Genomic DNA, 57029 nt, shown 5'->3' on the forward strand with positions numbered 1-57029 from the left:
GCCGAGCAGGCGGCCCCTGCTCGGTAACCCACGAGTGTTTGTGAGTGAGGCCCCGGCCCGCAACCGACTCAACCATCCTGAGCGGTCACTCCATACGGTCTAAGGTGCGCTAAGTGGCACCTGCGGGCGCACCGACGCGCGGCGTCGAGGACTGGCTCATGAAGCGAAGAGTTGGGTGCCCCAGTCCTGGTTATCGGCAAGCCCGGGCGGGCAGAGGAAGAGCGCCGAGCCGGTGTGCTCGATGTACTCGTTGAGCACATCCTTGGCGGCCAGCGCCCGCTGCATGGGCACGAACTGCTTGTGCGCGTCGCGCATGAAGGCGATGAAGAAGAGCCCCGCGTCCAGGTGGCCCTGGCCGTCGGAGCCGTCGGTGAAGTTGTAGCCTCGCCGCAAGATCCTGACGCCGTCAAGATTGGAGGAGTGGGCCAGCGCAATGTGCGAGACCGCCGGGATCGCCGGCTGCCCGTCCATCCGCTTGGCGGCGAAGTCGATCGTGTCGAATTCCTTCTTCTGCCCCAGTGGCTGACCCTCGAGCTTGCCGCGGCCGAAGATGTCCTCCTGCTCCTGCAGGTTGGTCCGGTCCCAGACCTCGATGTGCATCCGGATGCGCCGCGCCACCAGATAGGACCCGCCAGCCGCCCAACCCGCCGGCCCAGGGACGTCGGCCGCCCCGATCCACACGTGCTCGTCCAGAGCCGCACCGTCCTCGGCCATCAGATTGTTGGTGCCGTCCTTGAACCCGAAGAGATTGCGCGGGGTCTTCTGGGTGTGCGACGTCGACGACGTGCGCCCGAAGCCGAGCTGGCTCCACCGCACCGAGACCGTGCCGAGCCCCAGCCGGATGAGATTGCGAACCGCGTGGACGGCGACCTGCGGGTCGTTGGCGCAGGCCTGGATGCACAGATCCCCGCCCGACTTGGCCGGGTCCAGGTCGTCGCCCACAAAGCCCGGAAGCTCTTGCAACGCAGCAGGTTTGCGATCGGCCAGCCCGAAGCGCTTGTCGAACAGCGAGGGCCCGTAGCCGATGGTCACCGTCAGCCCGGACGGCGGCAGATCGAGCGCCTCACCGGTGTCGGTCGGCACCTTGTAGGGCCCGCCGCCCACCGACCCACCGGGCGCCGCCTCGGCGCCATAGGTCATCCGTTCGGCGGCCGCCGTCCACGCCGTGAGCAGGTCGCGCAGCACGTCGGCGTCGTCGGTGATGACGTCGAGGGCAACGAAATGCATCCGGTCCTGCGCCGGCGTGATGATGCCGGCCTGGTGCGCCCCGCGGAACGGCACCTGCCCACTGATGTCGGCGAGGCTCGGTGCGCCCGTCGCCGACGCGCCCGTATGCCCGTCCGCCCGCGTCGCGGCATACGTCCCGGCTGCGCCGGCCAGCAATCCCGCGGCGACGCCCGCCGACACCCCGACGAGGCCGCGCCGGCTGGGCGGCTCGGTGGTTACGTCGAGGGTGCCGTCGGTGGCGGCAGGATCAGCCTGCGGCAACGACACCCGCCACCTTGGCGACCTGTTCGGCGAAGCCGTCGAGGGCATCGGTCAGCTTCTTGATGTCGTCCTTGGACAACTCGGTGTAGAGCACGAAGCCGTCGCCCTTGCGGTGGGTTTCGAGCAGATCACCGAGCACCTTCCCGGTGCGGTCGATCTCGGTGACGAGCGCCGGATCCTTCTCCTGAAGGAAGGGCCGCAGGGCGGCGAGCGCGGTCTTCGAGCCTTCAAAGTTGGCTTCGAAATCCCAGAGGTCGGTGTGGCTGTAGCGCTCCTCCTCGCCGGTGATCTTGCCGGTGGCGATCTCGTCCAGGAGTGCCTTGGAGCCATTGGCCAGCTGGAGCGGGTTGAGCTCCACGCCCTTGACCTGGCTGACCAGCGTTGTGACATCGACCAGCAACTGGTCGGCGATCTTGACAGTGTCAGCCTGGAGGCCGTCGACCCACAGATCCTTCTCCAGCCGGTGATAGCCAGTGAACGCCATCCCCTCCTCGGCGACATCTTCGCGGCCGTCGATCTTGGGGTCGAGCTCGCCGAAGGACTCGGCCACCGGCTCGATCCGCTCCCAGTAGGAGCGTGCCGTGGGATAGAGCACCTTGGCCTCCTCCACCTTGCCGGCCTTGACCAGAGCGACGAATTTCGTTGTCTCGGCGAGGAAAGCGTCGGCCTGGCTGGTGGTGTAGCGGTGGTACTCGGCGACCGCCTGCTGCAGGAGTTGGTTGTCGGTCTTGGCTGCGGGCGCGTCACCGGTCACCGTGAACGCCGCCCGTATGCCGTCGCCCACCATCCCCGGCTTGCAGGCGGTTTCGTAGGTGCCCGGCTCGGTGATCTCGACGTGAAAATCGCGGCTCAGGCCAGGGGCGACATTCTCGACCTCCCCCATAATCCGGTCGCCCTCGGCATAGACATAGAACTCGTTGATCTTGTTGCCCTTGTTGGTCACCTTGAAGGTGATCGTCCCAGCCGGCGCGCTCGTTGCACTCACCTGGCACGCGGTGTCGGTCGCCGTGACGACGATCGCGCCGCCCGTCTCGCCTGCCGAGGCCGAGTCGGTGCCAGAGCAGCCGGCCAACGCTAGCGCCGCGGCACTGAGGGTGCCAACCGCGAGGGCAGGAGTACGGGTCCGCGTCGTCCGGGCAAGGCAAATCATCGCGTCAATCTCCGTTCAGTGTCGTTGTGTCGCAGCGGTTTTCAGCGGGTGCCCGCGTCGGCGGGCTGCGCAGGCATACGGGTTGGCTCGGCAACGGTCGGCTTCGCGGGGCGCAGGAAGAGCGGCAGGACGATGGCGACATACGCCACCCAGCAGATGGCCTGCAGCCAGGTTGTCGCCGGCGTGAAGTTCAGCGTGCCCTTGAGCAAGGTGCCGAGCCAGCCGTCGGGGGCGATGACGTGGCTGATATCGAAGGCGAGCGAGTTCAAGCCGGGCAGGAAGGCGGCTTCCTGCAGGTCGTGAATACCATAGGCGAGGATGCCGGCCGCCACCAACACCAGGAAGATCCCCGTCCATCGGAAGAACGTGGCGAGGTTGATCTTGATCGCCCCGCGATACATCAGCACGCCGAGGATGCAGGCGCTGCCGATGCCGATGATCCAGCCGAGCAGCGGCTGAACGGTGCCCGCCCCGGCCGCTTCGGCCGTGGCGTAGAAGAAGATCGCCGTCTCCAGGCCCTCGCGGCCGACGCCAAGGAAGCCGACGAGCGCGATCGGCAAGGGCCCGAGGGCGAGGGCCTTGTCCAGCGCACCCTTGAGCTCGCCAGAGATGGTCCGGGCGGCCGAGCGCATCCAGAAGACCATGCCCGTCACGAAGGCGACAGCGATGATCGAGGCAGTGCCGCCGATGAGTTCCTGGGTCTCGAAGGAGAGTTGCCGCGTCCCGAAGGTCAAGAAGGCGGCCAGTCCGGCAGACAGGACGACGGCCACGCCCACGCCCGCCCAGACCCACTTCAACGCCCAGCGCCGGTCGGTCTTGACCAGGAAGGCGACGAGAATGACGACGACGAGTGCGGCCTCGAGTCCTTCGCGCAGCCCGATGAGGGCGTTGCTAAACACCATGGTCGAGCCTCCCGAACGATCTCCAGACGGACAAATCTAAGGTAAGCCTAACCTAAGAACAGGCACCTGTCGTGGGCGTCTAGGTCGACAGCCACCGACGTGCCTCAACTCACGAGTTGTCGACCAACCCGCGCAGGGCGGCCAGCCAGTCGGCGGCGCTCTGGAAGTCGGCGTCGGAGTTGAACGGGGCCACCTGCGCGCGCCCGCGGTCGGCGCGCGGATAGCTGCCGAGGAAGACCACCTCGGCACAGATCCGTTTCAGACCGGTCAGGGCCTGCCCGACCCGCTCGTCCAGCACGTGGCCCTCGATATCGACGGAGAAGCAGTAGTCGCCCATCGAGTGCTTCGTCGGGCGCGACTCCAGGCGGGTCATATTGATCCCGCGGGCGGCGAACTGCTCCAGCAACGCCATCAAGCCGCCCGCGTGGTCGCGGCGCTGATAGAGCACGACCGTCGTCTTGTCGGCACCTGTCGGCGCGGGAATGGCCGTCGGCCGGGCCACCAACACGAACCGGGTCAGCGCCTTCTTGATGTCACCGATGTCGTCGGCCAGCACGTCCAGGCCGGCCAACTCCGCCGCGATCGGCGCGCAGACGGCCGCATCGTGCCGACCGTCCCCCCCGGGCGCCAGATCCAGCGCCGCACTCGCCGTCGAGAGCGTCGGGACATAGGTCGCCTTGGGCAGATTGGCCCCCATCCAGCCGCGCACCTGGGCCCACGCGTGCGAATGGGTACCGACCGTAGCGACGCGAGCGAGCGGCCTACCGGGCCGGGCCGCGAGCACGAATCGGATCTTGACCAGGCGCTCACCCACGACGATCAGCGGCGAGCCCGTCGAGAGCGCGTCGAGCGTGGCGGTCACGCCGCCCTCGACGGAGTTCTCGATAGGGACCATGGCCGCGTCGATCTCGCTCGCGCGCACCGCGGCCAAGGCCGCGTCCACCGAGGCGTATGCCGTGTGCTCGCCCCCCGCGGCCGGCTCCCAGTCGAGCAGGGCCATCTGGGTAAACGTGCCCGCCGGACCGAAATAGCCGTAACGGACGGGTCGGGCGGCGGTGGACGCAGGCACCAGCGAACAATAGGACGCAACTACGATTGTCTGCGATGACGTTCAGTATCGCCACCGCGGCCATCGTGTTCGCGCTGATCTTTCCGGTCGAGTTGCCGGACAAGACCTTTGTCGCCACCCTCGTGCTCGCCACCCGCTACCGCCCGTTGCTGGTCTGGGTCGGCGTCACTGCCGCCTTCCTCGTCCAGACCGTTGTCGCCGTCACCCTCGGCGGTCTGCTCGCGCGGCTCCCCCACGCGCCGGTGCAGATCGTCGCCGCGCTGATGTTTGCGCTCGGCGGCGTCATCCTGCTCCGCGGCGCGCGCAATGCCGACCGCGAGGAGCAGGAGGCCGAGGAGGAATTCGAGGCCAAGGCCGCCGCGCCGGCCACCGGGCTGCGCGCCGTGTCGACGTCCTTCCTCGTGCTCTTCCTCGCCGAATGGGGCGATCTGTCGCAGCTGTTGACCGCTTCGCTCGCGGCGCGCTATCACGACCCGGTCTCGGTGGGCGTCGGCGCCTTCGTCGCGCTCGCGACCATCTCGGCGCTCGGTGCGGCGCTCGGCCGGACGCTGCTGCGCTACCTCAGGCTGGCGACGATTCGCCGGATCGGCGGGTCCGTATGCCTGCTGCTCGCCGTGATCACGCTCGTCGAGCTCGCCCGCGGCTGAGCCCGGGTCAGAGCGTGCGGCCGCCCTTGCGCGGCAGCAACGCCAGCTGGCGCGACTGGGCGACCAGCCGGTCGTCGCTGTCCCACACCTCACAGTCCTCCTCGAACATGCCGTGCGCGACATTCCGGGTCACATGCCGCACCCGCAACGGCCCCGGGGCGGGCTTGGCGCGCACGTGCGCGGTCAGTTCGAGGGTGGGTGCCCACCCGGGCATACCGAGATCAAAGGTGGCGGGCGGCAGGGCATCGACGACGAGCAGCAACATCAGCGGGTCCGGCTCCCCGCGGCTCGACCATCGAGAACCATCCCTGAATCGCTCCCAGTCCGGCGGGCGCCCCGAGCGCCCAGCTCACGGTCAGCGGGTCGATCCGCAGGTCCACCCGCTGGAGGAAAGGCGCCTTGCCCAGCCCACCCGGCGCCATCGATGAGGACAGGCACCGCTCGAAGGGAGTGAAGCTGGGCGGCGTCGCCGAGGTCGACACCTCGGGCGGAAGCGCGTCCAGATCCCCGAAGACCGCCTGGACGGCCACGCGGACCGACGGCTGCTCACCGTCCTCCTGCTGGATCAGGTCGGCGCGCACCACCGAATAGGTCCCTCCGGTGCGCATCACGTCCACCGCGATCTGTGCCGGACCGGTATGCGGCACGCCGAGATAGGCGGCCGACATCGCGACCGGATCGGGGTGGCCGTGCTCCCCTAGTTCGGCCGAGACAGCATTCGCGACCAGTGCCAGGAGGAGCCCGCCGTTGACGCCCCGGGCGATCCGCCAGTCGTCGCTGATCTCGGTGTCGTAGACCCCGCCGCCCGCCGCCGTCACGGCGATCCCCCGGTCGAACTGCGTCATGTTCTGCTCCTTTGTCACAACTTCTCGCTCCGGCTGCGGGAACGTCGACCTCACCCGGCTTCGGAAGCCGCGCGGCGTTCGACCTTGCCCGGCGCAGCCGACCGCTCCCCGGCCCGGGCCACCGCATCTGCCTCGGCGTCCCTCGGTTCGCGCGCCGATGCCCAGGCCAAGAGCCACAGTGCCAGCAGCGCACCCGCCAGGTCGGCATTCTGCAAAATCCGGCCCACGAGGATGGGCGGCCAGTCGTGCGCGATCCAACTGATCCCCCACCACGGCAGCCGGCAGACGAACCACACCGTGATCACCAGCGCCGCCACCAGCCGCCGGCGATCCCGCAGTGGGTCGGCCCCGAGGATCGCCAAGATCGCCACGACGATCCAGTGGAAGTGGTGGATCCAGGCCACCGGCGAGAGCAGGCAGGCGAGCAGACCCACCGCGGCCACCTCGGTGACCGTGTCGCCCCGCAGCCACGCCCGCCGCGCCAGCCGGAATCCGAACCACCCGACCAGGGCGATCAGCACCAGCCACAGGGCCACACCGGCGCCACCCGACGGCCCGACCCGCATCAACACCCCGCGGATCGACTGGTTCGACGTGCCCATATTCGGTCCGAGCCGAGCGGGGTCTTGCAGGGCCCCGCCCCAGAAGGCCAGCGAGGCCGACGGGATCGCCACGAACGCGGCCAGCCAGGCAATCGCCGCCGTCGCGATCGCGGTCCCGGCCTCGCGCCAACGCCGGTTGATCACGTAGTGCACGACGAACACCCCGGGCGTCAGCTTGATCGCCATCGCCAGCCCGACGAGCACGCCGGGCGCGACGCCGCTCAAAACTCGCGGCCGGGGCCGGCGCAGGTCCATCAGGGCGGCGAGCACAATGAAGGCGTTGACCTGTCCGAACCGGATCCCGTCGCCGACGGGGTGCAACCAGAACATCGGCGCCGCCAGCAACCCCAGGACCAGCGGCTGCGCGCTGCCGCCCCGGTGGATCAAGCGGTAGCCGGCATACCAGACGATCGCCGTCGTCGCCGCGATCTGCAGTGCCGTCCACAGCCACCCGACCAGCCCGAAGGGCAGCAACGCCAGCGGTATCGCGAGCAGCGCCGCGAACGGCGGATAGGTGAACGGAAGCAGTTGCGGCGCCTCCGTCATCGCGTCGTAGATCGGCCGCCCGATCAGGATCGACACGCCCGCCTGCCGATAGACCTCGACGTCCACTTGCCACTGATCCATGGGCCAGAAGACGAGGAATCGCAACACCGGGATCACCGCACCAAGCAGCACCAGCGCCGCGCAGCCGGCCCATTGCCAGGCTGGTGCGCGGGTGGTGCGGACGGCGGTCACCCGCACATTCTGGCCCGTACCCTTATCCGGTGAGACCAGCGACCCGGCGCGCCGCAGCGCTGCTCGGGCTCCTGCTCGCCGTCCTGTGCCTCATCCCCGCCCGTATGGCGGCGGCCCCCCTCGCGGCGAATGTCCGGTCCGATGCCACCCCCGCCCGGATGGCGGCGCCTTCCCTCCCCAGCGCGCCGGCTCCGGCCGTCACGCCAGTGGTCGCGCGCACCATCCTGATCGGGACCGGCGGCTTCACCTGGTCCGATGTCAGCGCCGAGCGCACGCCCGCTCTGTGGGCGCTGCTGCGTGACGGCGCCTCCGGTGTCTCCAGCATCCGCTCGGTCAACCCCAACACCTGCCCGATCGACGGTTGGCTGGCCCTCTCGGCCGGCGAGCGCGCCGCGGCCGCAGGGGCGGACGGCAAGGCCACGCGCGCCTCGACCGCGACCTGCCCGCCCATCCCCGATCCGGACGTGGTGGACCTCCACGACGGTCCCGCCGTGGCGCTCGTGCCGGGGTGGGCGGCATACGTCACGACAGCGGACAGCCTGCGATTCGGGGCGCAACCGAGCCTGCTGGGCACCCTGCTGGCCGGTCGGGTCACGACCTTGGCCATCGGCCCGGGCGCGGCGATCGCGCTGGCCACCGCCGACGGGACGGCCACCGCCTATACCCCGGTCGACTGGTCTTCGGTCACGTCCGACGCTCTCGCCACCCAGATCGGCGACACCCGCCTGACCGTGATCGACGCGGGGACGGCCACCGAGGTCGGCGCGGACCCCGAGGAGGCTCGGGCCCCGGCCGACCAGGTCGCCGCCATCGATGACCGCATCGCCCGGGTCGTCGGCGCGCTTCGGCCGACCGACACCGTCATCGTCGCCGGCCTCGCCGACGGCGGTTCGGTCCCGCACGTGCGCCCCGTTGTCGTGCGTGGCCCGGAGTTCGGCGCGGGTGGCCTCTACTCGCCCTCGACCCGCATCCCCGATCTGATCCAGAGCGCCGACCTGACGGTCACCTTGCTGGCGCAGATGCATGTGGCGGTGCCCGCTGATCTCGGGGGCGCGATCCTGCGGCAAGAGCGCAGCGGGCCCGCCGACAACGCAGGCGCCGCAGCGCGGCGCACGCATCTGGTCGACATCGACCAGGCCTCCCACGAGGTCCGTCTGCTCGTGCCGCCCTTCTTCGCGGGCCTGGTGCTGAGCCAACTCGTCTTCTATCTGCTGGTCTGGCGGGTCTGGAAGCACAAGGGCGCGAGACTGGCCACGCGGGCCCGCCTCATCCGGGCGGTGCAGATCATCGCTGTCGCGGCAGCCGCCGTCCCGGCCGCGACCTTCCTGGCCAATCTGTTGCCCTGGTGGCGGGCGAGCGCGACCCTTCCGGCGATCGTGGGTGCGGTCGGTCTCTTCGTCGCCCTGATCGCCGCGGCGGCCCTGATCCCGCCCTGGGGGCGACGCCTGATGGGTCCGGTGGGGGTGGTTGCCCTGGCCACGGTGGCCGTGCTCGCCGCCGACGTGATCACCGGCTCGCGGCTGCAGATTTCCTCGCTGATGGGGCTGCAGCCCACTGTCGGTGGGCGCTTCTACGGTATGGGCAATGTCACCTTCTCGATCTTCGTCACCGCCTCGCTCATGCTGGCGATCGCGGTCTCCGCCTGGCTGCTGCGCATTCGCGGGCGGCTCGCGGCGGTTGCCGCGGTGATCGCGATCGCTCTGGTCACCGTGATCGTGGACGGCAACCCGGCCTGGGGCGCCGACGGGGGCGGCCCGCCGGCCTATCTGCCCGGTGTCGCCTACTTCGCCTTGGCCCTGCTGGGCATCGCGATGACCTGGAAACGGGCCGTGCTCATCGGGGGGATCACCGCGGGACTCTTTGTTCTCGTCGGCTTCCTCGACTCCCGGCGCGCACCGGAGAGCCAAAGCCATCTCGGACGCTTCTTCGACGAGATCGGCAGCGGCCAAGCCCTCAATATCGTCATCCGCAAGGCGGAGCAGAACTTCGGGATCCTCATCAGCTCGGAGTTGTCGATCCTCGTGCCCTTCGCCCTGGTTTTCGTGATCTATGTGCTCCTGCGGCCGACGTCCTGGGGCTCCAGGGCCCTACACCGCTCCTTCGAGCGGGTGCCGACGCTGCGCCCGGGTTTGATCGGGTGGCTGATCGTGATGGTTATCGGCTTCTTCATCAACGACTCCGGCGTGGCGATCCCCGCGGTCGGTGCGGCCGTCGCGATCCCGCTGGTCATCGCCATCGCCACTCGGACCCTTCTGGAGGAGATCGACGATGGCCGGCATGCTTGACGGCGGACGGCTCCCGAGCATCATGCGCGCGTCGGACTCCTGGTCGCAGGTCGCGCACAGTGACGACGTCGTTGACTTCCTGCCCATGGCCCTCGCCCTCTCGGTCGGCATCCTCATCGCGGCGATTGCCATCGCGATCCCGGTCGCCCTGCATGCTCGGGTCGCCGGACGCGACGACCAGGCCGCCGACACGCCGCCCAACCTCCTGCCACTCCTGGACGGACCCACCAACCGAGTCGATGACCGGCTGCGCAATGCCGTCGTCCAGTTCGACCTGCCGGCCGACCTGACTCCGGAGCAGATGGCGGTTTTGCGGTTCGACGGCCAGCCGGAGCGAGCGATCGCTGCCGCCCTGCTCGACCTCGAGGCACGCGGCGTCATCGCGATCGAACGCCCGAAGGTCCGGGTCACCGTCAAAGCGGGTGCCGACCGCAGCGGCATCAGCGAGTTCCAGCGGCGCCTGATCACCGTGCTCGGGCACGGCGAGCTGACCAAGCCGCTGGAAAACCGTGACTGGGCACTCTCGACGCTCTATGCCGACGCGATGGGCCGCGGGTGGTTTCGGCACCGCCCCGACTATGCGAGCTACGGCCCGCGCCTGTGGTCGGCGGCGTGCCTGGGCTTCGGCTTCATCCTCGGCGTCTATACGGCGAATATGTTCCTCGAGGGCTACTGGACCTTCGCGATGCCATTGGCAGCCGGCATGGGGTTCCTGTTGTTCTTGGCGTGGGTGTTCACCTATGCCGAGCGCCGCCGCCCGATCCGCACACCCAAGGCGCGCGCCCTCGCCACCCAACTCGCCGGCTTCGGCCGGGTGCTCGGTGCCACCGAGCAGGGCTGGCTGCGTGTTCACCCCGACGAGCCCTACCCGCCGACGTGGGCGGCCGTCGCGATGTCCCTCGGCGTCAGCAGTGAGGCGCCCGGCCCGTATGCGCGCGCCATTCGCCGCTGACCGCTCGGCTGCTGGCCTAAAGTCGTCGCCGTGCGTCCCGTCATCGGAATCACCACCTATGTCGAGCCCGTCGATCGCGGCGACTGGCCCGGCCTGCGCTCCGCGGTTCTCCCGCAGGCGTATGTCGATCAGGTCCAGTCCGCGGGCGGGATCGCCCTGCTCATCCCGCCGCGAGCCGACGCCGACCTGCCGCTCGCGGAGGCGGTGCTCGCCCGCGTCGACGGCCTGATCATCGCCGGCGGCGCCGACGTCGAGCCGAGCCGGTATGCCGCGAGGCCCCACCCGCTCGTCCAGGACGCCCGCCCCGACCGCGATGCGATTGAACTCGCTCTCGCAACAGCCACCTCGGCCTCGGGGTTGCCGGTCTTGGGCATTTGCCGCGGAATGCAGGTCATGGCCGTCGCCGCGGGTGGCTCACTCATCCAGCACCTGCCGGACGTGGTCGGGCATACCGGCCATTCGATTGCCCCGGGGACCTATGCCGATCACCGCGTCGCCACGGTCGACGGCACCCGTCTGCGCGCCCTGCTCGGCCCCGAGGTCAACGTGCCGAGCTATCACCACCAGGCGGTCGCCGATCATCCCGGGTATGCCGCCGCCGCCTGGGCGGCCGACGGCACCTTGGAGGCGATGGAGGATCCCGACGCTCCCTTCCGGGTGGCCGTGCAGTGGCATCCGGAGATGGATAGCGACCGGCGGCTCTTCGAGGCGTTGGTCGCCGCTGCGAGCACCGGCCGCAACTGAGCGCGGGGCTAGAGCGTCTCGAGGAGGCCGTTCGCGAGCAGCGAGTGCACCGCTTCCGCGACGAGCTCGGGCGCGTCAGGGTGCTCGCCGTGCTCGGTGACGACCGTGGCGGTCGCCTCCGCCACGGTCAGTTCAGCGGTGCACGTGCGCCAGATCGTGCTGCCGAGACCGAGCAGCCGGATCGGGTTCGGGCCGTTGAGCACCAACACTTCGACACCGTCGTCGATGGCATCCAGATACGGGGCACGGGTGATACGGGTGTGCTCGGTCACTATCGCGTCGTCCGCCGCGGGTGTGCTCGTCCACGGCTCGGTGCGGCGGCCCTCAGCGGGATCGACAATCTGCCAGTGGGCCCCGTTGTTGCTGCCGCGGGGAATGCCCGCCAGCAGCGCATGGATCAGTGGCGCGGCGTCGGCGATCTCGGCATACGTCAGGCGGTGGACGCCGGCGCCCGCGGTCAGGACGCGGGCGAGGCTCGCCAGCGGGCGGTCCTGGGTGGGGAGCGCCGATGACTGCGGGATGGTCTCGGCCATGGCTTCGAGCAGCGGCACCGATTCGAGCGTCGGGACACCGTGACCCGGTTTGCGGCACAAGAGGATTGTCGCAGCGAGCCAGGGGTCGGGCGGTGCGGGAAGTAACCCGAGTTCGCCCGGTGACTTCTCGATCTTCGGCTGGCCCGGAGCGGGGATCAGGGAGAGCGGTTTGGGGTGTCCGATCAACGTCAGGTCGTCGCGGATAACAGCGGTCTCGTCACTGAGGTAGCCCAACTCGCGGCCCAGCGTGCGCGCCGCCGTGGACTTCCCGGTACCCGACTCGGCCACGAGGATCACGCCCGCACCGGTCGCCGGCTCGGCCAGCGCCGCACTGTGCAGGAGCGTCAATCGACCCGACTGGGCCCGGATCGACGCCAGCGTGATCGCGGTCGAGAAGGTGTAGGGCGCGGTGACCACATTCTCGTCGAGGATCGGCCCGCCCTCGGCGCCCACGGGATCGCCGAGGTGGCTGGCGATCAGTTCTCGAGGGAAGTCCTCGGGCTCGGATCGGTCGGCCGTCTCGACATTGGCATGGGCCCATAAGTGCCTGAGCCGGTCGGCGACCTCCGGACGCACCCGGCTCAGGTCGACATCCCAGCGACAGCCCATGGTCGAGATGCGCAACGCGGTCAACCATCACTTTCGGCGGCCGGGACGAACAACTGGACGGACGCGATTATCCCGAACCCGGCACGCAGGGCCGCACGCAGGGAGCGCGCATTGCCCGGAGCGACCGATGCGAGCACCAGATCCGGGGGGAGCAGGTCGAGCACGTCGGCGAAGATGCGCGAGCCGCGCCCGGGCTCGTCGACCTCGACGCCGATCATCGGTAGGTCGCCCGGCCCCTGCCCGACGGTGGCGACATCGCGGCGGTGGGGATCGGCATACCCGAAGGTGGTGACCTCGCCGCGGGTGAGCCGCGCGTGCACGGCGCGCGGATGGTCCGCCAGATCCGGCCGCGCGCGGAGCGCCGGGGCCTGCAGGCCGCGGCCGTGAGCGATCAGGAGAACGTCGAGGCAGTCGATCCAACCGTGGGGGCCGGCCAACTCCATAGCCACCGCGGGCAGTGTCGCGCCACCGAATCCGTTGCAGCCCAATGTCTCCAATCGTTCCCGAGCAGGCTGCCGGTCGCTGCACACGTAGGCGTGCCCGGTGAATGCGACCACCGCGCCGACGCCAGGACGCCAGTCGGGCAAGGCCGTCCAGCCGCCGTCGGCGGCCGGCCAACGTCCCACGGCGGCAGCGCGCAGGACGCTCGCGAGAGGATGCCGCACGGGCCCAGCCTGCCACGACCGGACATTAGGCTTCACCCATGGCTTCGCCGCACGCCGCCGCCCTCATCGAGGATCGGTGGAATCGCCTCAAGATGGCCGCCCTCAGCGACCGCGGCTACGGCACCCAGATCATCACCTACACCGGGTATGGGTCGACCGGCAGCGTGCGCATCCTCGCCCGCACGCTGATGTCGCGGCGCCGCGACCCGGAGTCGGCCGACGCGACCGCGAGCGATCTCGAACTGCACCACGCGATGTATGCCCGCCGGGGCTGGCGTTCCTTCTTCACCGCCCCGGCGATCGGGGTCCCGGTCCGTATCACGATCGGTGACCGGACCGTGCATACGCGCACCGACCGCGCGGGCATTCTCGATGTCACGATCGCCGACCACGGCCTGGCGCCCGGGTGGCGCGAAGCGACGATCGGCGCGGCCGGGGCCCGGGACGCCAGCGCGCCGGTCCTGGTGATCGACCCCGATGAGACCTTCGGCATCGTCAGCGATATCGACGACACGGTGATCAAGACGATGCTGCCGCGGCCCCTGATCGCCGCCTGGAACACCTTCGTGCGCCACGAGGGCACGCGGTCGGCGGTGCCCGGCATGGCGACGATGTATCGCGACCTGCTCGCCGAGAATCCCGGCGCGCCGATCATCTATGTCTCCACCGGGGCGTGGAACACGGTGCCGACGCTGACGCGCTTTTTGCGCTCGCGCGGCTATCCGCTCGGGCCGCTGCTGATGACCGACTGGGGGCCGACCAACACCGGCTGGTTCCGCAGCGGCCAGGACCACAAGAGGGCGGCGCTGCATCGGCTGGCCCGCGAGTTGCCCAAGATCGTCTGGGTGCTTGTCGGGGACGACGGTCAGCACGACCCGGCGATCTATGGGGAGTTCGCCGAGCAACGGCCCGAGCGCGTGCGCGCGATCGCGATCCGGCGCCTGTCCGCGACCGAGCAACTGCTCTCGCACTTCACGCCGCTGGCCAATGACGAGTTGGGGCCGAACCGGCGGCGGCTGGCGCAGGTGCCGATCTGCCGCGCGAGCGACGGCTACGGCTTGTTGCGGCTGCTGCAGGTGGCACTCGGGAAGTTGCCGGTGCCCAGCGATGTGGTCGTCGAAGAGTGAGGTCGCGCGATGCCTGAGTTGCCCGAGGTCGAAGCCCTGGCCGAGTTCTTGCGTTCGCGCACAAGGGATCTGGCGATCACTGGTGTCGAGTTGGGATCGATCTCGGTGTTGAAGACCTTCAACCCACCCCCGGACGCCCTCGTGGGCGCCCCGGTGGACGGCGTCGCACGCTTCGGGAAGTTCATCGATATGGACTGCGGCGGAACGCATTTGATCTTCCACCTGGCGCGCGCCGGCTGGCTGCGGTGGTCGGATGCCTTGCCGCAGACGGTGATTCGACCAGGGAAGTCCCCCATCGCGTTGCGGGTGCGGCTGGATGACGGATCGGGCTTCGACCTGACCGAGGCCGGCACCAGGAAGCGGCTGGCCGCCTATATCGTCGGCGCCCCCGACCAGGTGCCGGGCATCGTCAGCCTGGGCCCGGACCCGATGGCAGCGGATTTCACGCAGGACCACCTCGCCGCGATCCTCGGTGGCCGCCGCGCGCAAATCAAGGGCGTGCTGCGCGACCAGGGCATCATCGCCGGGATCGGCAATGCCTACTCCGACGAGATCTTGCACGTGGCCAAGATGTCGCCCTTCGCGCTGGCGTCGAGCTTGGATGCCGATGCTGTGGCGCGGCTCTACGAGGCGATGCGCGAGACGCTGGCCTCGGCCGTGGCGACGGCGTCGGGCAAGCCGGCGGCCGAGTTGAAGGACGCCAAACGCGCCGGTATGCGCGTACACGGCCGCACCGGCGAGGCCTGCCCCGAGTGCGGGGACGTGGTCCGCGAGGTCTCCTTCGCCGACTCCTCGCTGCAGTATTGCGCCACCTGCCAGACGGGCGGCAAACCCCTCGCCGACCGCCGCACCTCCAAGTTCCTCAAATAGCCTCCCTTCCCCCGTCGAACGTCCACATTCATGCCGTCGCGAGTGGGTTGGTTCAGGCTGCGCGGCCGGCACGATGAATCGCCCCAGTTCGCCCCGGTCATCTCGGCCATTCACCCGGCATCCCGGCTCGGCCGCTCGTAGGGTAGCCAGATGCCTGACGACACTCGGACCGGTCCCGACGACGCACCGCTGCCCCCTGCGTCGATTGGCCCGGGCGGACCGCCGGCCGTGACCTCGACGCGGACGTCGACCGTCAAGGAGACCCGGACGACTGCGTCCGCCACCGAGCCGGTCGACGATGTGGTGACGACACGGCATACGATCGCAGTTGGCGGAAAGTCGTTGTCCTACAAGGCAACCGCCGGACGCGTCGTGCTGCGCGAGGAGAAGTACGAGGACGGTGTCTACGCCGGTCATCAGCCGGTTGCCGAGGTCTTCCTGACGTCCTATGTCGCCGACGGCGACGCGGACACCGCTCCGTCGACGCGCCCGGTGGCCTTCGTCTTCAACGGCGGCCCCGGGAGCTCGAGCGTATGGCTGCACCTCGGCCTCCTCGGCCCGCGCCGAGTGCTCGCCGGGGATGTCGACGCGCCGGCGGCGCCGCCATACAGGCTTATCGACAATGCCGAGACCTTGCTGGCGCACTGCGATCTGGTGTTCATCGACCCGGTGTCGACGGGCTATTCGCGCGCGGTCTCGGGTGGCAAGCCCAAACCCTTCCACGGCTATACCGGCGACATCGCGTCGATCGGCGAGGTCATTCGCCTCTGGACATCGCGCGAGAAGCGTTGGCTGGCACCGAAGTTCGTCATCGGCGAGTCCTATGGCACGCTTCGTGGCACCGCGCTCGCCGAGCACCTGCAGAGCACGTTCGGGATGTATCTCAACGGGCTGGTGCTGATCTCTAGTGTGCTCGACCTGAGCTCGATCGACTTCGAGGAGCAGCGCAATGACCGAGCGCACGCGCTCTATCTGCCCTTCTATGCGGCGACCGCGCACCGGCACGGCAAGCACCCCGGACGGACGTTGGAGGAGGTTGTCGATGAGGCGCAGGCATACGCCGATCGCGACTATCCCTATGTGCTGGCGCGCGGTTCGCGCCTGACCGGTGATGAGCGCACCGCTGCTGTGGCGACACTGGCGCGCCTGACCGGGCTCAGCCCGGACTATGTCGACCGGGCCGATCTGCGGATCGAGCACTGGCGCTATTTCGGGGAGTTGCTGCGCGATCAGCGACTGACGGTCGGGCGGCTGGATGCGCGCTTCAACGGACCGGCGGCGAGCGCGATCGCCGAGAGCATGGACGCCGACCCATCGATGGACGCCATCGACGGCGCGTATGCCAGCGCCATCAACCACTATGTGCGCGCCGAGCTCGGCTACGAGAACGACCTGCGGTATGAGCACATCACCGACCGCGTGCACCCGTGGTCGTACCAGGAGTTCGAGGGGCGGCCGATCGACGTCTCGCCCCTGCTGGAGCGGGCGATGCGCGCAAACCCGCACCTGCGCGTCCACGTGGCCTTCGGGATCTACGACGGGGCCACGCCGCCGGCAGCGGCCGAGGAGGTGCTGGCCAAGTTGCGCCTGCCGGAGGCGCTGCGCGGCAATATCGAGCGGGCCTACTACCCCGCCGGACACATGATGTATGTCCACGAGGAGTCGCGGGTGAGGCAAAGTGCCGATCTGGCCGACTTCGTTCGGCGCTCGTCGGATGCATCAGCCGAGCCAGTGCGGCCCTGAGCCATGAGACCCACCGAGGAGAATGTCGCCATGGACGAAATGCGTGAAGTGACCGTCGCGGAGTTGCCCGATGATGCTCGGATCCTCGATGTGCGCGAGAACGACGAGTGGGCCGCCGGTCGTGCTCCCGGGGCCGTGCACATTCCGATGACCGAGCTGCTGGCTCGACTGGGCGACCTCCCGGACACCGATCCCGTGTTCGTCATCTGTCGTTCCGGCGGCCGATCGGCGCGCGTTGTCGCGTGGTTGGAAGGCAATGGCTTCGACGCGGTCAATGTGGCCGGCGGGACGCTGGCGTGGGCCGCGGCGGGCAAGCCGCTTGTGGGGGACGGGGACACGGCATACGTGAAGTAGCGGGCCCCGGCGAAGGGGCGGCTGCGTCACTAAGGTGGGCTTATGGGGCTCTTTCGGCGATCGGGCAATGGCGACGGCGACACGTCGGCGGGTGAGGCAAACGCGGGTGTGAGCCGCTTCCACGAGACCGATGACAGCCTCGTTGACGGTGACGGAATGGGGCCGTTGCGGCCCCGCGACCGCGGCCTAGGTGAGCAAGAACGCGCGCGGATCGCGGCCGGACTTGCCGCGCTCGGTTCGGCCGGCGTGGACATCGCCGACCTCGACGCGATTGGTGCGGCGTATGACGCGACCTATGCCGCGTGGCGCGACACCGCTAAGCGCAAGCGGGAGAACCACGATGCCCTCGTCGAGCAGTTCGCGATCGGGCTCGGGGAGCATCTGACGCGGCATACGGACCTGCGGTGGCGCATCGTGACCGATGTCTTCGGGACCGATCTGGCGATCGCGGATCAGCGTGAGGGCGACTTCGTCGTCGTGCCGGGCAATCTCGTGGCGTCGCGGTGGATGCGTGGGGAGACCGGGTGGCTGCCCGGAGTCGCGCGGCATCTGATCCGCGTGCGGGGCGAGAGCACCGCCTCCTGATGTCCCGGGGTGCTGGTGGGATCTCGGACGGGGGTCAGGCGCCTGCCCAGGGTGCTCATGAAGCCGCCCCCAAGGACCACGGCACCAAACCCGCACCCAGCCCGGCGACGCTGGCCGCGCTGAACGCCGAGCCGGTGGGGCGGCTCGGGCGAATGGAGCGGCGGATCCTCGGCCCTGGCCGCGAGCCCGATCCGCGCTACAGCCTGGCCAACGAGCGGACGTTCCTTGCCTACATCCGCACCGCGTTGACACTCCTCGGTGGCGGGGTGGCGGTCGAGGCCTTCGCCGGGGATGCGATCGCGTTGGTCGCGCGCCGTGCGCTCGCCCTTGGACTGGTCTGCCTGGGCATGGCGATCTCGGCGGCCGCCTCCTATCGCTGGGTGACTTTGGAGCGGTCGATGCGCCTCGGCCGGCCGTTGCCGCTGAATCCGATCGGCTTCGTGCTCGCCATCGGCGTCACTCTCGCCGCCATCGCTCTCGCGGTCTCGATCGTCTTGGCACCCTCATGAGCCGGGCCGCCGCGAGTCCCTGGGACGGGGACAGCGGGCTGGCTCGAGAGCGATCGGATCTGTCGTGGGGTCGCACCATGCTGGCGGTGTTGACGGTAACTGGGTTGTTTCTGCGGTGGATCCCCGCGCACGGTCTGGCCACCGTCGTGCCGATGGGGCTGGGCGTGGTGGCGGCCTTCGGGTTGCAGGTCTTGCGCCGTCGGCGCCGGCTCGAAGTGTTGGGCGGGCACGGCAGCGCGGCCGAGGAGGTCCTCGGATTGGCGGCGCTGGTCTGCCTGGTCGGATTGGCCGCGCTGATCCTGATAGCGCTGGGGATCTGACGCCGGCCGGCCGTATCTGGTGGGCGCCGCAGGGTGTCGACGCCGGTGTCGAGGATCGGTCCTGTTGGTCGCGGCCGGGCTGGATGCGTTCCACGGAAGCGGCACCGATCAACACGGGGTCAACGACCCGTTGATCGGATGGTTACGTGAGATCACCGAGGCGACCGGCGCGCAACGTGCGGCGATCCCGAATGTCCATGACCGGCTCAGTTCCTACGCCCCTTCGGCCTCGGAGTCTGCCAAAGCGTGAACGGGTAGGACCTTCGGAAGTCCGCGTCGGAAGTCCACGTCATGGCGCTCTCCCGTCGCCTCGATCAGGCGCTCGGCAGCCACATTGGTTAACGACCGGTCCGAGTCCCTGGGTCCGCAACCACGCGACATGCGCGGCGTGAGAGTGGAGTGGTCTTCGTCGGAGTCGCGGTAGTACGTCACCCCAAAGGGCCCGGCGTCGCTGCCCAGTCAGGCGCCGCGAAGCGATGTCGCTCGGAATCGCGATAGAAGCGGACCCAGTTCAGGTCGAGGTGTTCGCCGAGCGGGCCGCGATAACTCGCGCCTTCCGTTCGGCTCGCCCAGTGGCTTGTGGTCGCGGCATCCTCGACGTCCGCAGCGCGGCCAGCGGCCGAGCCGGGAGCTGAGTCCGGGACGGGGTGGTGGGGGTTGGACCTGGATCGGTCGGCCCCGATCGTCGTGGAAAACGAATGGGCACAACACACCGTCGCCGTGACGCGCGCTGCCGCCGTGATGCCGGTCGTCGGCGGCGATCGCGCCCGCGCTAGAAGTCGGCTTGGCGGGCGTGATGGTGAAGGCACCCTGGTGGTGGCCGGTGTGGTGGTGGGGGCAGAGGCAGATCAGGTTGTCGTAGTCGGTGCCGCCGCCGTCTTCCCAATGGTGGAGGTGATGGATCTCGACAAACCGGGTCGCCGGGCAACCGGGGTATGCACAGCCCCGGTCGCGGTCTTCGACCAGGCGGCGGGTCCGAGCCGGAATCCCGCGTTGGGTGCGTCCGACGTTGACGGGTTTGCCGTCGCGTTCGAGGATGACAGCGTGCGCGCTGATGCAGGCATACCGATCGGCGAGGTGTCGCGGGATCGCGCCGCGAGCGTTGAGCCACGCTCCGCCGATGTCGAGGTGGAGGTAAATGCGGTAACGATCTGCGCGCGAGACGGGCTCGACCGTGGCCAGTGACCGATTCGCGATCTCGGCGAGCGCGTCGGCCGGCCCGGCCCGGGTTTCACCTGCGGTGAAGAGGGCATCTTTGGCCTCCTTTAACGCTTGCTCGAGTAGTGCACCGAGGTCAGCGGGGAGATCCCCCTGCACATAGAAGCGCCCCCGATCCCACCAGGTCATCAGGCGCCCCGGCAGACTGGCCCGGGCCGCGGTCTCGGACAACACCGGCTCCTCCTCGGTGCCAAGACCGAAACCGAGACCTGCGAATGGCCTGCCGGACGGTGCATCTGCCTCGTCCGGAGACGGACCGGCATCCTGCGCCGGATCCCCTGAGTGCTCGGCTGCCTCAGTGTCAGCGGACATCCCCTCGCCGCCCGAGTCGGCTTCGTCGTCGCCACCCTGGCCGGCCGACCCGGGTGCGGGGACGCCGTTGGGGTAGACGCTGAGGTCACCGCAAAAGTCGCTCGTGGTCGCGCGATCGGCCGTCGTCCAAGCCGTCTCCGGTTCGACCTGATTGTCAGTATCGCCCTCGGTGTCGACAGTCTCGAAGGGATAACGGGACAGCGCTCGACGCAGCTGGGCGACCGTCAACTTGGGGGCCAACTCGACCACCGACGCCTCATAGGACGCGGGCACATGCCGAGCGATGACCGCCGCCTGGTCCAAAGACAATTGGCCCTCATCGAGCAACCGAATCATCAACAGCAGCATGCTCGCTCGCCGAGCGAGCGCGACCGCCTGCCCCGCCGTCGCGGCAGCCAGTCCAGCCCGCAGTGCCAGCCAGTGCTCTGGCGACCGGACTCCGCCATGCGCACCCCAGTCATCCGCCGCGATGACTGACACCGTCACTGCGACCAAAGCGGCATACAGCCGGTTCAACCCGCCCGCGAGATCATTTGCCCGCACCCATGGGCTTGACGAATCGACCGGCGTCATAGCCGTCAGCACCGCTGCCTCGCCCATCTCAACCCCCGCCAAACGACCCTGCTGTGAGTCACCCCCTGTGACCCACCCGAAGGAAGGTTATCGTACATACGTTCGATTCACAAGGTGCGCGCCAAGAATTCTTGCCTGCTAATCGCCGGAGGCATCAGTCGCAGGCGGGCCCTCGCGCATCGAGCACGCGGATCGCCCACGCGCACCATTCGATGTTCTCGCGCTCGAAAGTGATCCCCCGGCGCAGCGTCAGATAGGGGCCGATCCGGGTCGCCGCGCGCAGGAAGGAGTCCTCTTCGCGGCCGTCCAGCAGCCGATCGCGCAATTGCTCGAAACGTTGCAGCCTCTCTCGGGCGATGGCCAACCGCTCGACGAGGTGCCCGCTGACCAGATCGGGCTCCACGATGTCCACGGCCTGTACCTGCACGAGCAGGTCGTCTCGGATGGCAGACGGCTTGGCCTCCTGTGCCACAAACGCGCGCAAAGCATCGACCCCCGCAGGTGTCAGCTGGAAAACGCGCTTGTTGGGCCGCTTAGCCTGCTCGACCAGACGCGCCTCGACCAGACCGTCGGCCTCCATGCGCTCCAACTCGCGGTAGAGCTGCTGGGGCGCGGCCATCCAGAAGTTGGCGATCGAGCCGTCGAACGTCTTGGCCAGGTCATAGCCCGACGACTCGCCGTCGAGAAGAGTGGCCAGAATCGCGTCGCGCAGCGCCATCACGTCAGCCTAGGCGGCGTTGACTCGTCAATCCGTTGCCTAGCCTCGAGCTCGGCGATCGCCTCGGCCTGGATCCGGCCGAATTGCTCACCCATGGCGGCCGAGAGGGCGTGGGCGCCCTGCAGTGGGCGCACCATCACCATGAGGTCGACGATCTTGCCGTCGCCATCGGTGCGAATGAAGTCGCAGCCGTTCACGACCTTGCCGTCCACCGTCGCCTCGAAGACGAGCGCGGAATCTCGCCCGCCGGCATCGACGATCTCGCGGACGTAGTGGAAGTCCTCGAACACCCGCAGGACCCCGCGCAGGATCGCTGCCGTGATCGGCTTGCCGTCATAGGGCGTGAACGCCACCGGGCTCGTGAAACGCACGTCATCGGCCAGCAGGTCGGCAATGGCGTCGAGATCGCGCGCCTCGACGGCCGCTCGGAAGGCGTGCATGGCATGCTCCTTAGGCAACTCGTTGACTAGTCATGAATATAAGCAGGGCGCGTATGCCGTGTCCACGGGTTCCGCGTCACGCGGGCGCCGGCGGCGCGCACACTCCCCACGCCTGCGTACCCCGAGTCCATGAGTTCCGCGCCACGCGCGTGTATGTCGTGCTCTCACGTAATCCTTAGACGCCCGCATACGATGCCCGCGTGGACCCGATCCGGAACCCTTATGCCCCCGGCGCCGGCCAGCGCCCGCCCGAGCTCGCCGGGCGCGATGAGCAGCTACAGACCTTCGACGTGGTGCTGCAGCGGGTGGCAAAAGGGCGCCCCGAGCGCTCGCTGATCCTGACCGGATTGCGGGGTGTCGGAAAGACGGTGCTGCTCAACGCCCTTCGCGGCCAAGCCGTCCGAGCCGGTTGGGGCACAGGGAAGTTCGAGGCCAGACCGGACCAGACCCTGCGCCGCCCGATCGCGGCGGCCGCCCACGTCGCGGTGCGTGAGCTCGGGCATACACAAGCCGATCAGGTCGACCACGTCCTCGGCGTCATCAAATCCTTCGCGCAGCGCGACACCGCGCCTAATGCCAAGTTGCGCGACCGCTGGAACCCCGGTATCGATGCGAGTGCCGTTCCTGGACGGGCGGATTCGGGCGATATCGAGATCGACCTGGTCGAGCTCTTCACCGACATCGGTGGTCTCGGTGCGGACCTTGGGCGCGGGGTCGCGATCTTCATCGACGAGATGCAGGACCTCGGGCCTGAGGACATCTCGGCGCTATGCGCGGCCTGTCACGAGATCTCTCAGGCCTCGCTGCCCGTCCTCGTCGTCGGCGCCGGGCTGCCCCACCTCCCGGCCGTCCTCTCGGCCTCAAAGTCTTACTCCGAGAGGCTATTCCGGTATGCCCGCATCGATCGCCTAGAGCGTGACGCCGCCGCTGCAGCGCTGAGCGTGCCGGCCGCGGACGAGGACGCCGCCTTCACCCCGGACGCGCTCGACCACATGTATGCGGTGACGGGCGGGTATCCCTATTTCATCCAGGCATACGGCAAGGAGGTCTGGGATGTCGCGCCGGCGACACCGATCACCGACGCAGATGTGCGCGTCGCCGTGCCACGCGCCGAGGCCGAGCTCGCCGTCGGCTTCTTCGGCAGCCGGTATGAGCGCGCCACACCCGGTGAGCGCGACTACCTGCGCGCCATGGCTTCGGTTGCGCTCGTCGACCTGGACGGCGCGGTCGTCGGCGGGCCGGTCGAGAGCGACTCGGGCTCCGCGGCATACGGCTCCAGCCTGACGATCGAACTCGACGCCATGGCCACGGCCGACGTCGCGAAATGGCTTGGGAAGCAACCACAATCGCTCTCTCCCGCCCGCGACGCCCTCTTGAAGAAGGGCTTGATCTACTCGACCGAACGGGGCAAAGTCGCCTTCACCGTCCCCCACTTCGGCCGCTACCTGCGCGAGCACCCCTGATTGTCGGCCGCTGTCGGCCGCGTCGAAAAATGAGAGTGGGACGAGGACTCTGAGAGTCGGTGAGAGTAGCGGCGCGCCTGCACGGCCACTTTGAGAGTGCGGGAGCCGTCAGGAGACTCAGCACGCGGGCGGCCGCTGCCGACCAGTTGGAGCCGGTCGGCGACCAAGTCAGTTCACGGATCTCCCTCGGCGCGAACTCACCCAAGAGCGGCTCTGTCGGCCTACTTGATGGGGCCCAAATGATGCAGTCCCTCGCAACGTGTCAGCGGGGAGCGATTCTGAGATTTACCGGTGAGTTCGAGACGGCGTGAGACGGATCGGCACTTCTGCGGCGGATTTTGAGACGCCAGCGGCGGATTTTGAGACGGACTACCAGTCAGATCCCTCCCGCTGCGTTGGGGTCAACTCCCTACAGCGGGTTTTGGAGCGAGCAGGCCAGCGATGGCACCGATGCAGGTACCAGCCAAGCCGGACAGCAGACTGGGTGGTTCCTTGCCCTGGATTGCGAGGTAGCCGATCAGCGCAACCAAGACACCCCCGAGGACCGCAAGGGTGACCAGCGCAACCTGTCGCTCGATGGCGGCAGCGGGTCGCCGGGGGATCACTATGTAGGCCCACTGCATGGCGCCCATCACTTCTCGCTGCGTCACCCCTCGTCTACGCAGCTCTGCGTAGACGTCCTCATCAGCGACTTCCTCAATCTCTCGTATGAAGCGGAGGGTAGGGCCGACCACTGACACCACCGGCGAATCAGTGCAGGCGCTCGCCTGATTCCTTCTGGTGGGTCACCAGTGGACGGTGACAGTTCGGGACGTCCGTTGTCGTTTGCTGCGGCATCCTGAGGTGATGACAGCGAGAGCGAGCAGCCCCCATGCCGGTCGGTGACTGCCAGCGCGGCTTCGCAGCGGCAGCCGAGGCAGATGGCGTGCAACTCGGGCCGTCGCGGTTGCCGTGGATCAACCAGCGTGGCCACTTAGGCCTGCCACCGGAGGGACGCGTCGCAAGGGCGCCCCTTGAGGCGATCTTCATCGCCTTGGGCGGCGACTCCGCTGCACAGGCGGCCAAGCGCACCACGCCGCTGACGGGCGATTTCACGGAGGCAAGCACGGGCACCCTCATCGAGATCGACGAGTCGCAGCATTTCACCTCGTTCCGCGCGCTGTCGCTACGCCTGTATCCCTCGGACGTGCGAGTGAGTTTCGACCTGAACCACTACATGGATTTGTGCCGTGAGCTGGCACCGCGCTCAGATCGCTACCGAGCGTCGAAGGCTGCGGTCGGGTTCGGCCCTGGAGGACGCCAGCGCCAGCGTGCCTACCACGACGCCCTCCGGGACTTTGCGGCTCCAGCCTGTGGTCGTCCGCCCGTCATCCGAGTGGCTGTGCTCGATAACGATGGCGCCGGAGCATACAACCGCGAACGGGATCGAATCCGGGACCTCCTTGCCGACGGTTGTCAGCAGGGGGCGCCTGACTCCGACCCGCCCGATCTCGCCGCATCGATCGAGGAGTTGAGGTCGCTCCTGCAGGCCTTCGACGACGTTGAAACCGAGGCGATGTCTGCTCCGTTCCATGCCCACGCCTACAACGAGCTGGATATCGCCGGACGTGCCGTCATCGATGCGTTCGACGCTCAGGCACGTCTGGAATCTCCAACCGTGGACCCTCGCGGGAGGGGCTGATGCGAGTCGCACCCGTCCTCGAGACGGAGGCCAGATTGCCGCTTAGGGTTGCGATCCATGAGCGCTGGTGTCAATGCAGGCGAGGCGCCAGCAACGCCTTGGAGGAATGACGGATGAGAGACACGTCGGATCTTGCGGACATGAGCGGGCCAGAGGACGGCGTCGAGAGCCGCGGGGGACTTGTGCCCGCGACGGCCGAAGCCGCCACCGGCCACCCTGACACCGAGGCCGTATCAACGGTGATCGCGGAGATGCTGCCTGGGGTCGCCTTGGTCTTCGGTGAGGTTCCCACTGAGCTCGAACTAGATCTGATCGACCTCGGCCTCGTGTCTTCCGCCGACCGCACGCAGTTGTCGTCGGTGCTGGGGGTCGTTGGCAACACCGCGACCGTGGCTGGCAACGCGGGATCAGCCCTGGCAAGCGTGCAGGGGCTATACCGAGTCAATGACGCGACTCGAGCGATGCTCGAAGCCGGTGCGAAGCTTGCCGTCAAGGACGGCGCCAACCTGGGCGCCATGGTGACGTCCAACGGCTTGGCTCAAGCTCGATTCATCCCCGTAACCGGCCTTACCGCGGCACAGACAGCTGCGGCCGTCGGCCCAGCCGTCGCCACAATCGCACTGCAAATGCAGCTGAGCGAGATCACGTCGCTGGTCAAGAGCAACTATGCGCTAACCGGACACGTGCTTGCCTCTATCCAACGAGGACAGCGCGCCGAACTGGCTGGGCTTGTCGAAGCCATTGAGTTGGCCGTGGTGCGGGCCAAGGAACTCGAGTGCGTTCCCGCTTCTCTTTGGGAGGATGTGGCGGGCAAGGGGTCTGACCTGCGGGCCGCGCGAAACCTCTACCGGGAGAATGTTCGCGGGCATATTGCCCAACTCCGCACAATCGAAGGCCGTGCAAGGCGTGACTACTTGCACGCTCAGGCCGAGGCCATCACCTTCGATGCGACGGCGCTCCTGCTGTCTCTGAAGGCTTGGACGGGGTATCAGGCTCTCCAAGCGGGCAAAGCAAGGACGGTGGGCCGCGACGACCCGCACGAGACGAAGCTCGTCGGTCTGATCGCGCGGGACACCCGTACCGAGCTCTCCTCGGCACTGGACGAGACGCGGGGCTTGGTCGATGCACTCACCCGTGAGCTTCGCCTTGTTGCCGAGCTCCCTGGGCGACAGTCTTTGTCGCAGCGACTGCCGGGTGCACGTGGAGATTTGAAGGTGGCCCGCCAAACCACGGCCCGGCTACTTGAAGGGATCACGCCTCTTGCTGAGGCCCTCCGTCCGCAGCCCAAGCCGCTCGCGACGCCCGCCTTGATGTGTACGGACCCGAGCGTTGACGTGGCCTCGTACCTGCGGGTCCTGCGCTGGTTCCTTGACGACGACGAGGATGTTCGTGTTCTCGCCCTAGCGGATCGCACTTCCGCGACCGGGGCCATCTCGGCGGCCGTCGGCGGAGCCATGGACAGACTCTCTGCCGCTCGGGACAAACCGATCGCAAAGACTCTGGTCGTCGTCACAAATCGGCGCGTGCTCACCGCCGACTCCCTGGACTTCCTGGAACAAGGCGACGTGAACGGCGACGTGCCCATCGACCGCGTCAGGTACGTGCGGTCGCTGCCGCCGAGCTATGCCGGGGAACCCGCCGTGGTGGACCTCATCACGAGGGACGACAACCATCGTTGGACCTTCCCTGCGTCTGTTGCATCGGCGAAGGTGAATGAACTCGCTGCGGTGCTCGGGGAGGCAATGAATCTGCCAGACGAAGAACGCGTAGCCCTGCAAGGGGTGGGTCGGTCAAAGGCCGCGATCAATGAGCACAACGGCGTGGTTGACGAGCCATTCGAGTCGGCGGACCAACCCCGTGCCGCCGAGGGTGCGTCGGGCTGACGCTGGTCAACCCGTCGTACCCGGGACGGAATTGCGATCGCGCCTTAGGGTTGCGCTTAGTGAATACCGGTAATGGGGATCCAAAGTTGGCGGCGGAGCAGCGCGCGCGTGTGCTGATCGACCGCCAGCTTGCTGATGCTGGGTGGTCAGTTCAGGACAAGGGAAGCCTTGATCTGATCAATCAAGAGGGAGTCGCCTGCCGAGAGGTCGTGATGAAGCAGGGCCACGGTCGTGCTGACTATCTGTTGTATGTCGGTAGGAAGGTCGTCGGCGTCATCGAGGCCAAGCCTCAGGGCACGACCCTGTCCGGGGTCGAGTGGCAGTCGGCCATGTACGCCAGCGGCTTGCCAAAAGACGCCCAGCTCAAGGCGATCACGGTGGAGGGTCGGCTGCCCTTCGTCTTCGAGGCAAGCGGCTCAGAGACGCACTTCACCAACGGGTATGACCCCAACCCGAGGGCGCGGCGGATCTTCAACTTCCCCAAGTCATCAACGCTGGCCAAGGTCATCCGAGACGCCGAAGCTGATCCGGACAAACCCACCTGGCGGGCAAAGGTCCAGCACCTTCCTGTGCTGGGCGAGTCGCCCCTTCGCCCGGCCCAGATCACCGCGATCAAGGGCCTCGAGTCGAGCCTCAAAGATCAGCACTTCGACCGTTCCCTCGTGCAGATGGCCACTGGAGCCGGCAAGACCTTCACAGCAGTCACCACGGCATACCGGCTCCTGAAGTTCGGTGGCTTCCGGCGAATTCTGTTTCTCGTCGACCGCAACAACCTCGCCGAGCAAACCATCGCCGAGTTCCAGAACTACCGGACCCCCGACGACGGGCGCCGGTTGACTGAGATCTACAACGTCGACAAGCTCACGAGCGCTGGAATGCTGGGCTCGTCCGACGTCGTCGTCTCGACGATCCAGCGTGTGCACTCAGTCCTGCGGGGAAAGGAAGTCACGGAGGGCGACGACCCGAACCTCGATGACTTCGTCCCCGATGCGCCAGTCACCGTCTCCTACTCAAGCGCCCTGCCGCCGGAGGCTTTCGATCTGGTCATCGTCGATGAGGCCCACCGCTCCATCTACGGGGTGTGGCGCGGCGTCTTGGAGTACTTCGACGCCCACGTCATCGGTCTGACTGCAACACCGGGGAAGCAGACCTTCGCCTTCTTCAGGCAGAACCTCGTCTCTGAGTACACCTACCCTCAGTCCGTCGCCGACCGGGTCAACGTCGACTTCGACCTGTACCGAATCCGCACCCAGATCAGCGAACAGGGTGGCGCGATCGAGGCCGGCACCATCGTCCCCAAGATCGACCGACGCACACGCAAGGAGCGTCTCGAGGCGATCGAGGAGGACTTCGAGTACACCCACAAGCAACTCGACCGCGCAGTCACCGCCAAGTCCCAGATCCGCCTCGTCCTCGAGACTTTTCGCGACAGGCTGTTCACCGAGATCTTCCCGGGCCGCTCCACCGTCCCCAAGACGCTGATCTTCGCCAAGGACGATGCCCATGCCGAGGAGATCGTCACCACGGCGCGTGAGGTCTTCGGCAAGGGCAACGACTTCGCCGCGAAGATCACGTATGCCGCCCGCGACCCTCGTGGCCAGCTCCAGGCCTTCCGCACCTCGCCCTCCTTGCGGATCGCAGTCACCGTCGACATGATCGCCACCGGGACAGACGTCAAACCGCTCGAATGCGTCTTCTTCATGCGGGACGTCCGTTCGGCCCAGTACTTCGAGCAGATGAAGGGTCGCGGTGCCCGCACTATCGCGCCCGCGGACTTCCAGTCCGTGACCCCAGACGCGTCGGCGAAGACTCGGTTCGTCATCGTCGATGCGGTGGGTGTCACCGAGCACGAGTTCGTCGACCCGCCCCTGAACCGGGAGAAGGGGGTCTCGCTCAAGAAGTTGCTCGACAAGGCCGCCACACTCACCCTCACCGAGGACGAGACCGCCACTCTCGCCTCCCGCCTCGCCAAACTGGAGCTGGAGTTGACGCCGGACGAGCGTGCTGAGCTCGACGAGGTCGCTGGACGACCCGTTCGGGACATCGTGCGTGGGCTCGTCGACGCTGTCGATCCAGACACTCAAGCCAAGGCGCTCGAGGGAGCGACTGACCCGGACCTCGCCCGCCGCGAGCTCCTGGAGCGAGCCGTCGAACCCGTTGCTGGCAGCCCCGAACTGCGCACTCGAATCCTCGAACTGCGCGCGACGCACGACCGGGTTGTGGACGAGGTCAACCGCGATGTTCTCCTGGACGCGTTTGGCGTGATCGATCCCAGTCGCGCCAAAGCGGTCGTCGAGTCGTGGTCGAAATACCTGACCGAGCACCGCGATGAGATCACGGCCATCCAGCTCGCCACAGAAGCGAAGGTGCTACGCGTTCCGTTCGCGGACATTCAGGAGCTAGCGGACAGGATCTCCCGACCGCCGTACAACTGGACCCCAGACATCATCTGGAACGCGTACGAAGCCATCGACGCCGGCCGAGTCCGTCACAGCGATCGACACACCCTGACGGATCTGGTGTCCCTGCTGCGCTATACCGTCGGCGTCGACAACGAGCTCGTCCCGTATTCCGCACGGGTCCAGGAGCGGTATGCCGCGTGGCTGGCTCAGCAGGAGCAGGCCGGAACCGAGTTCTCGCCCTTGGAGAGGTGGTGGCTGGACCGCATGGTGGAAGTGATTGCGTCCTCGGCCGGCATCAGCCTCGAGGATCTCGACCGATCCCCCTTTACGGATAACGGTGGCATCGACGGCGCCCTCCGCGACCTCGGCGACCGCGCTGGCGACCTCCTCGACGAACTCAACACGGAGCTCACCGCGTGAGTTGGCCTATCGTCACACTCGGGGCCTTGGCGGCTCCGCACAAGGGATCGATCACAGATGGTCCATTCGGCTCAAACCTCGCACGGCAGCACTACCGTGATTCCGGTCCCCGTGTCGTTCGGCTTCAGAACATCGGGGACGGCGTCTTCATCGACAACCCGGCGCACATCGATCACGAGCACTTCACGACGTTGCGGAGGCACGAAGTCATCGCAGGCGACCTACTAGTCGCTTCGCTGGGCGAAGTACTTCCCCGGGCGTGTCTGATGCCAGCAGGGCTTGGACCAGCAATCGTCAAAGCCGACTGCATCCGCGTTCGTCTCCGTGACGACGTCGACCCGCGATGGGTCAACTACTCCCTTCAACGTCCCGCGACGCGGAAGTGGGCAGAAGGACGTCGTCATGGCGTGGGCCGCCCGCGGCTTGGTCTCAAAGGGATTCGCGAGATACCTATTCCTTTGCCATCACTTCGCGACCAGCGTCGGTTCGTCGAGATCCTTGAGGATCACCTCTCCCACCTCGACGCGGGCCAAGCCTCACTGCGCAATGCAGACGTACGGATGAACGGCCTGGTGGCGTCCCGGATCAACTCGCTCCTGGACACGGCCGACGGTCAAGAGGTTGCACTCGGCACCCTTGCTCAGTCAGTCAGGAACGGCATCTTCGTGTCGCGGGCCTCGACCGAGCCGACGGGAGTGCCGATCCTCCGCATCGGAGCGGTACGCCCTTTGGCTTTGAATCTGAGCGACCTTCGCTACTCCGGTCGCGGTGCCTCGGACTTGATGGCGAGCGACGCCCTGCTTGATCCAGGGGACCTCCTGTTCACTCGCTACAACGGAAATCCGCGGTTCGTGGGTGCCTCCGCCGTCGTCGACCGTCGCCTGCTGCCGTTGACATACCCTGACAAGTTGATTCGCGTTCGTGTTGACCAGGCCCGGGCGATTCCGGAGTTCGTCTGCTACGCCACCAACTTTGGGCGCGGCCGACGACAGATCGATGCCAAGCTCAAAACGAGCGCGGGGCAGGTCGGCATCTCAGGGGGAGAACTCAAGACAATCTCGATCGGCATCCCCCGCTTGGAGATTCAGCAAGGGGTGGTCGATCGAGTGCAAAAGATCCTTGATGCTCGGTCTCGACTCAAGTCGGGGCTCGAAAAGTCGCTCTCACGGTCCGAAGATCTGCGGCGCGCAGTCCTATCTTCGGCTTTCGAGGGAAAGCTCACCGGGCGGAGTGCCGACCAAGAAGTCATTGAGAGCGTTGCTGATGTCCAACGCTGACAGGCTTATCGCAGCGCTACGCGCAAGTCGCGTTCCGCTGGATGACGACGACCTCGCGCGGCGCTGCGGGATCTCACCACGCCAACAGGTGAACCAGATCTGTAGGCGCTTGGAGGCTCAGGGGGTCCTGACTCGCAGCATCGGACCTTCGGGAAAACTGGTGAATGCGATCCAGGACCGTGAAGGCCGGCTTTGTCTCTGTAGCTGCGGTGGGTCCACCGGTCGCAACTACCAGCCCGGGCATGACGCTAGGCACGCCGCTCAGGTGGGTCGCGCCATGGCTAGCGAACGGGATCTCACGGAACAGCAGCGCCAGGAAATCCTTCAGCGTCTGCCCAGCGACGCGCTCCGAGCTAAAGCGCTGGCGATCGCTTCAGGTGCGGCGGCCAGGGCGCCCCGGTCCGCCGAATCGATCGAGGACTCGGCGGCGCTGGACATCGCGAAGGTGGCGCCCCCACTTGCTGTGGCTGCTGGAAGTTCACACGAACAGAGAAGTGCTGAGCGCGTGATGCTGGGCCTGCTTGGTGAGCGCCTCGGCACGGTCCTGTCTCCCCGTCGGCTGACTCATGCGTCCGGCGCGTACGTGGAGGTGGACGGGGCCAGCCCTGACTTGCGCGTCCTCGTCGAGTGTTGGGCGCACCAGGGATCAGCCAAGGTTGCCCAGAAGTACAAGCTGGTCAACGATGCAACCAAACTCGCGTGGATCGCCAAGAGTTTGGAACCGTCTCCGGAGCGTCTGATTCTCTGCGTCTCCGATCAACTCGCTGTCGCCCATTTGCGAGGCCGCTCCTGGCAGGGCGCCGCCATCAGGGACCTTGGTGTGGAGATCGAAGTTGTGGACCTCCCAGTGGAACTGATCGAAACGATCCTGAGTGCCCAGAAGAGGCAGTACCGATGATCGACGTTCCCCAAGCGCAGATCGAATGGGCGCATCGCTACGACGGCTACCAGCGGCTTGCCTCATCACCCGAGCAAGTCGAGGAACTCATCCGGCAGGGGCGACGCTCGTTCGAAGCTCGTCGTCGAGTGCCTGAATGGTGCGGCGTCGACTTGTTACGTGGATGGGCGTTCTACCTGGTCCGGGCCGACCGTCATGCCGGCGGTGGCACGCTCGGCGAGGAGTGGCTCGCAGTTCTCGAAAGAGTCCGCACGCACCCGTCGTCGACAGCAGCAGACCGGCCCCCGACCCTCAGCTCGAACAGTTTGGTGCTACCGACCTCGTTCTCGACCGTTCCGAAGATGCACAAGGACTCTGCCTTCCTCGCCGCGAAGCAGGCTCGGTGGTGGGAGGAGCATGTGGCGCCGGTCAACGCGTTCGCAGACCAGATCCACGACGAGATCGCCGAAGAGTGGGCCCACGAGCGTGGCGACGACGCTCCGCCTGTTTTCGTCCCTTTCGTCGATCCCGACTCCGGCGGTGTTGCGGCTCGCGTCCTGTTCTTGCTTGAGTCGCCAGCGGGGCCGGCCGCGTTAGGTTCCCGGATGCTCTCGGCCGACAACAACGACGAGACTGCCAAGAACGTCTGGCTCGGCTACCAAGCCAGCGAAATGCCCCGCACGTACGGGCTCCACTGGAATGCGGTGCCTTGGTACGTCGGCGATGGCAAGAGGAACAAGGGTGTGACCCCGGCTGAAGTGGAACGAGGGCGTGTGTACCTCAAGGGGCTCCTCGACCTTGCACCCGACATTCGCGTCGTACTCGCGCTGGGGAAGCCAGCACAAGCCTCGATCGGACCGCTAGACAGCGAACTACGAGCCCGCCGGATCGTTGTCGTCAAAGCGCCTCACCCAAGCCCAAGGCTGGCGGCGACCACGCGGGGCAAGTCCTTGGAAGAGTTCAACGCCGCTGTTGCTGAGGCCCATAAGCATGTTCGGGCAACCGAAGGAGATGAACTCGCGTGACGGATGCGCGCCGCCTGGTCGACAAGCTGTGGTCGTACTGCGATGTGCTTCGCGACGACGGCGTCGGTGTCATTGAGTACACCGAGCAGCTCACCTATCTGCTGTTTCTCAAGATGGCGCACGAGCGCGCGACTCGGAGGCTCAAGCCCCAGCAGATCGTGCCCGAGGAGTACTCCTGGCAGCGTCTCCTCGACGCTCAGGGTGATCAGCTCGAACTCGAGTACACCCACATCCTTACGGCCTTGGCGCGCCAGCCCGGTGTGATCGGGACGATCTTCCGCAAGGCACAGAATCGGATCCAGGATCCAGCCAAGCTCAAGCGTCTCGTGGTCGACCTCATCGACAAGGAGAACTGGAGCCAGACCGGCACCGACATCAAGGGCGACGCCTATGAGGACCTGCTGAGCAAGGGTGCCTCCGACAAGGGCTCTGGTGCCGGCCAGTACTTCACCCCGCGGGCCTTGATTCAGGCGATCGTGGACGTCATCCAGCCGAGTGTGGACGATACGGTGGTGGACCCGGCGTGTGGCACTGGCGGCTTCCTCCTCGTTGCTCACGAGCACGCGGAAAAGGGCGCCGAGTCGATGACGCCCACTCAGCGCACCAAACTCCAAGATGACTTGGTCCGCGGCTACGAGCTCGTCGATGGCACAGCTCGATTGGCAGCGATGAACCTGCTGCTTCACGGGATGGGTACGGCCGACGGGGACTCACTGATTGATGTCCGCGACTCCCTGATCGCCGACCCGGGTGAGCGTTGGAGTGTGGTTCTGTCGAATCCGCCGTTCGGCAAGAAATCCTCGCTCACCATGGTCGGCGCCGACGGCCGTGAGGTGCGCGAAGACCGAGAGATCGAGCGCCAAGACTTCGTCGCGACGACGAGCAACAAGCAACTGAACTTCGTCCAGCACATCATGACGATCCTCGACACCAACGGTCGTGCGGCAGTTGTCCTTCCCGACAACGTCCTCTTCGAGGGTGGTGCCGGCGAGACGATCCGCCGGAAGCTGCTGACCGACTTCGACCTGCACACCATGCTGCGCCTGCCGACCGGCATCTTCTATGCCCAGGGCGTCAAGGCCAACGTTCTCTTCTTCGACAAGAAGGTGGCTAGGCCTGACCGACCGTGGACCGAGAAGCTCTGGGTCTACGACCTCCGCACCAACAAGCACTTCACGCTCAAGCAGAACCCGCTCACGAGAGCCGATCTCGACGACTTCGTCACGGCATACAAGTCGACAGCGACGCGAGCACAGCGCGAGGAAAGTGAACGCTGGAAGGCCTTCACGTACGACGACATCACGGCACGGGACAAGGCCAACCTCGACATCACTTGGCTGCGCGACGAGTCGCTCGAGGACCTTGACAACTTGCCGTCACCTGATGTGCTCGCCCGAGAGATCGTCGAGGACCTTTCCGCCGCTCTCGCCGAATTCGAAGCAGTAGCAACGGCTTTGGAGGAGCAGCTCAGCCAACCGCGCTGAGACCCTTCCGGCAGAGGACGATTACCGGTATGTTCACGGGACGGCTCGTCACGCCGGATCCAAGGTGGATCGACAGTGACCACGTGCGGACCTGACCAACCCGAACGTGGGGCTACATACCCTCTGGCCCAGCTTGATGAAGTTGAAAGAGCCGGAGGAAGAGAATGGTCAAGAAGCAGCCGAGTGGAGCCCGTCGAGGGCGACCGCGTCTGCACGCGATTCCGAACGACTGCCCTGTGCGCGTGGAACTGCGGCTTGCTCCGGACGTGGCCCGTCGTCTCTTCGCCGTCGCGGCGGACACCGGGCGCACCGTCAGTGCCGTTGGTGAATCGGCACTGAGCCAGGCACTGCCTCAGGAGCGCGCCATGTGACCGTGCTCGGGCAACTTCTGGGAGTCCGTCACCCCCCAGACACGACGAAAGCCGGGCGGCTACCCGGCTTCGGCGCGAAACGCGGCACGTGCCGCGCTCAAATTCTGACTACCAACCCCGAGGGGTTGACTGCTGCCATTGTGGCGATCGAACACGCCCGCGTCAACGGCGCGCTCCTCGGTGAGAGGAGCAACATCATGCGCAAACTCGAATCATCCGTCCCTCACAGACTGGGCAGGCGGACAAACTTCATTCCAGCAGTCGGCGGCACCGTCGCCCTCTGGGCCGACGTCATGAACACGTCGATGGATGCAGACCGTGCCGCCGAGGTCGCTAGAGCCGCGACGGCGACGGTCCTCACGGCCGACAGCGCAGGCGACCCGGCCGTCAGCACTGCCGACATGACCACGCTCCCCCTACTGGAGCCAGACCAGCTCTTCGCCGTTCGGCGCCCGGCCTCCCACAAAGGCATGACGAACTACATCTCGCGCATGGTCGTCCCAAGCCAACGGCACGAGTCCAAGGCGGTGTGGTGCGAGAGCTTCAACGAGCTCAGCAATCTTCGGGATCTGATGTTGACTACGCGGCCTGTGCAGGTCACGACGCAGCCGTTTCGAATCGAGTGGGTCTTCTCGGCGGGCACCCGCAACCACGTACCGGATTTCCTTCTGCGTTACGCGGATGGTCGAACGCTCCTGGTCGATGTCACGACAGAGAGCAAGACGGAAGACCCGCGCCTGGCGGCGATACTCCGTTTGACCCGCGCATCGGCCGAGGCCATGGGTTGGGCCTACGAGGTGCGCACCGAGCTGTCCCCCCAGCGCGTAAGGAACATCAACTTCATCCATGCGAGCCGTCGCGACACGCTCCAGGATCGAACGGCGGCGGTTCGGGTCCTTCGTCAGGCCCACGGTCTCGTTGACGTTCAGCGTGCGAGTGAGCTGCTCGGGGGCCGCCCCCAGGGCTATGCCCGCTTGTGGGACCTGATGGCGCATGGCCTGGTCCACGTCCCGCTCGACGAGCCGATCGATCTCGACACAAGGATCTCGTTCAGCTGCGCGCGGATTGCGTCATGACGCCGCGCGTGACGAGCCGCACGGACCGACGCAAACCGCTGGGCATTGGTCACGACATCGCCACCACGACTGACTCTGCCAAGGTCGTGGGTGTCACACGCGATGCTCAGGGTCGAGTTGCCGTGTGTCTGGACCACGGTGATCACCGGACCCGCGTCCCTTGGATTGAGCTGGCAAAGAACGCGCTGTCGACACGCCCGGCGAACGCCTCGGACATCCTTGATGAACATCCCTCCCCGCTCCTCGCCGAGTTGCCTGATGAGGTGCGAGCGGCCGTGATCAAGCGGTATAGAGATCTGCTGCAGATCAAGTACGGCTCACCGCGAGGGAACCCCGATGGCGACCGTCGGGCTGGGATTCTCAACCCAGAATATGACCCGGACATCACCACCCAAGCCCAGCGGATGGCGAGCAAAGGACGAGAACTTCGGGCCCAGGGTGAGTCCGGCTGGAGCAGAGCGGCGATTTATCGAGACCTGCAGCGCGTCGACGAGGGGCCCGAATTCCTGATCCACGGGAACCGCCGCACGGTGTCGCAACGGCTCAACGACTACGACCCGGCGGTCCTGGAGATCGTTCGAACAGAAGTGGCCGCTGAGCAGCAGCGCAGCCAGAAGAGTCATCGCAAACTGTTGGCGAGTATCCGCGCGAAGCTGAAGGCGGCCGGCGTAGGGCAGGACCTCACGCGTCATCAGCTCGAGGTCCTCGTCGGCGAACTCTCGCGTGGGCTCTCTCTCCATCACCCAGCGAAGACCCGTCGAACCGAAGCGAGCCGACCAACCGTGGCCTACGGCGCACAGCGCGTGAGCCGGCCGGGCGAGATCGTGCAGGTGGACGCGACGCCGACCACGGTTGCCCTCCTCGGTCCGCTGGGAGTCCTCATCCCTGCCGTCATTCTCAGCGCCATCGACGTCCACACGCGCAGCTTCGTGGCTCTCAGAGTGTGTGTTGGCGCGGCCACGTCACGCGACGTTTGCGCGTTGATCTCGCAGATGGGACGCCCGACCGTCACCCGGGCCGGCTACCCCTTCGAGCTCGAGCTGTGGCACGGCATACCCAGGGTCCTCGCTATCAACGATGACCCGTTGGGCGAAAAGACGACCGTCCAGAAGGTGCTTGGCCGCAAACCCGCCGTGCACTCGAGCACCATCGTCTTCGACCACGGCTCCGAGAACGCCAGCGACCACGTGATGCGGTATGCCGCCGGGTGCGGGACCGACGTCGTCTTTTGTCCTCCTCGCAAGGGACACACGAAGGGCATCGTCGAGGCCGTGCACCGGGTGCTCGCCGGCGTCGAGAGCGCGCTGCCGATCCACAAGGGCCAGAACGTACTGAACAGACCGGCAGAACTGGAGCTCGCCGTTCCGATCAGGCCCCAGGACCTGCAGGACATGCTGTGGGAGTACATCATCGACATCTACTCCCACGAAGAGCACCGAGCGTTGACGGAGGCGCACGGCTCGGATCAGCCACTCAGCCCGGCCATGGTGTGGTCGGACTACGTGACCGCCTACGGGCAGCTCGACGTCCCAGCCGATCCATGGGCGTTCCTCAAGGGCCTCGAGCGCCAGACGCGGATCCTGAGCCCAGCGGGGATCCGACTCAACAAGGTGACGTACAACTCCAGCGAGTTACAGGAGCTGCGTTCGGTCGTGATGGCGGGGATCGGGACCTCTGCTCGCAAGCTCACGATCTTTTTCGACCGCTTCGACATCACCCGCGTCTTCCTTGTTCATCCCGTCGAGCGACGGTGGATGGTCGTGCCACGAGCCATGGACCGCCGGGGAAGCGTGGCACCGATGAGCGGTCTGGCGCGGCAGCTGATCCTTGCCGACGTCGACCGGGACACGAGGCGAACGCTGACCGAGTCCGAGCTCCACGAGCGAGAGGCCGAAACCCTGGCCCGCTGGTTCGAGGGAGTCTTCGCGAACAGACAGGAGGCCCGATACGCGGCCATCGAAGCTGCGCGGCAACGCACCTACGCCCACGACCTCGAGCAAGCCAGCGAGGAGGTCAGGGTCTTGGCGTTCCCTGAGCCAGAAGCAGAGCCGGAGGCTGACTTGCAGGTCTATCCGGACTCCCGCGATGACGACGAGGAAATCGACTACGACGAGGAGATCGAGTACGACGATCTGATCGATGAGCTCGAGGACGACGAACCCGCGTGGGGGCTCTCATGAGCGCCCCGGCGGGCGCCCGTCGCCTCATGCCGCAGAACATCGACGACTGGCCTCACTTGGTCATGAGGCAGAACCCGAAGCCCGAGATGGGTGGGCCGGTGACAGACGAACTGCGCGAACGCGTCGATGCCTACAACCAACGAATCGGCACACTGGCGACGAAGGACACGAAGGCGGCGGCTGACGCAATCCGCCGGGCGCATTTCGAGAACGACCATTCGGCATACGGGAGCGCCACCTGCGTCATCCTCAATGGTCTGCCGATGAGCGGCAAGACCCACGCGGCCCTCACCCACGCATTCAGCGAGACCCGAACCACCTGGAACGCGCTCGGGCGTGCGCCCGACGACCCGCAGTTCGATCGCAGCATCCCCTGGATCTACGTCGAGGTTCCCAAACGCGCCGGCGGTCTATCCCTGCTCAAGGCGATCTGGACCTTCGTCGGACTGCCATCCCTGCCCCCACGTGCCACGGCAGCCGACTACTTGGAGGCCCTGCGGAAGATTGCCCCGAGGGTCGGGTTACGCGGCATTGTCATAGACGACGGGCATGGAGTTGGCCAACGCCAGAGCGAAGACTCTCGTCTCCTCGCAGATATCCTCAAGGGCATCATCACCGGCCTGCCCGCGACGATCGTTCTCATCGGAACAGGGTTCGACGAGTCAGGTGTGCTGCGAGGGTCCGCAGGCGATCAGGTCCGCCTCCGCGGAGCACGATGGATAGACATCGGAAATTGGGGACCCCCGAACCCGACCTCCGTTGGAGAGTGGGAGCGACTGGGGCGCAGCCTTAGCGACCGACTCCTTCTTCCAGCCGCGGCGGCGACGATCAGGCTCACCACTCGAGGCGCCATCCGAACGCTCCACGAAGGGAGCCGCGGCCGTCCCGGGCTCGCGGTCGAGTGGGCAAAGCGAGCCGCCTCGTATGCCGTGCAGCACGACACTGACCTCGACCTCGCGGCTCTTGAAGCGACCCGCAACGACTTGCCATCACCGGAGGATTCGTGACAACGCGGCTTCCGCTCCGGGTTGAGCCGATGCCTGATGAATGGTGGCGCAGTTACCTTCTGCGCGTCGCAGCGAATTGCGGCGTGCACCCCTTTGATCTGATGGCTCGAGTTCACGGGATCGGACGAGCGCGTCGCAGGCACCTTCGCTGGTCCGGTATCGCGATGACCGAGTCGGCGGCCACGGAAGCCGGCTCGGTCGTCAACCTCAAAGCCGGTGAGATCCAGGCGATGCACCTGAGCCGGTACGACGGGTCGGCTCTGGACTTCACTCACCTGACTCCTGAGGCGTTCGATCCCGCTCTCACCGTCGCCGCGGACCGATTGCCGCTGGGCGGTGTTGGGCCACTCGTCAAGGCGACTCTGGACCGCTACTGCGTCCAGTGCGTCGTGGAGGCGCCGGGCTACCGAGCGATGAGTTGGAGGCTCCAAGTACACCTCGCGTGCACCCGCCACCACCTTCGGCTCGCCAGTGACGCTTCGAACGCCGGCGATGCCGTCTCTCGCGATGTGGTTGAAACTCAGGCCGCAGTCTTGTCTCGCCTCGCCCCTTCCGCTGAGAACCAAGGATTCTTCCAACACCTTCATGCACAACTGGTGTCCGAGATCGGCCCGTGGAGGTCGAGTCTGGATCGAAGGGTGCAGGAAACACCGGAGGCGGTGCTCGAGGCGTTCGGTCTTGCAGTTGCCCGCGTCATGTCGCCCGGATACCCGGACTACCAAGGCTTTGCTCACTGGCCATCTCTCAGTGCCGCGAGACACCTTAGGCCACCCGACTCCTTGGCCTACGACAGATCGCTCCACGTCTTTCCGCACTTGCTGCCCATGCACCACTTCACACACGGCCTGGCCGACCTCCTTCACCGACCGCAGATCCGCCAAGCTCGTGCGATGGCAGCCGTCGGCGCGGCCATGTGCGCCACCGGCCACCCACTCGGCGTGGCCGTGCGACTGCTACCGGAGCGGCGCAGAGGTACCACGTCAGCGATGCTGCTGAACCACCTCGTGCAGTTGGAACGTGAGGGGCGCGCCGAACAGTTCTGGAGGTCTTGCGCCGAGGCCGCGACTCAACTGATTCGGGAAAGTGTGGACTACCGCCATCGCGAGAAGGTCTGCGGCGACGAGAACGCCTACGTCATTGCGAGATCGGCTGAGCCGAGCGCCTATCCGCGAACGATCCGGACTTGGCTTGTCGATCAGTGGGCCTGCACATACACCTCCAGCAATGTCCGACCGAGCGTCCGCGACGGCAGCATCGAGTACTTCGATCGGAACTTCGGTCCGGGCATGCGTGCTGCTCTCGAACGCCTTCTCGCGGAGAGGGCGGCATGACCCGTCTGCCCTTGGCGCTGGCGCCGCTCTCGGACGAGACCTGGCCCTCCTACCTGACAAGAAGGGCCGCCCAGCACGGCACGACCCTGGCGGGGATGGGCAGTCATCTGGGCCTGCGAGACGGCCGAGGCCGTTGGACCGGGCGCTTTGGCGTCGACCTCTCCTACGGCGAAGTCACTCGCGTTGCGCCGATCCTCGGCCTCGCGCACGTGCAGGTCGAGCAGATGCAGTTGGCTTCCTACGACCAGCTGGCCTTCGACCTCAGCGGCCTCGCTCAAGACAGCGCAATCGCAGGGACGCGAAGGGCCGCGCATTCCGCTTGGGTCTGGCTCGCTGGCTCCACCTTCTGCCCGTTGTGCTTAACACAGAACGACGGTGCCTGGCGCCTCAGCTGGCGCGTCCCGTGGATCACGACGTGCCTGCGGCACAATACTCATCTCCACGGAATCTGCGCGCGGTGCGGCGGTGTGCCAGGGCTCGGGAACAGCCTTCATGGCTCCGCACCACCACGCGTTGCCGCCGCACCCGACGGTCGTCGCTGCCCTCACCCCGAACCAGGAAGGCGTGTGTGCGGGTCAGACCTCACCGCCCAGCCGACTGTGTCGGCGAGCCCGGATCGGTTGCGGCGAGCCAAGATCATGGCAGACCTCGTGGCGGGAGGTCGGGGTCATTTCGCTGGTGCAGAGACGACCTCTCTGCAAGCCCTCCGAGGATGGCAGGCCGCGATCGGCCTCGCCGTCGGTCTCGGCGCGGTTGATGCCAACGGTTGGGGGCGCACTCACCGTTGGGCCAACCCTCCGCGCGATCCTGACCTCATGGACCGTCTGCTCCGAGCCGTCGAACCACTCGTCGCCGCCGCTGATCCCGCAGCGGCCGCCGACGTACTGTACGAATGGCTGCAGAACGCTGGAATCCGTTCACCACATGCCAATACGTTCGGCCGGATCACCCAACCCTCTGCCGCGTTGCGGCCGGTGATCGATGAGCTGCTCGGTCGGCACGGCCGTGTGCACATTGTCATTCAACGGCGCCTTGTAGCCAACGACGGTCTTCCGCTCGACGCGACCGGCTGGGGCGTCGACGACATCCCGCAGTTGGTGTGGCCCTGCGCGCTCCCCGACCACCTGCGTGAATCCACCCGACCCGATCAGCGCATCCTGCGAGCTGTCGTCTCGATGATCCTCGTGAGGATGTGCTCCGACGCGAAGGACTGGGTCGAAGCGGGCGCCGCCCTCGGGTTCCCGCCGGACAAGTCCCGCAACTGGACCCGATACGCCTTTGCCGACAAGTGGGACCGCAAGGGCGACCTGCTCGGTGCCGCGCGCCACCTTGAGGGTCACTTGGCGCATCAGCCCTCGCTATCCCGATTCCGTCACCGTGGAGATGTCTCTGGCTTTGGCCCCAGTGGTCTGAAGGAAGCGCAATCACCTCAATGTAAAGACGAACGCGGCAACTGGTGTCCCTGTCGATGTGAACCGACGACCTCCGACTCCGAGGGTCAAGATCACGTCGACGTGTGCGCGGCGAAGTGACTCAATGTGGTCGCGGCCGAGTCGCCCCCGGGCCAAGGACAGATCCTCTACTCGAGGTTCAGTAGGTCGGTCGCGCGATGGGGAACCGCAGGATGCTGTCCCTCTGCCACCATTTGCTGGAGCATCGTGAAGCCAGCCTCAGCTGTTGCGATGAAGCCCCATTGGATGGCTTCAGCCACCAGATGCTGGGTCTCGCGCACCGCGACACCTTGGTTACGAGCGACCCGGAGGGATTCCCGGTCGTCGCTCAGCCAGACAGAGTCCTTGTAGTCCGGCCAGCGTGTGAGGATATGGATGCTCTGGGCCTCTCCGAGGTGTTGTGTCGGCTGCGCGTCGGTCCCGCCGAACACCGCCTTCCGAATGCCTTCGACCTGGCGTGTGTCGGCCTCATCGCAGATCTCAATCGGCTCGCCGAGCCACCCGTCCGAGTGCACGGTAGCGAGATCGGGGTAGAACTGCCTGGATCGGTCGCACTCGTGAGCTACGGCCTCGACCCACCTGCCGTTGCCGTCCAGGAGTTTGGCCAGCAAGTCGAGCTGGTGTACCGAGGCGAAGTTGCAAAGGACCGTATTGTCCGGGAAGAGATGTGCGCTCACGGCGCGAATTCATCCGCCTCGGAGGCCGCGATCGGAACGCCGGAAGGCTCGATAGCGATCCGCAGCGTATCGACGGGGACGCCCAAGAGGTTCGCCAGCGGCCGCAACGTGGTCTTGCCGTCCAAGTAGGCATCGAAGAGGTCGCGAACCAACCGTGTCGGGATACGTGGCTGTCGTCCGGCCTCCACCCACGCGGCATAGTTGTCCATCTTCGAGGCAGCGGCCGCACAGTCGATCGTGCGCATTCCCCCGAGCTTGGTGCGCTGTTCGGGTGAGGCGAGCTGGAGGTTCAGGAGTCGCCATGCCAACGAACTCGGTGAGACCTTCAGCTTCATGACTGCGTCGGAGAAGGTCTTCTCAGATATGCCCGGTTCCTGGAACAACTCTTTGAGCCTCCCCGCCGGCATCAACAGGTTTGCCGCGAACGCGTTCGCTCGCATCTCGGACAGATCACCCTTGGTGCTCGCCATGACGTTCTCGTCGACATGTAGGCCCTGGTCGTCCGAGCACAGCAGGTGTGCAAGTTCATGAGCCATGGTGAACCGTTGGCGGGTCGGATTACCGGATGTTGCAACGAGCAGCGTTCGAGCGCCCTTGCGACTGCTGAAGGCCAACCCATCGCATCCGCCGTCGAGCTCCACCACTGCGACGTCGAATCCAAACACGCGCTCGATAGCTGCAGCGAAATTCTCTGAGTCCAGAACATCGGGGTCGCCGAGATGCCTTAGGGCGAACTCGGCAAGCTCCTCGCCTTGCTCATACGCGAGCATCTTCTCGAAGGCGGGAGTCTCGGGCCGGTCCGAGAGGCCGCGGAGGAAGATGACGTTGTCTCGACACTCCCCGAGGCGCGCTGCTTCTCGGATCGCCTGCTGCACAGGCGAGCCCTCAACCGACACGCGCGCCGCAACGGCGCCCCCATCGCCGCTAAGCAGCCAATCGACTGTGACATCGCAGGCTTCAGCGATCCGAGCCAACTCGAGCGAACTGAAGCGGCGCTTGCCATTCAGAGCCTTGGACAATTTGGTGGAGTCTAGGCCGATAGAAGCGCCAAACGCCTCTTGCGTCTGTCCAGACTGCTCGATCAGGCCACGGACGCGAACTTCGACGGTCTCTCGGGGCACACCGTGCATGATCCCACGTTCTTGCGATTTCCGCAAGGTCCTGTGCTCAAGGGCGGCGTCGGATGCGAGAGGTCCGTTCGATCGCATTGGCAGCCCATGGCGAAGCAGTTGCGATTTCCGCAACAACGTGCGTATCCTTGCCGTATTGCGAAAAGCGCAACAGCTGTTCGTCGAGACTGGCTCGGCGAATCAAGTCCCCCTGGAGGCAACAAGTGACTAGCGACAAGAAGCACGAGACCGGCAGGCCCCTGTCGATCACGATTGACGGCCAGACGTACGTCACCCGTGACGACGATCAGGAGGCCGCTGCCCTGCTGCGCCTCGCGGGCGTCGACCCGGTGCTGTACGACCTCGCGAAGGTCAAGTCGAATGGCCAGCCGAAGGTGTACCGCGACGAGAAGGTCCTCGACCTGAGCGACGGCGACGCGTTCGTGACGGTCCGCCAGAGCGCCCAGGTGGCTTGATGACGAGCCCTACGGAGCCCTCCGACGGGGTCAGCCGCTTCATGGCTGACCTCGTCGAGGGGGGACACGAGCCGGCCCTTCAAGGAGCGGTCATTCGCTACTTCGTCACGCCTGTTGAAGGCCGCTTCGCAGGCTCCAGGGTCGAAACAGGGATCAGTGTGAGCGAAATCCAGGCCTGGCCTGTCGTCCCGCCGCACTGGATCCACCTGCCCGAGGAAGTTCAGTTCACTGCCACCAACACCGACACAACGGACTGCCCGCCCGGTTGGCGGCGACACTCCCGCGACACCGGGGTCTGGGCTCCGGACCGGAGGCCCATCCTCACGTGGGTCGCGCACGTTCGAGGCGTCTTGGGGCAGGCCACCTGACATGTACCGTCACGCGGTCGCGATGACCGAACAGGTCGAGGACGCTCTCGCTGGACACCTTCTCCGGACCGACGGTCAGGAAGACATCTGCCTGGCCACATACGCGACGTCAACAGGCGCCAGCCGCACAACCCGCATCCTGCGCCAGGTGCACCTGCCGACCGAAGGTGACCGCCACGTCCACGGGAACGCCACGATCATGGGTTCGTACGTGCTGCGGGTCGCGGCCGCAGCGGCAGCTCAAGGTCTCGGCGTGGCGATCATGCACAGCCACCCTGCGGGCAGGGGTTGGCAACTCATGAGCGAACTGGACGCGGACGCCGAGCATTCCTTCTCCGCCATGGTGGAGCACATCACGGGGCTGCCGCTGCTCGGCCTCACCCTGGCTGGGGACCGGACCTGGTCGGCGCGACTTTGGAACTCGGGGGCCCCAGAATGGGCGGAGTCAGTTCGGCGCGTGGGCGCGAACCTGAAGGTTTCGTGGAACGAGGACCTCGTGCCTCCGGCAGCTTCAGGCAAGGCGCAACTCCGCACTGTCGCGGCGTGGGGCGACCAAGCCCACCGTGACATCACCCGCCTCCGCGTCCTCGTCGTTGGAGCGGGCAGCGTCGGTCTCGACGTGGTCCAGCGTCTCGCGGCGACCGGATTCCTCGAAATCGGGGTGATGGACTTCGACCGCATCGGCGAGGTCAACCGCGACCGGATGATCGGCGCGACGAGGCGTGACGCCAAATTGCGCCGGCTCAAGGTTGAGATCGCGGCCCGGCTCGCGCGCCGCGCCTCGACCGCCGCGCGGTTCAAGGTCCATAGGCACCGCAACACCGTCACCAGTGCCGAAGGCCTCAAAGTGGCACTCGACTACGACATCATTTTTTCCTGCGTCGACAAGCCGTGGCCTCGAGCGGTGCTCAACACATCCGCCTACGCCGACCTGATCCCCGTCATCGACGGTGGCATCGCTATCGATACCTTCACCAACGGCGAGCTCCGCAGTGCGACCCGGCGTCACCAAGTTGCTACGCCGGGCCGACCGTGCCTCGCGTGCTCGCGCCAGATCAACATGTCCGAGGTCGCGCTCGACATGAACGGCGCTCTCGACGATGCCGCCTACATACAGGCTTCGGGCCGTGAGCCGATCAGCGGCCGTCCTAACGTCGCAGTCCTTTGCGCGGGCGTGGGCGCTGGCCAACTCGACCTCCTTGTCAGTCTCGTCGCCAAGCCCGGCGGGCAAGGCGTGCCCCCTCCCCTCCGCTTCAGCCTCGCTCCGCACCTCCTCGAGCACCTCCCCGAGCCGAGCCAGTCCTATTGCGAAACCGAACGGCAGACCGCAGCCGCCGACGAACGCGTCAACCTCACGCGACCCTTGCAGCCCGTCGATGGTGGCGATGGACTCAGCAGCATGCGGCGATGGGCCGAGGACCGCCTCGATGCAGCGGTCGAACGGCTCGCCAACGGGCGGAGGAGAAGCCTGTGATCCCGGCATTCGTCGCAGCCGCAGCCGCGGTATTTCCGGCGAACTGCGAGCTTGCCGACAAGCTGGACCCCTGCGCCTCAGGATCGAGCCCCGTCCTGTGCGGTGCGGCCTGAGACCACGGCCGTCCCAGAATCGTCCGCGGACCAAGTCCCAGAATCAAGAACGGATGTAGGGCTGCGTCTCACAATCGTTCGCCGCTGACACAACGAGGCGACCGGACCGTCGGCGGTCCTGATGGCACACTCCGGATCGGTCCCTCGTCTGATGCTCGTGAACCTTGTGGCTGGACGTGGCGTGACGTTGGTCATTTGGGGTGCTGCTCTTCCTGCCCTACCAGCACCTGGAGGCCCGGGTTCTGTCCGCTGTCCACGCCGCCGGACATCCGATCACGTTGGCTCAGGCCCGCGTCTTCGCGCGCGTCGACGCCGCTGGCTCGCGTCTGACGACGCTGGCCCGGTCCGCGCAGGTCGCGAAACAGACCGCGGGCTACCTCGTCGACCAGCTTGAGGAGGAGGCGGGCTCGGGCTCAACGCTCCTGTCGAGCAACAGCGTGACCACTCGCGGTCGGCGCGCGCATAGCAGCCCGGGCACACGGTTACGCAGTCACTCCTCGCTCCGTCCGCGCACACGGTTACGCAGTCACTCCTCGCTCCGTCCGCGCACAGGCCGTCGGACGTGAACCACGAAGAGCCGTGCAGCCGCGCGTAGACCTCGACGCCACTATTGCCCATCGACCGCAGGACTGGCTCGGGGAGCTCGCCGCCGTAGATGAAGGGTTGGACGAACTCCCCCAGCGCCCCCTGTCTGCGGGATGCGAAGGGTCGTCGGCCAGCAGGACGTTCGCTGACGAGGTGGGCGGCTGCTCCAGGCGCCGGTGCACCCCGCGACAAGGGCCGGCACAGAGGCAAACGAGTTGGACAGGGTCAGCGACACCACGCCCGTTGGCAAGGCCAGCGGTCCGCCGTAGGAGTGCGCGAAGAGGTGCAGTCGATCCAGCCTGAGGCCGAATGCGCAACGACTCGGTCCTCGGTGAATAGCGGCAGGTCGTAGTCAGTGGGACGGGCGGCGCGATCGGAACAGCCGCAGCCGTCCTGGTCGTAGAGACGACCCAAAGCCGTGGCTGCCGTGCTGGTCGAATAGGAGGCTATCGGGCCAGCAGGCCGTGGACCCAGGTCCGCTCCAGCAGGGCTGCGAACTGGTCGGGAGTCCACGCGCCGTGGAGGACCATCCGTTCGTAGAGGCCGGGGTCGAGAAGGCCCCAGACGAGGTCAATGGCATGCGCCAGGTCGAGGTCAGAGCGCAGGGTCCCGATCCGTTCGAGATGCCGCACGAACATCTCAGCCCCGAATCGGGCGTCGGTAACGGCCTTCTCGTGAAGAGCTGCCGCGTCGGCATCGGTGTCGGCCGCTGCCCGCAGGACGAGCATCATCGGCACCGACCGGGCCGCCACCACGGTCACATGCGAGGCCCAGAGCCGGATAGCCACCCGGGGCCGCCTCTCAGCAGCGATGGCCCGGATCTCGGGCCGCTCAGCCATCGCGACGCGCTCGTCGTCACCGACGAGCGACCAGTCGTAGGCCAGTTTGAGGAGGGCGACTTTGCCTCCCACCGCGGTGAAAACGGTGCGCCGGGCCACCCCAGCACGTTCGGCCACCGCGTCGATCGTCGTCGCGGCATACCCATTGCTGAGGAACAGCTCGGCTGCCGCCTCGACGCACCGTCGGATCGTGAGCCGACGGGTCTCTTCACGGACTGACGATCGATACTCACGCACGGAAGGGTAGGCCTGCACGGGAACATCCTCAGCAAAGCACTTGTGGACCTGGACAGGTTAGGTGCACTCTGGATGCACTTATTACACCCTAAGTGTATCTAGGGGGCGACATGGCTGCGACCCGCGAGGTACTGATTGTCGGCGGCGGTCCGACGGGAGTCGTCCTGGGGATGTTGCTCGGTGACTTCGGCATCGATGTCCTGGTCGTGGACAAGCGACCCAGGATCTCCCCCTTGCCGCGAGCACGGGGAATCCATGCCCGCGCGGCCGAGATCCTGCGCCAGCTCGGCATTGCGGACGACATGGTCGCCGCCGCGCTACCAGTGCGTCCCGCACTGGAGGTGCGCGGTCCCTTGACGGAGCCTCCCGTCGCCGTCGTCCCCACGGGAGGTGAGGGGTTCGTCGAGGTTAGCCCGAGCGAGGGAATCGCCATCGCTCAGGACAGGTTCGAGTCCGTCCTGCGCCAGCACCTGACCCGGCGATCCACGGTGGAACTCCGCCCGGGGGTGGGAGCCACCGAGCTCAGCCTCGAGGAAGGCGGGAGCGGCGCCGTGGTCACCCTCACCGAGACGGCCAGCGGTCGCACAAGCACGGTGCGTGCCGAGTACGTCGTCGGCGCGGACGGCTGGCGCAGCGATATCCGTCGAGGGCTCGGCGTGCCTTTCCTCGGCGAGGAGCACCTGGCGAGGTTGAGGGGAGTCTTCTTCCGGGCCGACCTCCGCCCTTGGCTCGGCGATCCGCCGCCGGCGTTCATCCAGCTGACACATGTCCCCGGCATCCTGCTCTCCACGCATCCCGACCACCGGTGGGCGACGATGCGCCTCACCGGCCCCGACGGCGCCGGCCCCAAGGTACCCGAGGCGCTCATCCGTGAGCATCTCGGTGTCGACGTGCCCGTCGAGGTGCTCGGTGACACAACCTTCTCGGTCGGGGTGCAGTGGGCCGAGACCCTCCAGCGCGGGCGCGTCCTGCTCGCCGGCGACGCGGCGCACCGGGTCACCCCGCAAGGAGCCGGCGGGATCAGCGTCGCCATGGCCGACGCCCACAACCTCGCCTGGAAGCTCGCCGCCTTCTTGCGCGGGTGGGGCAGCCCGGCTCTTCTCGCCTCGTATGCCGTGGAGCGCGGACCGGTGACGCGCCAGATCTGCGCGGCGAACAAGGAGATGTGGCTGGCCATGCAACAGTCGACGGACGGGCCACCGCGGATTGACCTGCGCGTCCTCGACATGGGCTACCGCTACGCCTCGCCCGTCGTCACGGGCGGTTCGGCACGGCCCCTGGACGTGACGGCCACCTACGAGCAGACCGCGGCCCCGGGTGCGCGGGCTCCGCACGTCTGGCTCGACGACGCTCACACCCGCTCGACGATCGACGCTTTCGGGACGTCGATGGTCCTGCTGGCGGCGCCGAACACCAGCTGGCTGTCGGCTCTCCCCGAGGCGGCGGCAGGGACCGGCATCCCCGTTGAAGCCCTGGCCGCCGAACGCGACGACGTGCGAGCGGCCTATCGCCTCCACGACGGGGATGCCGTCCTCGTCCGGCCCGACGGGCACATCGCCTGGCGCAGCCACGCCCGCCCCTCGCTGAGCGGGGTCCTGCGGCAGGCGCTCCTGACCGCCACCGGTCGGTGACGGACCAACTCGCGCTCAGCGCGAGCGCGCGTGGTGCCGGCGGAGTCGCGCCCGGGGGTTGCTGGACGAGGTGGGTGCGGCATACGGGTCGGTGAGCTCGCGCAGGGCCAGGAGGGCTTCCCTCAACTGGGTAGTCCCTCGAGGTCCGAGGCGCTCGGCCCACTCGGCCTCGACCGCGGCCTGGACCGGAACTGCGACGGCGATCACCTCGAGCCCCTTGGCCGTGATCCGCACCAGTCGAGCCCGGGCATCGACCGGGTCCGGGGTGCGCTCGAGGTAGCCCTGCTCCTCGAGCTGGTCGACGAGATAGCCCGCCGTCTGTTTCGTGACCTGCGCGGACCGGGCCAGCCTCGTCAGACGCGAGCCACCGGCATCGACGCGCGCGAAGACGCGGGCCTGAGCCAACGTGATCGGATGTCCCGCGGCGTGGACGGCGGCGAGCACCCGGTCCTCCAGGTGCCGGTAGGGCAGGAAAAGCAGGACCCCCAGGCTCGGCTGGTCCGGCACGACAACTCCCTTGCCAGTCACCATCAAGAGGAACACACTAGTAAGAACTTCTTACCATCTCGGAGGTAGGACATGGACGAGACACGCTGGCAGGACGTCGAGCGCGAGCGGCTGAGCCTGGCCGACACGCTCGAGTCCCTGACGCCGCCACAATGGGAGAGCCCGTCGCTGTGCGCACGCTGGCGCGTGCGAGACGTCGCCGCCCATGTGGCCATGAGCCCGGTCCCCGAACCCAGCATGTCCACACTCGTCGCCTCGCTCGTCCGCGCTCGAGGACGTCTGTGGGACGCCGCCGCCGAGATCGCGATCGACTACGCGCGCCGTCCCCCTGCCGAGATCAGCCACACCCTGCGGGAGGTGGCCAACTCTCGGGCCATGCCCCGGATCACCAACCCCGAGAACCTCCTGATGGACCTCCTCGTCCACGGTCAGGACATCGCCGTTCCCCTCGGTATCGACAGACCCATGCCCACCGAAGCCGCCGTCGCCGGGTTCGAACGGGTCTGGGCCATGGGTTGGCCGTTTCACGCACGACGCCGGATGCGTGGTGTGCGCCTGCTGTCCACCGACGGCCCGGTGGACGTCGGTGTCCGCGACGGTCTGGTCGTCCAAGGACGGCTGGCCGACCTGCTGCTCCTCGTCACCGGGCGCACGGATGCCGCGTTGGGTCGGCTCGCCGGCGAGGGCGTGGAGACCCTGCGCTCGCGCCTGGCCGCGGCCCGCGGTCGCCGGTGAGGCACGGAAAGCGGTGTCCGCCCCGCGACATCGAGTTCATCATGGGCCGATGAGGATCACGCTGGCCGCCGTCCCGGCATACGGGCATGTGCTGCCGCTCGTGCCGCTGGCGCTGGCCGCGGCGCGCGCCGGCCACGAGGTGACCTTCGCTGCGAGTGACGAGTTCAGCGGACGGCTGCCCGTCGACATGATCGAGAATGTCCCTCGGGGGATGGCCTTGCACGACGCCGAGCAGGAGGCGCTCGGGGAGATCGCGACCCGAGTGACCCGATGGCGTGGCCGACGGCGATGTTCGGGATCGTCATGCCGCGGCACATCCGTCATCGGCTGGTGGCGCACCGGACGGCATACGGTCGACCCGACCTCGTGATCTATGAGGGTTCGAACGTCGGGGCGAGCGCCGCGGCGGCCGAGGTCGGCGCCCGGTCGGTGCCCTTCACCGTCTCCCTGGCGCCGCCCGAGTTCTTCCTCGAGCACCTGGCATCCGTCACGGAGGTGGACCTAACTGGGCCACTCATCGACCCGACTCCCGGCTTGTAGCGACTGCCGGACCCGTAAGCATCCCGCGCATCCCGATCCGCTCGGTCGCGTGGTCCGACGGGGCCAGGCTCGGGCCGCGTGGCCTCGGCGTGGCGGGCCGACCCGGCCCGCGGGCCTACCTCACGCTCGGGACGGTCGCCTTCGGCGCGGTCGACACGCTGCGCCGCTCGCTCCCGGAGTCCGCCGAGGTCTGCGGGCAGGTCCTCGTGGCGGCTGGCCCCAAGGCCGACCTCTCCGCCCTCGGCACGCTCCCCGACAACGTCCGTGTCGAGCGCTCCGTCCACCAGCCCAGCGTGCTCGACGACGTCCATGTCGCGATCCAACACGGCGGCACCGGCACCCTGCTCGCCTGCCTCGCCGTCGGGGTGCCCCAGGTCGTCACGCCCCAGGGTGGACACCAATTCATGAATGCCGACCAGCTCGCGCGCCTCGACCTCGGGGTCGTCGTGCACAACGACGCGCCGGCCGGGTCTGTCGCCGCGGCCGTGCGTCGAGCCCTCTCCAACGAGCCCCTGCACGCCCGGGTCGCCGCTATCTGTGCGGAGATCGCCGGCATGCCGTCCCCGGACGACGTGATCGAAACGCTGACGCACCGATGAAGAGTGCCGAGCCCCGACAACCGCCATGCCTCTCCTTATCGTCCGCCAAGCGACAGGAGGGCGAGCGGGAGTAACCGATCTGGAGGCGACGCCGCCCGCGCCAGCGCGCCTCAGCCGGCGAGCACGATTCGCATCCGCTCGAGGGTGAGGGTCATGCCAGCGCGGATCTCCTCGCGACGGACGGCGATGATCACCTCGGCAAACGGCCGGCCGTATGCCGATTCCTCCGTCGTCGAGTTCCTCTGCGCGCAAGCGCAGGCCGCTGAGTCCGTCGGGAAGGTGTTGGAACTCCTGCCGGACCAGGCAACCCTCATTGGTGGGGGTGATGAGGTAGGACCAGCGGGTGGCTGGCGTTGCGTCGAAGCGGTCGCCGACCGTGTAGGCGAAGAGGCGTGCAGGGTCGTAGGCGACCACATCACAGGGCCGGATCCACTCGCGCGGCACGCCGTTCTCGACGCGCCGGTTGCGCCCTCCGAAACGTCCTCCGAGGGCACGAGCCGGAAATCCGTCCACCCACCCGACCAGATCCACGTGCGACCGCTGGCCGACGGAGGTTCCGGCAGGGCACAATGGCGAGGGCAGAGCATACGGCGCTCGCTGCCGCTGCGGCACAGGTGGATCCGACGACGGAGGTTGACGTATGGCTCTCGACATTCCCTTCTACACCGCTGAGGCTCAGGGGCCCTACGACCTGGTCTCGATCGGCCGCTTCGAGTTGGAGGAGGGCGGGGTGATCCCCGACCTGCAACTCGCGGTCGCCACCTTCGGGACCCTCGCCGAGGACAAGAACAACGCGATCCTTATTCCGACGTGGTTCTCGGGCACGCACGCGACGTGGGCGCAGGCCTACATCGGGCCGGGGCGAGCCCTGGACCCCGAACGCTATTTCATCGTCGTCGTCAATCAGATCGGCAACGGGCTCTCGACCTCCCCACACAACGCCGACGACCCGAGCATCGCGATGTCGAAGTTCCCGCACGTGCGGATCGGCGACGACGTGCGCGCCCAGGAGCAGCTGCTGCGTGAACACTTCGGCATCGAGCGCCTTGCCCTCGTCGTGGGCGGGTCGATGGGCGCGCAGCAGACGTGGGAATGGGCAGTTCGCTTCCCCGACAAGGTGGTTCGTGCCGCCCCGATCGCGGGTACCGCGCAGAACACGCCGCACGACTTCCTCTTCACCCGCACCCTGCTCGACGCGATCACCAGCGACCCCGGCTTCAACGGTGGGGAGTATGCCGCGCCCACCGACGTCATCGCCGGCCTGCACCGGCATGCCGACATCTGGGCGACCATGGGTCTGACGACGGACTTTTGGAAGACCGAGTTCTGGCGCGGCATACCGCCGCTGGTCGAGGGAATGCAGTTCGAGACCTACGACGATTTCCAGAACGGCTTTGTGCGGCTGCTCTTCGGGTTGATGGACCCCAACGCCCTGCTCACCATGGGCTGGAAGTGGCAACGCGGCGACGTCGCCCGCAACGCCGATGGCGACCTCGCAGCGGCGCTCGGCCGGATCACCGCGCGCATGTTCGTCATGCCGATCGAGCAGGACATGTTCTTCCCGCCGCGCGATTGTGCCGCCGAGCAGAAGCTGACACCGGGCAGCGAACTGCGGGTGCTGCACTCGATCGCCGGGCACTTCGGGCTGTTCGGCTTCGAGCAGTCCTATCTGGATGAGGTCGACGCGAATCTGGGCGAGTTGCTCGCGACCACCTGACCTCCGCCACGGGCGGGCCGTCGGACCTGCGGTCGCCGGTTGCTCAGGCTTGGCGCATCGCCAGCGGGTGCGCTTGCGGGCTGGTCCCGTAGCGGACGCGAAAATGCTTGCGCAGCAAGTCAGCACTCGCGAATCCCGCGGCGTGGGCGACCGCTTCGACCGAAAGACCGGTGCTTTCCAGGAGTTCCTGCGCGCAGGTGAGCCGGGCCGCGACGAGCCAGGTGATGGGCGACTGCCCGGTCTCGATGGCGAAACGCCTCGCCAAGGTTCGCGCCGACAGGCCGGCCTCGCTGGCCATCGCGGCGAGGGAACAGTCCCGCGCAGGAGTGGCGAGCACGGCGGCCTGCAGCCGCTCAAGATCGCCCGGACGCGCCGATCGCACGGTCGGGACGACCTGTGCTTGCGTGCCCCGGCGGGGCGTTACATGGACCGGGCGATCCCTGCGGCCGCCAACGCGCGCCGGCGACGGACGAGTTCGATGAGTAGGTCGCTATCGGCGGAAACGCCGGCCGAGGTCCAGACGGCGCCGGCTCCGGCATAGAGGACATTGGGGACCACGCGAGCCCGCGGATGTCGCTCGGCGAGACGATCGCACCAACGCCAATGCGTTGTGCACGGCAGTCCGTCGAGCAGCCCGGCGGCGCCGAGGACGAATGCGCCCGTCCATAGGCTCGCTACCGAACTGCCGCTGCCGGCCGCCGCCCGCACCGCACCGCCGCGACGATCAGATGGTCCACGGCAGCCAGGGGCTCCCGCCGGCCCGGTATGACCAGGAGGTCGGATTCTGTGGCCGCAGCGAGCGAACGGTCTCGCCGGATGAGCATGCCGCCGAGGTCCACAACCTCCGTGGTGGCCGCGACCGCCACGCTCATCTCTGGGACCCCGATGGCGGATCGGTGTTCGAAGACCTCCAGCGCGGTGGCGATGTCGTAGGCCCGGCTGCCCCGGTCGACGATAACGGTCACGCGTGTGGCGAGATCTTATCGTTCACTGTCTTTCCCGCCACTGGTTGTCAAGCTTGGCCACAGGTCGAATGAGTGCATGAACACCGCACTCATCGTGATCGACCTTCAGCTCGGCTTCGCCGAATCCTCTTGGGGAGCAACCAATCCCGGCACCCGCTGCCGCGAAAACTGCCTGGCTCTCATCGGCGCCTTCCATGCCTCCGGACGGCCGGTCGTCATCGTCCGGCACGACAGCACCAAGCTCGGCAGTCCGCTGGGCCCGACCCATCCGGGCAACGCCCTCGACCCGGGCGTCCACCCCGACGAGGCGTGCCTGCTCGTCACCAAGACCGTCAACTCCGCCTTCTGCGGCACACCCGACCTCGATACCTGGCTGCGCGACCAGCGCATCACCACAATCGTCGTCTGCGGCATCCAGACGAATATGTGCGTCGAGACCACGGCCAGGATGGGCGGCAACCTCGGCTACGAGGTCATCGTCCCCATCGACGCGACGCGCACCTTCGACCTGACCGGCCCGACCATCGCTGGCACGACCTGGTCCTTGACCGCCGACGAACTGCTCCGCGCGTGCGCCGTCTCCCTGCACGGCGGCGGCTTCGCAACGGTCACGACCACCGCGGACGTCCTCGACCGCCTCTCCAGCGGGGAGCGGCCGCCGGTCTGGACCACAGGGCATACGGCAAGCACCGACGTGCCCGTCGAAACCCATTGGGAGACCTACGTATCCATGCTCTCGGGCGACCTCGTCCTGCCCGGCGGCGATCGTTTCGAGCCCGAGGGCCCGCTCGCCGTCGGGACGCGGATCGCGGTCACGCCAGCCGTCCAGGAGACCATCTCGTCCGAGATCACGGTCTTCGACGCCCCACACTTGTGCACCGACCGGACCCGTTTCGGCGGTGTCGTGCTCGACTTCACCCACACCTTCGAGCGGGACGGCGCAGGCACGCGCATCGTGCACCTTCTGAAGATCACCGGCGACGGCGGCGCCGAAATCGGCCCGCAGATCAGCGCCGACTTCCCGGACCAGATGGAGCAGTTGATCCGCGCCGCCAAGCGCCGCTCAACCGCCGCTTCCGCCGACTGATGCCGTCGCCGGAACGGCCGGCCACCCCGTCACGGACCACGCCCGCGCCATCCCCGCGAGACGCGCACAATATCCGCCGTGCCGTATGACCGCCCAACCCCCCGGCCCTCCTCGCCACCATCGCCCTGATCCTTGGCGGCATCGGAATCGGCATCACCGAGTTCGTGACGATGGGGCTGCTCCCCCAAATAGCCCAGGGCCTGCACGCCAGCATCCCCCAGGCCGGTCACGCAATCAGCGCGTATGCCGTGGGCGTCGTCGTCGGTGCGCCCGTCCTCGCCGCATGGGGCGCCCCGCGGCCGCGCCAGGGGCTCCTCCTTGGGCTCGCGCTCGCCATCGTCGTGGGCAATGCGTTGTCCGCGCTGGCACCGACCTACGAGACGCTTCTTGTTGCCCGGGTCATGGCGGGCCTGCCGCACGGGGCCTACTTCGGCGTCGCCTCGCTCGTCGCCATCGACCAGCTCGGCGACGACGCCCAGCGCCTCGTGCTGGCCCGCCCACCCCCGCCATGCGCGGCGGGCTGCTGCCAGCAGGCCCCTGTCCGGATCATCCAGTCCCAGCTGCGTCGCGACGCTCATTTCCAAGTCCTTCCGCCATGTGGTCATGGCAGAAAGGTGGAGACCGGTTGTACCCGGATTCGTCCCGGGACGTGGCCCGACATGCGAGGAGCATCGGTGGGGACGTTCGTATAACCGCAGGTCAGAGCACCTCCCTAAAGAAGTCCGTCAGGTGCGTGGCGGAACAGCGGCAAGGTGGGGGGCGCCGCCGCCGGATTCAGCGACATGATCAGGGCAGCTTTGGACAAGCTCGATGCCCTGCAGAAGTGCGCCGAGAACCCAACCAACCCGGTGTTAGCCGGGAGCTGCACGAACAACGCGGTCGCCTTATTGATCTCACCCCGAAGGATCTTGAGCTGGTCGGGACCTTTTGCTGGGCGGCTGGGTCCTTGTCGTACTGCTGCCGGGTCAGTGGCGAGCACCCGCACAGGCCGCGGCGGCGCGGTGGTCCCCCCGGTCGCCAGCAGCAGCTCGGTCATCGACCGGCGGGCTGGGCGTCCTGGGCGGCTCGGCAACGGGCGGTGAGAACGGCGAGCTCGGCGAACAGGTCGTCGTCGACCCGGGTGAAGTTGAAGCATGACTTGCCCTGCATGCGCTTGCGCAGGGCCGGGCCGAGGTCGGCGAGCAGCCCCGGATCGCGATAGACGGGCATCAGGTGGTAGGCCACCTGCGCCTTCTTGCGCATCACCGCGCCGAAGAACTCCGCGGGATCCTGCGCCGTCTCCAGGTACAGCTGGTCCGCGTCGTCGCGCGTGGCGACCAGCCCCTCAGCGTGCTCGCGCAGCATCGCTGCAAGACGTTCAAAGACGGGGTCGAGATCGGGCATCGGCGCACCTTCCGTTCCGACAGCATTTGTCCAGCAGGCTTGCAATCGCTCAGGACTCCTC

General features: G+C 67.2%; 59 protein-coding genes and 2 pseudogenes (1 of these 61 running past the window's edge). 37 read left to right on the forward strand and 24 right to left on the reverse strand.

Going from position 1 to position 57029, the window contains the following annotated elements; genetic code table 11:
• Positions 1–156 precede the first annotated feature (156 nt).
• From efeB to pheA, 4 genes are all read right to left on the reverse strand, one after another.
• Positions 157–1488: an iron uptake transporter deferrochelatase/peroxidase subunit gene (gene efeB, locus ABD209_RS02280; RefSeq protein ID WP_344061520.1), complete on the reverse strand. Its 1332-nt coding sequence runs from the start codon at positions 1486–1488 to the stop codon at positions 157–159.
• Positions 1475–2638 carry an iron uptake system protein EfeO gene (gene efeO, locus ABD209_RS02285; RefSeq protein ID WP_344061523.1) on the reverse strand — a complete coding sequence of 388 codons (1164 nt, stop codon included), beginning with the start codon at positions 2636–2638 and terminating at the stop codon, positions 1475–1477. Before efeO ends, efeB begins: the two co-directional genes overlap by 14 nt.
• A gap of 41 nt (positions 2639–2679) precedes the next feature.
• Positions 2680–3540 (reverse strand): iron uptake transporter permease EfeU, encoded by an 861-nt coding sequence (gene efeU, locus ABD209_RS02290; RefSeq protein WP_344061526.1) that lies wholly within the window; start codon positions 3538–3540, stop codon positions 2680–2682.
• A 109-nt stretch (positions 3541–3649) separates the two neighbouring features.
• Complete coding sequence (pheA, locus tag ABD209_RS02295; RefSeq protein ID WP_344061529.1) at positions 3650–4609, reverse strand: prephenate dehydratase; 960 nt, start codon at positions 4607–4609, stop codon at positions 3650–3652.
• A 35-nt stretch (positions 4610–4644) separates the two neighbouring features.
• On the opposite strand from pheA, the gene ABD209_RS02300 reads away from it, so the two are divergent.
• Complete coding sequence (locus ABD209_RS02300) at positions 4645–5256, forward strand: TMEM165/GDT1 family protein (RefSeq protein ID WP_344061532.1); 612 nt, start codon at positions 4645–4647, stop codon at positions 5254–5256.
• A gap of 7 nt (positions 5257–5263) precedes the next feature.
• Here ABD209_RS02300 and ABD209_RS02305 read toward each other — a convergent pair whose 3' ends face one another.
• From ABD209_RS02305 to ABD209_RS02315, 3 genes are read right to left on the reverse strand one after another with little or no spacing between them, the layout of a single operon-like run.
• Positions 5264–5521: a thioesterase family protein gene (locus tag ABD209_RS02305; RefSeq protein ID WP_344061535.1), complete on the reverse strand. Its 258-nt coding sequence runs from the start codon at positions 5519–5521 to the stop codon at positions 5264–5266.
• Positions 5478–6101: an acyl-CoA thioesterase gene (locus tag ABD209_RS02310; protein ID WP_344061538.1), complete on the reverse strand. Its 624-nt coding sequence runs from the start codon at positions 6099–6101 to the stop codon at positions 5478–5480. Before ABD209_RS02310 ends, ABD209_RS02305 begins: the two co-directional genes overlap by 44 nt.
• A 50-nt stretch (positions 6102–6151) precedes the next feature.
• Positions 6152–7441: a glycosyltransferase 87 family protein gene (locus tag ABD209_RS02315; protein ID WP_344061541.1), complete on the reverse strand. Its 1290-nt coding sequence runs from the start codon at positions 7439–7441 to the stop codon at positions 6152–6154.
• A 29-nt stretch (positions 7442–7470) separates the two neighbouring features.
• On the opposite strand from ABD209_RS02315, the gene ABD209_RS02320 reads away from it, so the two are divergent.
• From ABD209_RS02320 to ABD209_RS02330, 3 genes are read left to right on the forward strand one after another with little or no spacing between them, the layout of a single operon-like run.
• A complete protein-coding gene (locus ABD209_RS02320) occupies positions 7471–9726 on the forward strand; it encodes a hypothetical protein (protein WP_344061543.1) in 2256 nt (751 codons plus the stop codon).
• Positions 9710–10678 (forward strand): DUF2207 family protein, encoded by a 969-nt coding sequence (locus ABD209_RS02325; protein WP_344061546.1) that lies wholly within the window; start codon positions 9710–9712, stop codon positions 10676–10678. The genes ABD209_RS02320 and ABD209_RS02325 overlap by 17 nt, the downstream gene beginning before the upstream one ends.
• A gap of 30 nt (positions 10679–10708) precedes the next feature.
• The gene (locus ABD209_RS02330) at positions 10709–11422 is read left to right on the forward strand and encodes a gamma-glutamyl-gamma-aminobutyrate hydrolase family protein (protein WP_344061549.1); all 714 of its coding nucleotides are present in this window, start codon (positions 10709–10711) and stop codon (positions 11420–11422) included.
• Between the two features lie 8 nt (positions 11423–11430).
• On the opposite strand, the gene ABD209_RS02335 is transcribed toward ABD209_RS02330, so the two are convergent.
• Positions 11431–12579: a hypothetical protein gene (locus ABD209_RS02335; protein ID WP_344061553.1), complete on the reverse strand. Its 1149-nt coding sequence runs from the start codon at positions 12577–12579 to the stop codon at positions 11431–11433.
• A gap of 5 nt (positions 12580–12584) precedes the next feature.
• A complete protein-coding gene (locus tag ABD209_RS02340) occupies positions 12585–13229 on the reverse strand; it encodes an N-acetyltransferase (RefSeq protein WP_344061556.1) in 645 nt (214 codons plus the stop codon).
• 38 nt (positions 13230–13267) lie between these two features.
• Here ABD209_RS02340 and ABD209_RS02345 point away from each other — a divergent pair, with 38 nt between their 5' ends.
• From ABD209_RS02345 to ABD209_RS02380, 8 genes are all read left to right on the forward strand, one after another.
• A complete protein-coding gene (locus tag ABD209_RS02345; RefSeq protein WP_344061559.1) occupies positions 13268–14356 on the forward strand; it encodes an App1 family protein phosphatidate phosphatase in 1089 nt (362 codons plus the stop codon).
• 9 nt (positions 14357–14365) lie between these two features.
• A complete protein-coding gene (locus ABD209_RS02350) occupies positions 14366–15226 on the forward strand; it encodes an Fpg/Nei family DNA glycosylase (protein ID WP_344061562.1) in 861 nt (286 codons plus the stop codon).
• Positions 15227–15376: 150 nt separating this feature from the next.
• Entirely contained in the window at positions 15377–16969 is a 1593-nt protein-coding gene (locus ABD209_RS02355; protein WP_344061565.1) for a S10 family peptidase, read from the forward strand.
• A gap of 30 nt (positions 16970–16999) precedes the next feature.
• Positions 17000–17323, forward strand: coding sequence for a rhodanese-like domain-containing protein (locus ABD209_RS02360; RefSeq protein ID WP_344061568.1), 324 nt, complete (start codon positions 17000–17002; stop codon positions 17321–17323).
• Between the two features lie 42 nt (positions 17324–17365).
• Positions 17366–17908 carry a DUF3806 domain-containing protein gene (locus ABD209_RS02365; protein WP_344061571.1) on the forward strand — a complete coding sequence of 181 codons (543 nt, stop codon included), beginning with the start codon at positions 17366–17368 and terminating at the stop codon, positions 17906–17908.
• The gene (locus ABD209_RS02370; RefSeq protein ID WP_344061574.1) at positions 17908–18417 is read left to right on the forward strand and encodes a YidH family protein; all 510 of its coding nucleotides are present in this window, start codon (positions 17908–17910) and stop codon (positions 18415–18417) included. The genes ABD209_RS02365 and ABD209_RS02370 overlap by 1 nt, the downstream gene beginning before the upstream one ends.
• On the forward strand, positions 18414–18737 hold the full coding sequence (locus ABD209_RS02375; RefSeq protein ID WP_324386597.1) for a hypothetical protein: 324 nt from the start codon (positions 18414–18416) through the stop codon (positions 18735–18737). The genes ABD209_RS02370 and ABD209_RS02375 overlap by 4 nt, the downstream gene beginning before the upstream one ends.
• A 64-nt stretch (positions 18738–18801) precedes the next feature.
• The gene (locus ABD209_RS02380) at positions 18802–18987 is read left to right on the forward strand and encodes a hypothetical protein (RefSeq protein ID WP_344061577.1); all 186 of its coding nucleotides are present in this window, start codon (positions 18802–18804) and stop codon (positions 18985–18987) included.
• Between the two features lie 209 nt (positions 18988–19196).
• On the opposite strand, the gene ABD209_RS02385 is transcribed toward ABD209_RS02380, so the two are convergent.
• The 3 genes from ABD209_RS02385 to ABD209_RS02395 form a co-directional block, all read right to left on the reverse strand.
• The gene (locus ABD209_RS02385) at positions 19197–20882 is read right to left on the reverse strand and encodes an HNH endonuclease signature motif containing protein (protein ID WP_344061580.1); all 1686 of its coding nucleotides are present in this window, start codon (positions 20880–20882) and stop codon (positions 19197–19199) included.
• Between the two features lie 112 nt (positions 20883–20994).
• Positions 20995–21558: a PadR family transcriptional regulator gene (locus ABD209_RS02390; protein WP_344061583.1), complete on the reverse strand. Its 564-nt coding sequence runs from the start codon at positions 21556–21558 to the stop codon at positions 20995–20997.
• Complete coding sequence (locus ABD209_RS02395) at positions 21558–21998, reverse strand: nuclear transport factor 2 family protein (protein ID WP_344061586.1); 441 nt, start codon at positions 21996–21998, stop codon at positions 21558–21560. The genes ABD209_RS02390 and ABD209_RS02395 overlap by 1 nt, the downstream gene beginning before the upstream one ends.
• Before the next feature lie 200 nt (positions 21999–22198).
• On the opposite strand from ABD209_RS02395, the gene ABD209_RS02400 reads away from it, so the two are divergent.
• Positions 22199–23461 (forward strand): ATP-binding protein, encoded by a 1263-nt coding sequence (locus ABD209_RS02400; protein ID WP_344061590.1) that lies wholly within the window; start codon positions 22199–22201, stop codon positions 23459–23461.
• Between the two features lie 401 nt (positions 23462–23862).
• Here the strand turns inward: ABD209_RS02400 and ABD209_RS02405 are convergent, their stop codons facing one another.
• Positions 23863–24111, reverse strand: a complete 249-nt coding sequence (locus tag ABD209_RS02405; protein ID WP_344061593.1) for a hypothetical protein — start codon at positions 24109–24111, stop codon at positions 23863–23865.
• 221 nt (positions 24112–24332) lie between these two features.
• Between ABD209_RS02405 and ABD209_RS02410 the strand changes: the two genes are divergently transcribed.
• From ABD209_RS02410 to ABD209_RS02470, 14 genes and pseudogenes are all read left to right on the forward strand, one after another.
• Positions 24333–25142, forward strand: coding sequence for a DUF7255 family protein (locus ABD209_RS02410; RefSeq protein WP_344061595.1), 810 nt, complete (start codon positions 24333–24335; stop codon positions 25140–25142).
• A gap of 113 nt (positions 25143–25255) precedes the next feature.
• On the forward strand, positions 25256–27025 hold the full coding sequence (locus ABD209_RS02415) for a hypothetical protein (protein ID WP_344061598.1): 1770 nt from the start codon (positions 25256–25258) through the stop codon (positions 27023–27025).
• Positions 27026–27237: 212 nt separating this feature from the next.
• Positions 27238–29847, forward strand: coding sequence for a type I restriction endonuclease subunit R (locus tag ABD209_RS02420; protein WP_344061601.1), 2610 nt, complete (start codon positions 27238–27240; stop codon positions 29845–29847).
• A 26-nt stretch (positions 29848–29873) separates the two neighbouring features.
• On the forward strand, positions 29874–31124 hold the full coding sequence (locus ABD209_RS02425) for a restriction endonuclease subunit S domain-containing protein (RefSeq protein WP_344061603.1): 1251 nt from the start codon (positions 29874–29876) through the stop codon (positions 31122–31124).
• A gap of 277 nt (positions 31125–31401) precedes the next feature.
• Complete coding sequence (locus tag ABD209_RS02430; RefSeq protein ID WP_344061606.1) at positions 31402–32022, forward strand: hypothetical protein; 621 nt, start codon at positions 31402–31404, stop codon at positions 32020–32022.
• Positions 32019–33026, forward strand: a complete 1008-nt coding sequence (locus ABD209_RS02435) for a uracil-DNA glycosylase (protein ID WP_344061609.1) — start codon at positions 32019–32021, stop codon at positions 33024–33026. Before ABD209_RS02430 ends, ABD209_RS02435 begins: the two co-directional genes overlap by 4 nt.
• Positions 33023–34510 carry a class I SAM-dependent DNA methyltransferase gene (locus ABD209_RS02440; RefSeq protein WP_344061612.1) on the forward strand — a complete coding sequence of 496 codons (1488 nt, stop codon included), beginning with the start codon at positions 33023–33025 and terminating at the stop codon, positions 34508–34510. The genes ABD209_RS02435 and ABD209_RS02440 overlap by 4 nt, the downstream gene beginning before the upstream one ends.
• Positions 34511–34752: 242 nt before the next feature.
• Positions 34753–34881 carry a hypothetical protein gene (locus ABD209_RS02445; protein ID WP_344061615.1) on the forward strand — a complete coding sequence of 43 codons (129 nt, stop codon included), beginning with the start codon at positions 34753–34755 and terminating at the stop codon, positions 34879–34881.
• Positions 34878–35957: a TnsA endonuclease N-terminal domain-containing protein gene (locus ABD209_RS02450; protein ID WP_344061618.1), complete on the forward strand. Its 1080-nt coding sequence runs from the start codon at positions 34878–34880 to the stop codon at positions 35955–35957. The genes ABD209_RS02445 and ABD209_RS02450 overlap by 4 nt, the downstream gene beginning before the upstream one ends.
• 263 nt (positions 35958–36220) lie before the next feature.
• Positions 36221–38137, forward strand: a complete 1917-nt coding sequence (locus tag ABD209_RS02455; RefSeq protein ID WP_344061621.1) for a hypothetical protein — start codon at positions 36221–36223, stop codon at positions 38135–38137.
• Complete coding sequence (locus ABD209_RS02460) at positions 38134–39144, forward strand: TniB family NTP-binding protein (protein ID WP_344061624.1); 1011 nt, start codon at positions 38134–38136, stop codon at positions 39142–39144. The genes ABD209_RS02455 and ABD209_RS02460 overlap by 4 nt, the downstream gene beginning before the upstream one ends.
• Positions 39141–40475, forward strand: coding sequence for a TniQ family protein (locus ABD209_RS02465; RefSeq protein ID WP_344061628.1), 1335 nt, complete (start codon positions 39141–39143; stop codon positions 40473–40475). The genes ABD209_RS02460 and ABD209_RS02465 overlap by 4 nt, the downstream gene beginning before the upstream one ends.
• Positions 40472–40903, forward strand: a pseudogene (locus ABD209_RS19715) (TniQ family protein); the annotation flags it as partial. The gene ABD209_RS02465 and the pseudogene ABD209_RS19715, both read left to right, overlap by 4 nt.
• Before the next feature lie 192 nt (positions 40904–41095).
• Positions 41096–42007, forward strand: coding sequence for a hypothetical protein (locus ABD209_RS02470; protein WP_344061631.1), 912 nt, complete (start codon positions 41096–41098; stop codon positions 42005–42007).
• Between the two features lie 47 nt (positions 42008–42054).
• Here the strand turns inward: ABD209_RS02470 and ABD209_RS02475 are convergent, their stop codons facing one another.
• On the reverse strand, positions 42055–42603 hold the full coding sequence (locus tag ABD209_RS02475) for a PIN domain-containing protein (RefSeq protein ID WP_344061634.1): 549 nt from the start codon (positions 42601–42603) through the stop codon (positions 42055–42057).
• Positions 42600–43724 carry a helix-turn-helix domain-containing protein gene (locus ABD209_RS02480; protein WP_344061637.1) on the reverse strand — a complete coding sequence of 375 codons (1125 nt, stop codon included), beginning with the start codon at positions 43722–43724 and terminating at the stop codon, positions 42600–42602. The genes ABD209_RS02475 and ABD209_RS02480 overlap by 4 nt, the downstream gene beginning before the upstream one ends.
• Positions 43725–43936: 212 nt before the next feature.
• On the opposite strand from ABD209_RS02480, the gene ABD209_RS02485 reads away from it, so the two are divergent.
• Both ABD209_RS02485 and ABD209_RS02490 read left to right on the forward strand, forming a co-directional pair.
• The gene (locus ABD209_RS02485; RefSeq protein WP_344061640.1) at positions 43937–44188 is read left to right on the forward strand and encodes a hypothetical protein; all 252 of its coding nucleotides are present in this window, start codon (positions 43937–43939) and stop codon (positions 44186–44188) included.
• Positions 44189–45013: 825 nt separating this feature from the next.
• Complete coding sequence (locus ABD209_RS02490; RefSeq protein ID WP_344061643.1) at positions 45014–46030, forward strand: ThiF family adenylyltransferase; 1017 nt, start codon at positions 45014–45016, stop codon at positions 46028–46030.
• 1144 nt (positions 46031–47174) lie between these two features.
• Here the strand turns inward: ABD209_RS02490 and ABD209_RS02495 are convergent.
• Positions 47175–47822: a TetR/AcrR family transcriptional regulator gene (locus ABD209_RS02495; RefSeq protein WP_344061646.1), complete on the reverse strand. Its 648-nt coding sequence runs from the start codon at positions 47820–47822 to the stop codon at positions 47175–47177.
• 92 nt (positions 47823–47914) lie between these two features.
• Between ABD209_RS02495 and ABD209_RS02500 the strand changes: the two genes are divergently transcribed.
• Entirely contained in the window at positions 47915–49435 is a 1521-nt protein-coding gene (locus ABD209_RS02500) for an FAD-dependent monooxygenase (protein ID WP_344061649.1), read from the forward strand.
• A gap of 15 nt (positions 49436–49450) precedes the next feature.
• On the opposite strand, the gene ABD209_RS02505 is transcribed toward ABD209_RS02500, so the two are convergent.
• A complete protein-coding gene (locus tag ABD209_RS02505) occupies positions 49451–49942 on the reverse strand; it encodes a MarR family winged helix-turn-helix transcriptional regulator (RefSeq protein WP_344061652.1) in 492 nt (163 codons plus the stop codon).
• 72 nt (positions 49943–50014) lie between these two features.
• Between ABD209_RS02505 and ABD209_RS02510 the strand changes: the two genes are divergently transcribed.
• From ABD209_RS02510 to ABD209_RS02525, 4 genes are all read left to right on the forward strand, one after another.
• Positions 50015–50677: a maleylpyruvate isomerase family mycothiol-dependent enzyme gene (locus tag ABD209_RS02510; protein WP_344061655.1), complete on the forward strand. Its 663-nt coding sequence runs from the start codon at positions 50015–50017 to the stop codon at positions 50675–50677.
• A gap of 49 nt (positions 50678–50726) precedes the next feature.
• Positions 50727–51047, forward strand: a complete 321-nt coding sequence (locus ABD209_RS02515; RefSeq protein ID WP_344061658.1) for a hypothetical protein — start codon at positions 50727–50729, stop codon at positions 51045–51047.
• Positions 51044–51217 carry a hypothetical protein gene (locus ABD209_RS02520; RefSeq protein WP_344061661.1) on the forward strand — a complete coding sequence of 58 codons (174 nt, stop codon included), beginning with the start codon at positions 51044–51046 and terminating at the stop codon, positions 51215–51217. The genes ABD209_RS02515 and ABD209_RS02520 overlap by 4 nt, the downstream gene beginning before the upstream one ends.
• 89 nt (positions 51218–51306) lie before the next feature.
• Entirely contained in the window at positions 51307–51816 is a 510-nt protein-coding gene (locus ABD209_RS02525; RefSeq protein WP_344061664.1) for a glycosyltransferase, read from the forward strand.
• A 110-nt stretch (positions 51817–51926) separates the two neighbouring features.
• On the opposite strand, the gene ABD209_RS02530 is transcribed toward ABD209_RS02525, so the two are convergent.
• Positions 51927–52130, reverse strand: a complete 204-nt coding sequence (locus ABD209_RS02530; protein ID WP_344061667.1) for a hypothetical protein — start codon at positions 52128–52130, stop codon at positions 51927–51929.
• 326 nt (positions 52131–52456) lie between these two features.
• Between ABD209_RS02530 and ABD209_RS02535 the strand changes: the two genes are divergently transcribed.
• A complete protein-coding gene (locus ABD209_RS02535) occupies positions 52457–53533 on the forward strand; it encodes an alpha/beta fold hydrolase (protein ID WP_344061670.1) in 1077 nt (358 codons plus the stop codon).
• A gap of 43 nt (positions 53534–53576) precedes the next feature.
• Here ABD209_RS02535 and ABD209_RS02540 read toward each other — a convergent pair whose 3' ends face one another.
• The 3 genes from ABD209_RS02540 to ABD209_RS02550 form a co-directional block, all read right to left on the reverse strand.
• Positions 53577–53915, reverse strand: a complete 339-nt coding sequence (locus tag ABD209_RS02540; RefSeq protein WP_344061672.1) for a helix-turn-helix domain-containing protein — start codon at positions 53913–53915, stop codon at positions 53577–53579.
• A gap of 38 nt (positions 53916–53953) precedes the next feature.
• Positions 53954–54091, reverse strand: coding sequence for a hypothetical protein (locus ABD209_RS02545; protein WP_344061675.1), 138 nt, complete (start codon positions 54089–54091; stop codon positions 53954–53956).
• 116 nt (positions 54092–54207) lie between these two features.
• On the reverse strand, positions 54208–54498 hold the full coding sequence (locus tag ABD209_RS02550; protein WP_344061678.1) for a helix-turn-helix domain-containing protein: 291 nt from the start codon (positions 54496–54498) through the stop codon (positions 54208–54210).
• 76 nt (positions 54499–54574) lie between these two features.
• Here ABD209_RS02550 and ABD209_RS02555 point away from each other — a divergent pair, with 76 nt between their 5' ends.
• Together ABD209_RS02555 and ABD209_RS02560 are read left to right on the forward strand one after the other, a co-directional pair.
• Positions 54575–55585 carry a cysteine hydrolase family protein gene (locus ABD209_RS02555; RefSeq protein ID WP_344061681.1) on the forward strand — a complete coding sequence of 337 codons (1011 nt, stop codon included), beginning with the start codon at positions 54575–54577 and terminating at the stop codon, positions 55583–55585.
• Between the two features lie 119 nt (positions 55586–55704).
• Positions 55705–56037: pseudogene (locus ABD209_RS02560) on the forward strand (MFS transporter); the annotation flags it as partial.
• A gap of 260 nt (positions 56038–56297) precedes the next feature.
• Here ABD209_RS02560 and ABD209_RS02565 read toward each other — a convergent pair.
• The 3 genes in view from ABD209_RS02565 to ABD209_RS02575 are tightly spaced (at most 49 nt apart) and all read right to left on the reverse strand, a layout consistent with a single transcriptional unit that may run on beyond the window.
• Complete coding sequence (locus ABD209_RS02565; RefSeq protein ID WP_344061684.1) at positions 56298–56621, reverse strand: hypothetical protein; 324 nt, start codon at positions 56619–56621, stop codon at positions 56298–56300.
• Positions 56618–56968 (reverse strand): hypothetical protein, encoded by a 351-nt coding sequence (locus ABD209_RS02570; protein ID WP_344061687.1) that lies wholly within the window; start codon positions 56966–56968, stop codon positions 56618–56620. The genes ABD209_RS02565 and ABD209_RS02570 overlap by 4 nt, the downstream gene beginning before the upstream one ends.
• A gap of 49 nt (positions 56969–57017) precedes the next feature.
• Positions 57018–57029 carry the final stretch of a VOC family protein gene (locus ABD209_RS02575; RefSeq protein WP_344061690.1) on the reverse strand. It continues 360 nt past the right edge of the window, so only the last 12 of its 372 coding nucleotides appear in the window; its start codon lies beyond the right edge, outside the window — the gene reads right to left on this strand; the stop codon is at positions 57018–57020.

The sequence above is a fragment of the Nostocoides vanveenii genome, from assembly GCF_039531165.1.
In the GTDB taxonomy this organism is placed as follows: domain Bacteria; phylum Actinomycetota; class Actinomycetes; order Actinomycetales; family Dermatophilaceae; genus Nostocoides_A; species Nostocoides_A vanveenii.

Bases quoted from the DNA above. Each gene is read 5' to 3' on its own strand.
- efeO (WP_344061523.1), bottom strand. From the start codon at position 2,638: ATGATTTGCCTTGCCCGGACGACGCGGACCCGTACTCCTGCCCTCGCG.
- efeU (WP_344061526.1), bottom strand. From the start codon at position 3,540: ATGGTGTTTAGCAACGCCCTCATCGGGCTGCGCGAAGGACTCGAGGCC.
- ABD209_RS02300 (WP_344061532.1), top strand. From the start codon at position 4,645: ATGACGTTCAGTATCGCCACCGCGGCCATCGTGTTCGCGCTGATCTTT.
- ABD209_RS02305 (WP_344061535.1), bottom strand. From the start codon at position 5,521: ATGTTGCTGCTCGTCGTCGATGCCCTGCCGCCCGCCACCTTTGATCTC.
- ABD209_RS02310 (WP_344061538.1), bottom strand. From the start codon at position 6,101: ATGACGCAGTTCGACCGGGGGATCGCCGTGACGGCGGCGGGCGGCGGG.
- ABD209_RS02325 (WP_344061546.1), top strand. From the start codon at position 9,710: ATGGCCGGCATGCTTGACGGCGGACGGCTCCCGAGCATCATGCGCGCG.
- ABD209_RS02345 (WP_344061559.1), top strand. From the start codon at position 13,268: ATGGCTTCGCCGCACGCCGCCGCCCTCATCGAGGATCGGTGGAATCGC.
- ABD209_RS02350 (WP_344061562.1), top strand. From the start codon at position 14,366: ATGCCTGAGTTGCCCGAGGTCGAAGCCCTGGCCGAGTTCTTGCGTTCG.
- ABD209_RS02355 (WP_344061565.1), top strand. From the start codon at position 15,377: ATGCCTGACGACACTCGGACCGGTCCCGACGACGCACCGCTGCCCCCT.
- ABD209_RS02360 (WP_344061568.1), top strand. From the start codon at position 17,000: ATGGACGAAATGCGTGAAGTGACCGTCGCGGAGTTGCCCGATGATGCT.
- ABD209_RS02365 (WP_344061571.1), top strand. From the start codon at position 17,366: ATGGGGCTCTTTCGGCGATCGGGCAATGGCGACGGCGACACGTCGGCG.
- ABD209_RS02370 (WP_344061574.1), top strand. From the start codon at position 17,908: ATGTCCCGGGGTGCTGGTGGGATCTCGGACGGGGGTCAGGCGCCTGCC.
- ABD209_RS02375 (WP_324386597.1), top strand. From the start codon at position 18,414: ATGAGCCGGGCCGCCGCGAGTCCCTGGGACGGGGACAGCGGGCTGGCT.
- ABD209_RS02390 (WP_344061583.1), bottom strand. From the start codon at position 21,558: ATGGCGCTGCGCGACGCGATTCTGGCCACTCTTCTCGACGGCGAGTCG.
- ABD209_RS02395 (WP_344061586.1), bottom strand. From the start codon at position 21,998: ATGCACGCCTTCCGAGCGGCCGTCGAGGCGCGCGATCTCGACGCCATT.
- ABD209_RS02410 (WP_344061595.1), top strand. From the start codon at position 24,333: ATGCCGGTCGGTGACTGCCAGCGCGGCTTCGCAGCGGCAGCCGAGGCA.
- ABD209_RS02415 (WP_344061598.1), top strand. From the start codon at position 25,256: ATGAGAGACACGTCGGATCTTGCGGACATGAGCGGGCCAGAGGACGGC.
- ABD209_RS02420 (WP_344061601.1), top strand. From the start codon at position 27,238: ATGAAGCAGGGCCACGGTCGTGCTGACTATCTGTTGTATGTCGGTAGG.
- ABD209_RS02430 (WP_344061606.1), top strand. From the start codon at position 31,402: ATGGCTAGCGAACGGGATCTCACGGAACAGCAGCGCCAGGAAATCCTT.
- ABD209_RS02435 (WP_344061609.1), top strand. From the start codon at position 32,019: ATGATCGACGTTCCCCAAGCGCAGATCGAATGGGCGCATCGCTACGAC.
- ABD209_RS02460 (WP_344061624.1), top strand. From the start codon at position 38,134: ATGAGCGCCCCGGCGGGCGCCCGTCGCCTCATGCCGCAGAACATCGAC.
- ABD209_RS02500 (WP_344061649.1), top strand. From the start codon at position 47,915: ATGGCTGCGACCCGCGAGGTACTGATTGTCGGCGGCGGTCCGACGGGA.
- ABD209_RS02510 (WP_344061655.1), top strand. From the start codon at position 50,015: ATGGACGAGACACGCTGGCAGGACGTCGAGCGCGAGCGGCTGAGCCTG.
- ABD209_RS02515 (WP_344061658.1), top strand. From the start codon at position 50,727: ATGAGGATCACGCTGGCCGCCGTCCCGGCATACGGGCATGTGCTGCCG.
- ABD209_RS02530 (WP_344061667.1), bottom strand. From the start codon at position 52,130: ATGAGGGTTGCCTGGTCCGGCAGGAGTTCCAACACCTTCCCGACGGAC.
- ABD209_RS02535 (WP_344061670.1), top strand. From the start codon at position 52,457: ATGGCTCTCGACATTCCCTTCTACACCGCTGAGGCTCAGGGGCCCTAC.
- ABD209_RS02555 (WP_344061681.1), top strand. From the start codon at position 54,575: ATGAACACCGCACTCATCGTGATCGACCTTCAGCTCGGCTTCGCCGAA.
- ABD209_RS02565 (WP_344061684.1), bottom strand. From the start codon at position 56,621: ATGACCGAGCTGCTGCTGGCGACCGGGGGGACCACCGCGCCGCCGCGG.
- ABD209_RS02570 (WP_344061687.1), bottom strand. From the start codon at position 56,968: ATGCCCGATCTCGACCCCGTCTTTGAACGTCTTGCAGCGATGCTGCGC.